The 47,419-nt window shown below is 67.9% G+C and carries 45 protein-coding genes, 1 tRNA gene and 2 pseudogenes (1 of these 48 running past the window's edge); 16 read left to right on the top strand and 32 right to left on the bottom strand.

Translation table 11 applies throughout. The features are described from left to right. Nucleotides 1-317: the 5' portion of a hypothetical protein gene (locus tag FHU13_RS21560; protein WP_183437896.1), read on the bottom strand. The gene continues 13 nt to the left of window position 1, outside the view; 317 of the gene's 330 nt are visible here — the first part of the coding sequence; it begins with the start codon at nt 315-317; its stop codon lies off the left edge, out of view. Nucleotides 318-515: 198 nt separating this feature from the next. Here FHU13_RS21560 and FHU13_RS21565 point away from each other — a divergent pair, with 198 nt between their 5' ends. Both FHU13_RS21565 and FHU13_RS21570 read left to right on the top strand, forming a co-directional pair. After that, the gene (locus FHU13_RS21565) at nt 516-743 is read left to right on the top strand and encodes a hypothetical protein (protein ID WP_183437897.1); all 228 of its coding nucleotides are present in this window, start codon (nt 516-518) and stop codon (nt 741-743) included. Then, nucleotides 740-1,441: a hypothetical protein gene (locus FHU13_RS21570; RefSeq protein ID WP_409518523.1), complete on the top strand. Its 702-nt coding sequence runs from the start codon at nt 740-742 to the stop codon at nt 1,439-1,441. The genes FHU13_RS21565 and FHU13_RS21570 overlap by 4 nt, the downstream gene beginning before the upstream one ends. A gap of 67 nt (nt 1,442-1,508) precedes the next feature. Here the strand turns inward: FHU13_RS21570 and FHU13_RS21575 are convergent, their stop codons facing one another. Beyond that, nucleotides 1,509-2,435, bottom strand: a complete 927-nt coding sequence (locus FHU13_RS21575) for a pyridoxamine 5'-phosphate oxidase family protein (protein ID WP_183437898.1) — start codon at nt 2,433-2,435, stop codon at nt 1,509-1,511. Next, nucleotides 2,432-3,058 (bottom strand): glutathione S-transferase family protein, encoded by a 627-nt coding sequence (locus tag FHU13_RS21580; RefSeq protein ID WP_183437899.1) that lies wholly within the window; start codon nt 3,056-3,058, stop codon nt 2,432-2,434. The genes FHU13_RS21575 and FHU13_RS21580 overlap by 4 nt, the downstream gene beginning before the upstream one ends. 151 nt (nt 3,059-3,209) lie before the next feature. On the opposite strand from FHU13_RS21580, the gene FHU13_RS21585 reads away from it, so the two are divergent. Continuing rightward, entirely contained in the window at nt 3,210-4,115 is a 906-nt protein-coding gene (locus tag FHU13_RS21585; RefSeq protein ID WP_183437900.1) for a LysR family transcriptional regulator, read from the top strand. 59 nt (nt 4,116-4,174) lie between these two features. On the opposite strand, the gene FHU13_RS21590 is transcribed toward FHU13_RS21585, so the two are convergent. The 8 genes from FHU13_RS21590 to FHU13_RS21625 all read right to left on the bottom strand — a co-directional run bounded on the left by FHU13_RS21590 (nt 4,175) and on the right by FHU13_RS21625 (nt 13,723). After that, nucleotides 4,175-5,782, bottom strand: a complete 1,608-nt coding sequence (locus FHU13_RS21590; protein WP_183437901.1) for a sulfite reductase subunit alpha — start codon at nt 5,780-5,782, stop codon at nt 4,175-4,177. After that, complete coding sequence (locus FHU13_RS21595; RefSeq protein WP_183437902.1) at nt 5,779-7,572, bottom strand: NirA family protein; 1,794 nt, start codon at nt 7,570-7,572, stop codon at nt 5,779-5,781. Before FHU13_RS21595 ends, FHU13_RS21590 begins: the two co-directional genes overlap by 4 nt. An 11-nt stretch (nt 7,573-7,583) precedes the next feature. Beyond that, complete coding sequence (locus FHU13_RS21600; protein WP_183437903.1) at nt 7,584-8,804, bottom strand: NAD(P)/FAD-dependent oxidoreductase; 1,221 nt, start codon at nt 8,802-8,804, stop codon at nt 7,584-7,586. Between the two features lie 25 nt (nt 8,805-8,829). Then, nucleotides 8,830-9,624 (bottom strand): ABC transporter ATP-binding protein, encoded by a 795-nt coding sequence (locus FHU13_RS21605; protein ID WP_183437904.1) that lies wholly within the window; start codon nt 9,622-9,624, stop codon nt 8,830-8,832. Nucleotides 9,625-9,636: 12 nt separating this feature from the next. Further along, nucleotides 9,637-10,497, bottom strand: a complete 861-nt coding sequence (gene ntrB / locus FHU13_RS21610) for a nitrate ABC transporter permease (protein ID WP_183437905.1) — start codon at nt 10,495-10,497, stop codon at nt 9,637-9,639. Beyond that, nucleotides 10,497-11,789 (bottom strand): CmpA/NrtA family ABC transporter substrate-binding protein, encoded by a 1,293-nt coding sequence (locus FHU13_RS21615; protein ID WP_183437906.1) that lies wholly within the window; start codon nt 11,787-11,789, stop codon nt 10,497-10,499. The genes ntrB and FHU13_RS21615 overlap by 1 nt, the downstream gene beginning before the upstream one ends. Before the next feature lie 333 nt (nt 11,790-12,122). Beyond that, complete coding sequence (locus tag FHU13_RS21620; protein ID WP_183437907.1) at nt 12,123-13,139, bottom strand: CmpA/NrtA family ABC transporter substrate-binding protein; 1,017 nt, start codon at nt 13,137-13,139, stop codon at nt 12,123-12,125. Then, nucleotides 13,136-13,723, bottom strand: a complete 588-nt coding sequence (locus tag FHU13_RS21625; RefSeq protein ID WP_183437908.1) for an ANTAR domain-containing response regulator — start codon at nt 13,721-13,723, stop codon at nt 13,136-13,138. Before FHU13_RS21625 ends, FHU13_RS21620 begins: the two co-directional genes overlap by 4 nt. 237 nt (nt 13,724-13,960) lie before the next feature. On the opposite strand from FHU13_RS21625, the gene FHU13_RS21630 reads away from it, so the two are divergent. From FHU13_RS21630 to FHU13_RS21645, 4 genes are all read left to right on the top strand, one after another. Continuing rightward, nucleotides 13,961-14,578, top strand: coding sequence for a hypothetical protein (locus FHU13_RS21630; RefSeq protein ID WP_183437909.1), 618 nt, complete (start codon nt 13,961-13,963; stop codon nt 14,576-14,578). A gap of 307 nt (nt 14,579-14,885) precedes the next feature. Next, nucleotides 14,886-16,745, top strand: a complete 1,860-nt coding sequence (locus FHU13_RS21635) for a glycoside hydrolase family 15 protein (protein ID WP_183437910.1) — start codon at nt 14,886-14,888, stop codon at nt 16,743-16,745. A gap of 51 nt (nt 16,746-16,796) precedes the next feature. Further along, a complete protein-coding gene (gene tkt / locus FHU13_RS21640) occupies nt 16,797-18,872 on the top strand; it encodes a transketolase (RefSeq protein WP_183437911.1) in 2,076 nt (691 codons plus the stop codon). Between the two features lie 104 nt (nt 18,873-18,976). Next, the gene (locus FHU13_RS21645; RefSeq protein WP_183437912.1) at nt 18,977-21,802 is read left to right on the top strand and encodes a bifunctional transaldolase/phosoglucose isomerase; all 2,826 of its coding nucleotides are present in this window, start codon (nt 18,977-18,979) and stop codon (nt 21,800-21,802) included. Nucleotides 21,803-22,036: 234 nt separating this feature from the next. Here FHU13_RS21645 and FHU13_RS21650 read toward each other — a convergent pair whose 3' ends face one another. The 11 genes and pseudogenes from FHU13_RS21650 to FHU13_RS21700 form a co-directional block, all read right to left on the bottom strand. Then, nucleotides 22,037-22,681: a DedA family protein gene (locus FHU13_RS21650; RefSeq protein WP_183437913.1), complete on the bottom strand. Its 645-nt coding sequence runs from the start codon at nt 22,679-22,681 to the stop codon at nt 22,037-22,039. An 82-nt stretch (nt 22,682-22,763) separates the two neighbouring features. Continuing rightward, nucleotides 22,764-23,003 (bottom strand): hypothetical protein, encoded by a 240-nt coding sequence (locus tag FHU13_RS21655; protein WP_183437944.1) that lies wholly within the window; start codon nt 23,001-23,003, stop codon nt 22,764-22,766. 132 nt (nt 23,004-23,135) lie between these two features. Continuing rightward, on the bottom strand, nt 23,136-24,596 hold the full coding sequence (locus FHU13_RS21660) for a PAS domain-containing methyl-accepting chemotaxis protein (RefSeq protein WP_183437914.1): 1,461 nt from the start codon (nt 24,594-24,596) through the stop codon (nt 23,136-23,138). Nucleotides 24,597-24,940: 344 nt separating this feature from the next. Beyond that, nucleotides 24,941-25,813, bottom strand: coding sequence for an MBL fold metallo-hydrolase (locus tag FHU13_RS21665; RefSeq protein WP_183437915.1), 873 nt, complete (start codon nt 25,811-25,813; stop codon nt 24,941-24,943). 91 nt (nt 25,814-25,904) lie between these two features. Next, nucleotides 25,905-29,099 carry an efflux RND transporter permease subunit gene (locus FHU13_RS21670; RefSeq protein WP_183437916.1) on the bottom strand — a complete coding sequence of 1,065 codons (3,195 nt, stop codon included), beginning with the start codon at nt 29,097-29,099 and terminating at the stop codon, nt 25,905-25,907. Nucleotides 29,100-29,261: 162 nt separating this feature from the next. Further along, the gene (locus tag FHU13_RS21675) at nt 29,262-30,407 is read right to left on the bottom strand and encodes an efflux RND transporter periplasmic adaptor subunit (protein ID WP_183437917.1); all 1,146 of its coding nucleotides are present in this window, start codon (nt 30,405-30,407) and stop codon (nt 29,262-29,264) included. A gap of 119 nt (nt 30,408-30,526) precedes the next feature. Next, the gene (locus FHU13_RS21680) at nt 30,527-30,850 is read right to left on the bottom strand and encodes a rhodanese-like domain-containing protein (protein ID WP_183437918.1); all 324 of its coding nucleotides are present in this window, start codon (nt 30,848-30,850) and stop codon (nt 30,527-30,529) included. A 48-nt stretch (nt 30,851-30,898) separates the two neighbouring features. Further along, a pseudogene (locus FHU13_RS21685) lies at nt 30,899-32,277 on the bottom strand (glycosyltransferase family 4 protein); the annotation flags it as partial. A 49-nt stretch (nt 32,278-32,326) separates the two neighbouring features. Beyond that, on the bottom strand, nt 32,327-32,890 hold the full coding sequence (locus tag FHU13_RS21690) for a hypothetical protein (protein ID WP_183437920.1): 564 nt from the start codon (nt 32,888-32,890) through the stop codon (nt 32,327-32,329). A 157-nt stretch (nt 32,891-33,047) separates the two neighbouring features. Further along, on the bottom strand, nt 33,048-33,683 hold the full coding sequence (locus FHU13_RS21695) for an acyl-homoserine-lactone synthase (RefSeq protein WP_183437921.1): 636 nt from the start codon (nt 33,681-33,683) through the stop codon (nt 33,048-33,050). A 537-nt stretch (nt 33,684-34,220) separates the two neighbouring features. Further along, nucleotides 34,221-34,952 carry an autoinducer binding domain-containing protein gene (locus FHU13_RS21700; RefSeq protein ID WP_183437922.1) on the bottom strand — a complete coding sequence of 244 codons (732 nt, stop codon included), beginning with the start codon at nt 34,950-34,952 and terminating at the stop codon, nt 34,221-34,223. A gap of 315 nt (nt 34,953-35,267) precedes the next feature. Between FHU13_RS21700 and FHU13_RS21705 the strand changes: the two genes are divergently transcribed. Beyond that, nucleotides 35,268-35,344, top strand: a tRNA-Pro gene (locus FHU13_RS21705). A 26-nt stretch (nt 35,345-35,370) separates the two neighbouring features. Here FHU13_RS21705 and FHU13_RS21710 read toward each other — a convergent pair. Genes FHU13_RS21710 through FHU13_RS21735 form a run of 6 tightly spaced genes read right to left on the bottom strand, consistent with a single transcriptional unit; the run spans nt 35,371 to nt 38,575 of the window. Beyond that, nucleotides 35,371-36,447 carry a tyrosine-type recombinase/integrase gene (locus FHU13_RS21710; protein WP_183437923.1) on the bottom strand — a complete coding sequence of 359 codons (1,077 nt, stop codon included), beginning with the start codon at nt 36,445-36,447 and terminating at the stop codon, nt 35,371-35,373. Continuing rightward, nucleotides 36,437-36,727: a hypothetical protein gene (locus FHU13_RS21715; protein ID WP_183437924.1), complete on the bottom strand. Its 291-nt coding sequence runs from the start codon at nt 36,725-36,727 to the stop codon at nt 36,437-36,439. Before FHU13_RS21715 ends, FHU13_RS21710 begins: the two co-directional genes overlap by 11 nt. Beyond that, the gene (locus FHU13_RS21720; protein WP_183437925.1) at nt 36,720-37,244 is read right to left on the bottom strand and encodes a phosphohydrolase; all 525 of its coding nucleotides are present in this window, start codon (nt 37,242-37,244) and stop codon (nt 36,720-36,722) included. The genes FHU13_RS21715 and FHU13_RS21720 overlap by 8 nt, the downstream gene beginning before the upstream one ends. Then, on the bottom strand, nt 37,234-37,698 hold the full coding sequence (locus tag FHU13_RS21725) for a hypothetical protein (protein ID WP_183437926.1): 465 nt from the start codon (nt 37,696-37,698) through the stop codon (nt 37,234-37,236). The genes FHU13_RS21720 and FHU13_RS21725 overlap by 11 nt, the downstream gene beginning before the upstream one ends. After that, a complete protein-coding gene (locus tag FHU13_RS21730; protein ID WP_183437927.1) occupies nt 37,695-38,123 on the bottom strand; it encodes a hypothetical protein in 429 nt (142 codons plus the stop codon). The genes FHU13_RS21725 and FHU13_RS21730 overlap by 4 nt, the downstream gene beginning before the upstream one ends. After that, nucleotides 38,123-38,575: a hypothetical protein gene (locus tag FHU13_RS21735; RefSeq protein ID WP_183437928.1), complete on the bottom strand. Its 453-nt coding sequence runs from the start codon at nt 38,573-38,575 to the stop codon at nt 38,123-38,125. Before FHU13_RS21735 ends, FHU13_RS21730 begins: the two co-directional genes overlap by 1 nt. Nucleotides 38,576-38,652: 77 nt before the next feature. On the opposite strand from FHU13_RS21735, the gene FHU13_RS28280 reads away from it, so the two are divergent. The 4 genes from FHU13_RS28280 to FHU13_RS21750 all read left to right on the top strand — a co-directional run bounded on the left by FHU13_RS28280 (nt 38,653) and on the right by FHU13_RS21750 (nt 42,328). Next, the gene (locus FHU13_RS28280; protein ID WP_281411647.1) at nt 38,653-38,784 is read left to right on the top strand and encodes a hypothetical protein; all 132 of its coding nucleotides are present in this window, start codon (nt 38,653-38,655) and stop codon (nt 38,782-38,784) included. Nucleotides 38,785-38,788: 4 nt separating this feature from the next. After that, a complete protein-coding gene (locus tag FHU13_RS21740; protein WP_183437929.1) occupies nt 38,789-40,714 on the top strand; it encodes a hypothetical protein in 1,926 nt (641 codons plus the stop codon). Nucleotides 40,715-40,889: 175 nt separating this feature from the next. Continuing rightward, nucleotides 40,890-41,453 (top strand): hypothetical protein, encoded by a 564-nt coding sequence (locus FHU13_RS21745; RefSeq protein ID WP_183437930.1) that lies wholly within the window; start codon nt 40,890-40,892, stop codon nt 41,451-41,453. Then, nucleotides 41,366-42,328 (top strand): hypothetical protein, encoded by a 963-nt coding sequence (locus FHU13_RS21750; RefSeq protein ID WP_183437931.1) that lies wholly within the window; start codon nt 41,366-41,368, stop codon nt 42,326-42,328. Before FHU13_RS21745 ends, FHU13_RS21750 begins: the two co-directional genes overlap by 88 nt. A gap of 163 nt (nt 42,329-42,491) precedes the next feature. Here the strand turns inward: FHU13_RS21750 and FHU13_RS21755 are convergent, their stop codons facing one another. The 3 genes from FHU13_RS21755 to cas5 form a co-directional block, all read right to left on the bottom strand. Further along, nucleotides 42,492-42,716: a type II toxin-antitoxin system HicB family antitoxin gene (locus FHU13_RS21755; protein WP_183437932.1), complete on the bottom strand. Its 225-nt coding sequence runs from the start codon at nt 42,714-42,716 to the stop codon at nt 42,492-42,494. Further along, nucleotides 42,703-42,963, bottom strand: coding sequence for a type II toxin-antitoxin system HicA family toxin (locus tag FHU13_RS21760; RefSeq protein ID WP_183437933.1), 261 nt, complete (start codon nt 42,961-42,963; stop codon nt 42,703-42,705). The genes FHU13_RS21755 and FHU13_RS21760 overlap by 14 nt, the downstream gene beginning before the upstream one ends. A gap of 514 nt (nt 42,964-43,477) precedes the next feature. Further along, nucleotides 43,478-43,582 (bottom strand): CRISPR-associated protein Cas5, encoded by a 105-nt coding sequence (cas5, locus tag FHU13_RS28605; RefSeq protein WP_409518525.1) that lies wholly within the window; start codon nt 43,580-43,582, stop codon nt 43,478-43,480. On the opposite strand from cas5, the gene FHU13_RS21770 reads away from it, so the two are divergent. Beyond that, entirely contained in the window at nt 43,566-44,711 is a 1,146-nt protein-coding gene (locus FHU13_RS21770; protein ID WP_183437935.1) for a hypothetical protein, read from the top strand. The two genes, cas5 and FHU13_RS21770, sit on opposite strands and share 17 nt — an antisense overlap. A 10-nt stretch (nt 44,712-44,721) precedes the next feature. Beyond that, on the top strand, nt 44,722-44,976 hold the full coding sequence (locus FHU13_RS21775) for a hypothetical protein (RefSeq protein ID WP_183437936.1): 255 nt from the start codon (nt 44,722-44,724) through the stop codon (nt 44,974-44,976). Between the two features lie 473 nt (nt 44,977-45,449). Here FHU13_RS21775 and FHU13_RS21780 read toward each other — a convergent pair whose 3' ends face one another. Continuing rightward, complete coding sequence (locus FHU13_RS21780; protein WP_246714784.1) at nt 45,450-46,115, bottom strand: Hint domain-containing protein; 666 nt, start codon at nt 46,113-46,115, stop codon at nt 45,450-45,452. Nucleotides 46,116-46,640: 525 nt separating this feature from the next. Between FHU13_RS21780 and FHU13_RS21785 the strand changes: the two genes are divergently transcribed. Continuing rightward, nucleotides 46,641-47,012 carry a septal ring lytic transglycosylase RlpA family protein gene (locus FHU13_RS21785; RefSeq protein WP_183437938.1) on the top strand — a complete coding sequence of 124 codons (372 nt, stop codon included), beginning with the start codon at nt 46,641-46,643 and terminating at the stop codon, nt 47,010-47,012. A gap of 129 nt (nt 47,013-47,141) precedes the next feature. After that, a pseudogene (locus FHU13_RS21790) lies at nt 47,142-47,419 on the top strand (hypothetical protein); the annotation flags it as partial.

The raw sequence follows: 47,419 nt of genomic DNA on the forward strand, positions 1-47,419 counted from the left end.
CAGTTCCAATCGCCGTAATCCGGCTCGCGGCAGCGATAGCCGATCGGACATTGCGGATTATCGCGGGTGGGGACGAAGCGCAGTTCGGCGATTTCGGTGAGCTCGCAGAAGCTGCGGTCGCGCACGAAGCGCTCGGGCGGGCGCCCGCCGAAGCCGAGCGTCACCGCGCCTTCCGCCTTCACGATCGCCATCGCTTCCGCACAGGTCGGGCGCGCCGTCTGCGTGCGCGATTGGGCGAATGCGGGAGCAAGGGCGAAGGGCGACGTCAGTAGAGGCGCCAAGGCCGAGCCGAGAACGGCGAGGGTGACAGGTTTCATCACGCGGGTACGGTCGACGGCCGGTTGCGGCCGCCAAGCTTGACCATGGCAGGTTCCGCTTGCGCCGGGAAGGGGTTGCCGTGCCTCTGCCGCATTCGGAGAGTCTATCTTGGTCTGCGGGCCACGACGGGCCCCTTCGACCCGCGCCGCCCTGCGACCGGGGCCGAATCATCCGGCGGATGGGAGCGAAGCCGAGCCATGGCGGGCCTGTCGATCCTCAACCTTGAGGCCGTGCCCGCCGCCATCCGCTGCGCGCCGGGCGCCGGTTTCCTGACCGAGGACAGATCCGCGCTCGGCCGTCACGTGTTTGAGCACGGCTCGCGCGGTGCCGGTGGCGTGGATCGAGGCTGTGGGCATGCCGGCGCATTCGCCGAGGCGCATCCGCACCGCTCGATTGCTGAAAGCTATTTTCGGACGCTAGGATGACGATGTCGGGAGCAGAAGCGCACGGGACGGCGATCGGAACGGCGATGGCGGAAGGCACGCAGAACGCGGACGGGACGGAGGCGACGCCAGAGGCTCGCCCCTCGACCCTGTCACGACGTCTGACGATTCCCGTCATCCTCGCCGCGGGCTGGGGCGCACTGTTCGCCTATACGCTGATCGTGCTGACCGATGACGGCCCGGTGGCGGCGCATGCCGGGCATACCCGTCTTGCCGCGGCGGACGGGATCGACGTTCCGGAGGTACGCCTGCCCGAGCCGGAGCGGCCGGCCACACCCGCCGCCAATCCGCCGCCGCGGGTGCTCACGGTCGCCGCGCCCGCCCCGCCGCTGGACACCGTGGTTGCCCCGGCCGAGCCGCGACCCGCCGCGCCGCTGGTGGAGCGGGCGGCTTTCGTGGGCATCTGGGGACCGACCTCGGTTGCCTGCGGCCAGCGCCAGCGCCGTCGCGGCTTCCTGCCCGCCACGATCACCGAGGACGGCGCCAAGGCCGGGCGCACCGTCTGCCGCTTCCGCAACAATCGCCGTGAAGGCAGCGCCTGGACCATGGCTGCTGATTGCAGCGAGCGCGGCCGCCGCTGGACCTCCCAGGTCCGCCTCCTCGTCGAGCATGACCGGCTCACTTGGACGAGCGGCAAGGGGCAGGCGAACTATATCCGCTGCGGACGCAAATCCGACTGAGGCTCTCGCCTCTTGTTTTTGCGTCGCCTTTTCAGACAAGCCGGCGGCCACCTTTCGGGCCGATGCTCTAGGCCGCATCGGCCGCGGCAAACCGCAGTCGCAGCGCGCGAGCCCGGAACACGACCTGCTCCGGCATGAACCGCCACAGGCGCTCGGCGCCGTCGATCCGTTCGTCCTCCGCGGGATCGAGCACGACCTCGGTGCGTCCGCTCATCTGCAGCAGGTCGCCCGTCACGAAATCTGGAAAGACGAGACCCGCCCGCGGGTTCTCCAGCATGTTGCCCAGCGTGTTGAAAAAGCGGTTGCCGGAATAGTCGGGGATTGTGAGGCGGCCGTCCGCTCCGACCCGCACGAAGCCGGCCGGGCCGCCCCTGTGCGAGACATCGATCTGCCGCCGGCCGTCGGCCGCCTCGACAGCGCTCGCGACGAAGAAGGTTTCCGCCGCCGCGACGACGGCCCGCGCCGCGGCGCCGAGCCGGTCCGACACGAGAGGCCGCGGCCGGGTCTCCCGCGGCAGGTCCGAGCCTACCTTGTGCCGGCTGCGGATGTATTGCGGGCAGTTCCCGAAACTCTGCTCGACGCGGACCGCGAAACCCTCCGCACCCCTGCGCTCGATCTGTCCATTCAGGCGGTTGCGGCGACGCGTGGCCAGTTCGATCCCGAGCACGGCCACGCCTTGCCCGTCCTCCAACCCCGCCTCGGCGGGATCGTCCGGGTCGCGGAGCCCTTCCACCCGGAGGTGGAACGGGTCCGGCGCATGGAGGAAGCCCGGTGCTTCCTCCCGTAGCGTCGCCCAAGGATTGCCCTCCTGGTCAACGCTGCCCAGCACCGCGAAGGGCAGGAGCGGGAAGAACGCGCGGTGCTGCTCGTTCAGGTGATCGCGGATCACCCGGGGGCCGAGTTCCGCCATCCGCCCGGCGATGCCGACATGCTCTTGGATCGCCACCTCACCCCGGTGCCAGGGAGAGGATGAGGCTGCGGCCTGTGTGCTCATGCCCGATCTCCCGCCGCGTTCAGGCCGACCGGCGAGGCTGGCAGCGCCACGAAGCCCGGCAGCGCCTCGATCCGGGCGAGCCATGCGCGGACATTCCCGTAAGACGCGAGATCGACGTTCCCCTCGGGAGCGGCGGCGATGTAGCTGTAGAGCGCCACGTCGGCGATGGTCGGATGCTCGGCAGCCAGCCAGTCGCGCGCCGACAGCTCCGCATCGATCAGCGCCAGAATCGTGTGGGCGCGGGCGATCACTTCCTCCGCGTCGAACCCAGCCCCGAACAGGGTGACGAGGCGTGCAGCGCAGGGGCCGTAGGCGATCGGTCCGGCCGCAACCGAGAGCCAGCGCTGGACGCGCGCCGCCCCTTCCGCATCCTCGGGCAGCCAGTCGCTGCGACCAAGCTTCTTGGCGAGGTACACGAGGATGGCATTGGAATCCGGCACGATCGTCCCGTCATCATCGAGGACGGGGACCTGCCCGAACGGATTGATCGCCAGGAAATCCGGCGAGCGGTTCTGGCCGCCGGCAAAGTCGACCTCGACGGTCTCAAAGGGCTGGCCGACCAGCGACAGGAACAGGCGTGCCCGGTGGGCATGGCCCGAGAGCCTCAGGCTGTAGAGCTTCACGGTGTTGTCTCCTAAGGCCGCAGGATCGGCCGTGGATCGATCACACTCCCTCCGAGCCGCGAGGTGAACCTGCATTATGAGTAAGCGACTGTTGCGCGGTACGGAATAATCGCGACACTGCTCCCACAGGACGGGCTGTCGGAGGGCTTTTATGGACCGGCTGCAGGGAATGCGGGTCTTCGTGCGGGTCGCCGAAAGCGGTGGCTTCGCCGGGGCGGCGCGCGCGCTCGGCATGAGCCCGGCCGCCGTCACGCGCGCGGTTGCGGCGCTCGAAGCCGCCATCGGCGCGCGCCTCTTCCTCCGCACCACGCGCTCGGTGAAGCTCACCGATGCAGGCGGACGCTATCTCGAGGATTGCCGCCGAATCCTGTCCGAGATCGTCGAGGCCGAGGCCGTTGCCGCCGGTTCGACCGCGACGCCGACCGGTGTCCTGACGCTGACGGCGCCGGTGCAGTTCGGCCGCCTCTACGTGCTTCCGCTGGTGACCGACTACCTCGCGCGCCACCCCGCGGTCGCGGTCCGCGCGCTGTTCCTCGACCGGATCGTCAACATGATCGAGGAGGGCATCGATGTCGGGGTGCGGATCGGGCATCTGGCCGATTCCGGGCTGTCGGCGACCCGCGTCGGCAGCGTGCGCCGGGTGGTCTGCGCCGCGCCGAGCTATCTCGAACGGCACGGTGTGCCCAAGACACCCCCCGACCTGCGCGAGCACGCCGTGATCGGCTCATCGAGCCTCGGTGTCCTGCCGGAATGGCGGTTCGGGCCCGAGCGGCGCATCGCCGTCACCGTTCATCCCCGCCTCGTCTGCAACACGGTCGATGCGACGCTCGCCGCGGCTCTCGATGGCTGGGGAGTCGCGCGGCTGCTGTCTTATCAGGTGGCGTCGGCGGTGGCGGAGGGGCGCCTGCGCATCCTGCTCAGCGACGACGAGGAGGCGCCCGTTCCGATCCACGTCGTGAGCCCCGAGGGGCGGCGGGCGCCGGCCAAGACCCGCGCCTTCGTCGATCTCGCTGCGACGCGGCTGCGCGCCGACCCGCGGGTGAACCCGCCGGCTTGAGGCGGCTCACACGCCCTCGCCGTCATCGCGAGGCGGTGGCAGGGGAAAACCCCTCCCTCTCAGTAAACGTCGGCCTGATAGCGCCCGGCCTTCTTCAGGGCGGCGAGATAGGCCACCGCCTCGTCGGGATTCTTGCCGCCGTACTGCGCGGCGACGTCGATGATCGCGCGCTCCACGTCCTTGGCCATGCGCTTGGCATCGCCGCAGACGTAGAAATGGGCACCACCTTCGAGCCACTTCCACAGCTCGGCGCCGTTCTCGCGCATGCGGTCCTGGACGTAGGTCTTCTCCGTGCCGTCGCGCGACCATGCGAGCGAGAGGCGGGTCAGCACCTTCTCGTCCTTCAGGCCGTTCAGTTCCTCCTTGTAGAAGAAATCGGTGGCCTGCCGCTGGTGGCCGTAGAACAGCCAGTTGCGACCGGGCGCCTTCGTGGCCGCGCGCTCCCGCAGGAAGGAGCGGAACGGGGCGACACCGGTTCCCGGGCCGCACATGATCACGTCCTTGGACGGGTCCGACGGCAGGCCGAAGCCGTGCGCCTTCTGCAGGTAGATTTTGACTTTCGTCTGCTCCGGCAGACGCTCCCCCAAATGCGTGGAAGCGACGCCCAGGCGCAGCCGCGAGCGGTGATTGTAGCGCACCGCGTCGACCGTGAGCGAGACGCGGCCGGCATCCATCTTCGGCGACGACGAGATCGAGTAGAGCCGCGGCTGCAGCTCGTCGAGCGCCTCCAGAAAGACCTCGGCGTCCGGGCGGGCGCCGGGAAACTTGTGCAGCGCGCCGAGAACGTCGAGATGCTGCGCGTCGCCGTCCGGGTCTTCGCCGGCCGCGAGCGCCTGCGCCTTCTTCCGAGCTGCGCCCGAGGTCAGCAGCGAGAGGAGCTGGTAGAGGTTGTCCGGCGCCGCGCCCAGGGAATAGTCGGTCAGCAACCGGTCGCGCAGGGTCTTTCCGCCGATCATCCGCTCGGGTCGCGTGCCGAGTTCGGCGATCACCGCATCGACGAGCGCCGGGGCGTTGGCCGGAAACAGACCGAGGGAGTCGCCGGCCTCGTAGGTGATCGGCGTGTCCCTCAGGTCGATCTCGATGTGCCACGTCTCCTTCTCGCCGCCCGGTGCGTTGAGCCGCGTGCGGGAGAGGAAGGTCGCCTCGACCGGGTTCTCGCGGCAATAGCCGAGCGGGCCGAGTTCCGGCTCCTTCTTCGGCGTATCGGCCGCCTCTGCCTTCGGGGCCGCCGCGCCGCCACTTGCGGCGCCGAACTCCTCCTCGAGCTTCTTGAGCATGCGCAGGGTCTCTTTGCCGCCGGGCTGGCAAAGGTTCAGCCGCTCCTCCCTTTTGAGGAAGATCGCGTTGGCGTAGTCGGCGCAGTTGTAGCCGCATTGGCCGCAATCCTGCTGAGCCATGGCGGCCATCAGCTTCTGCGGCTCCGAGCGGTCCTTGGCGATTGCCATGCGGTCATTGATCGGCATCGACGGGTCGTGCCAGGGGGCGTCGTCGTTGTCGGCCAGCTTCGGACCAGTCGAGGGCGCCTCGCCCGGCGCGAGGGCGGTGGCGCCCTCGACCGCCGGGCCGAGGAGCGCGGCGAAGTAGCCCGACAGCCAGGAACGCTGGTCGGCGTTGAAGGGGGCGCTCTCGGGGATGAGAACGAGCGGGGGCGCGACGTGCTGGGTCATGCGGCGGCCTTGAGGGCGGGTTGTTCTTCGGCGGCGTCGCGCAGGGCCTCGGGGCCGGTACGTGCGGTGAAGGCCTGGAAGCTTTCCTCCGGGCCCTGGCGGCGGGCGAGATAGGCGTTCAGCAGGGCCTCGACGCGCGAGGGCACGTCCTCGGCCTTGACCGCCTTCCAGATCTCGGTGCCGATCTTCGGGTTCTCGGCAAAGCCCCCGCCGACAACAACGTCGTAGCCCTCGACGGTATCGCCCTCCTCCGAGACGACGACCTTCGCGCCGATGAGTCCGATATCGCCGATGTAGTGCTGAGCGCAGGAATGGTGGCAGCCGGTGAGGTGGACGTTCACCGGCACATCGAGGGCCGGCACGGTCTGCTCGACATGGTCGGCGATGATCATCGCGTGACCCTTGGTGTCGGCGGCGGCGAACTTGCAGCCGCGGCTGCCGGTGCAGGCCACGAGGCCGGAGCGGATGCCGGCGGCCTTCGTGGTGAGGCCGAGCGCCGCGACGCGGGCCTCGACCTCTGCGACCTTCGCGTCCGGCACGCCGGAGAAGATGAAGTTCTGCCACACCGTCAGGCGGATCTGGCCGTCGCCGCACTCGGCCGAGATCCTGGCGAGTTCGCGCATCTCGCCGGTCGTCATCTTGCCGACGGGCAGCACCACGCCGATCCAGTTCAGGCCCGGCTGAACCTGCTTGTGGACGCCGACATGACTGAAGCGGTCGGTGGGCTTCCTCGGCGCCACGTGCTCGGGGGCGACGCGCGCGAGCTTGCGGCCGAGCTTCTCCTCGACGGCGGCGAGGTACTTCTCGAAGCCCCAGGCGTCGAGGACGTACTTCATGCGGCTCTTGTTGCGGTTCGTGCGGTCGCCGTTCTCGATGAAGACGCGCAGGATTGCGTCGGCGACTTGGTTGCACTCCTCGGGTTTGAGGACGACGCCGGTGTCGCGGGCGAGATCCTTGTGGCCGGAGATGCCGCCCAGCACGAGGCGCATCCAGATCCCGGCGGGGATGCTCGCGCCCTCCAGTACCTCGATCGCCTGGAAGCCGATGTCATTGGTTTCTTCCAGCACCGGCATCACGCCGCCGCCGTCGAAGGCGACGTTGAACTTGCGCGGCAGGCCGAACAGCGAGCGGTCGTTGAGGATCCAGTTGTGCCATGATTTGGCCAGCGGCCGGGTGTCGAGCAGTTCCTGCGCGTCGATGCCGGCGGTGGGCGAGCCGGTGACGTTGCGGATGTTGTCGGCGCCCGCGCCGCGCGCGGTGAGGCCGAGATCGACCAGGCCGTCGAGGAAGGCCTGGCCGTGCTCCGGCGGGATCTCGCGCACCTGAAGATTGGCGCGGGTGGTGACGTGGCTGTAGGGGCCGCCATGCTTGTCGGCGAGGTCGGCGATGCCGGCGAACTGCCAGTGCTGCAGGATGCCGTTGGGGATGCGCAGGCGGCACATGTAGGAGGTCTGGGTCGGTGCGACCCAGAACAGGCCGTGGTAGCGCCAGCGGAAATTATCCTCAGGCTTCGGAGCCTTGCCGGTCGCAGCCTCCTGGATCAGGCGGTTATGGCCGTCGAACGGATTCTCCGCGCGCTTCCACTTCTCCTGCTCGCAGAGCTTGCCACCCTCCTTGACGGTGCGGTCCTGCGCCTTGATGTGGATCGCGTCCGGGCCGGTGGGCTCGGAGGACGCGGCTGCGGCGCCGCCCTGCCCGATCGCGAGGCCGCCGGTCATCCGAGCCGCCGCGATGCCCGAGGCGAAGCCTTCCAGGTAGCGCTTCTGCTCGGCGTTGAATTCGTCTGCCATCGCTGCCTCACTCACGCTGCGAGGGTTTTCGGGGCCGGGCCGAACATCAGGTCGTCCCGGTCGTCAGGGGAGAGCGGCGCGCCGGAGCGGATCAGCTCCTTGCAGCGCGCCTGCTCGGCGATGTCGCCGACGAAGACCGCCCCCGCGAGGCGGTTTTCGGCGATGATCAGCTTGCGGTAGAGGCCGGCGGCGGCGTCGTGCATCACGACCGCCTCGGCGCCTTCGGGCGTATCGACCACGCCGGCCGAGAAGACGGGCAGGCCCGACACCTTGAGGCTGGTGGCAAGGGACGTGCCGGGATAGGAAGCCGCCTCGCCGACGAGGTGCCGCGACAGCACCTCGGCCTGCTCGTAGGCGGGCTCGACAAGGCCGTAAACGACACCCCTGTGCTCAGCGCATTCGCCGAGCGCATGGATCGCCGGGTCGGAAGTGGTCATCCGGTCGTCCACCGTAATGCCGCGCCCGCAGGCGAGTCCGCAGGACTGCGCCAGGGCCGTCGAGGCGCGGATGCCCACCGACATCACGACGAGGTCGGCCGGGATCACGCTGCCGTCCTTCATCCGCAGGCGCTCGACTTGAGTCCCGCCCTCGATCGCGGCGGTGTCGGCGGACAGCATCACCTTGACGCCGCGGGCCTCCATCGCCGTGCGCACGAGGCGGGCCGCCGCGTGGTCGAGCTGGCGCTCCATCACCCGGTCCATGACGTGGACCAGCGTGGTGTCGACGCCGAGCCGGGCGAGCCCGACCGCGGCCTCCAGGCCCAGCAGCCCGCCGCCGATCACCACGGCCTTGGCGTGCTCGACGGCGGCTTTGCGGATCGCCGCCACGTCGGCGAAATCGCGGAAGGTGAGGACGCCCGGCAGGTCGATACCGGGCAGCGGAAGCCGGATCGGCAGCGAGCCCACGGCCAGCACCAGCTTATCGTAGGGCAGGACATGCGCTTCACCGACGATCGCCAGCCGGTTGGCCCGGTCGATCTCCGTCACCGGCGCGCCGGTGACGAGGCGGATGCCGTGCTCCTCGTACCAGGAGAGCGGGCGGAAGCCGCAGGCCGCCTCGTCCACCTCGCCGCCGAGCAGCGAGGAGAGCAGCACCCGGTTATAGGCCGCCACCGGCTCGGCGCCGACCACCGTCACGTCGTATCGGCCCGGCGCGCGCTCGGTCAGCCGCTCGAGGAAGCGGAGCGAGGCCATGCCGTTGCCGACGACGACGAGTCTGTCCTTCACGCTCATGAACCCGTGATCCCCCTTCACGAACTCAGGCGGCGAGAGCGGGCTTGGCGTGGCGGGCGTAGAGGAACTCCAGCACCGCGGCGCGGGCGTGGACGTAGGTCGCGTCCTCCACGAGATCGAGCCGGCGGCGGGGCCGCGCCAGCGGCACGGGCAGGATCTCGCCGATGGTGGCGGAAGGCCCGTTCGTCATCATCACGATGCGGTCCGAGAGCAGCACCGCCTCGTCCACGTCGTGGGTGATCATGATGACGGTGTTCCGCAGACGCGTCTGGATCTCCATGAGCTGGTCCTGGAGATGGGCGCGGGTCAGCGCGTCGAGCGCGCCGAACGGCTCGTCCATCAGCAGCACGGTCGGCTCCATGGCGAGCGCGCGGGCGATGCCGACGCGCTGCTTCATGCCCCCGGAGATCTCCGCAGGGCGCTTGTCGGCGGCGTGCATCATGTTCACCAGCGCAAGGTTGTGCTCGATCCACTGGGCGCGCTCAGCCCGCGTCCTCTTGCCCTTCGACACCTTGTCGACGGCGAGCGCCACGTTCTCGCGCACGGTCAGCCAGGGCAGGAGCGAGTGGTTCTGGAACACCACCGCGCGGTCGGGGCCGGGGGCGTTCACTTCACGTCCGTCCAGCAGCACGCCGCCGGTCGAGGCCTTGAGCAGGCCGGCGACGATGTTGAGCACCGTCGACTTGCCGCAGCCGGAATGCCCGATGATCGAGACGAACTCGCCCTTGGCGATGTCGAGGTTCACGTCGCGCAGCACCTCGGAGGACTTGCCGCCGCGATGAAACGTGATGCCGACCTGGGAGAGGGAGAGATGAGCCATGTTCTTAGTCCCTCACGCTGCGCTGGTGCCACGGGTCACGAGCACGCCGAGCCCGGCAACCATCCGGTCGAGGACGAAGCCGATGAGTCCGACATAGACGAGGGCGACGATGATCTCGGAGATGTGGGAGGAGTTCCACGCGTCCCAGATGAAGAAGCCGATGCCGACGCCGCCGATCAGCATCTCGGCCGCGACGATGGCGAGCCAGGACAGGCCGACGCCGATGCGAAGACCGGTGAAGATGTAGGGAGCCGCGGACGGCAGCATGATCTTGTAGAAGAACTCGATCGGGTTCAGCCGGATGACCGCGGCGACGTTGCGATAGTCCTGCGGAATGTTGCGGATGCCAACGGCCGTGTTGATGATGATCGGCCAGATCGAGGTGATGAAGATCACGAAGATCGCGCTCGGTTGGCCGTCGCGGAAGGCGGCCAGCGAGAGCGGGAGCCACGCCAGCGGCGGAATCGTGCGCAGGATCTGGAAGATCGGGTCGAGCCCGCGCATCGCCCAATCGGACTGGCCGACCAGCGTGCCGAGCATCACGCCCGCCACCACTGCCAGCGAGAAGCCGAGGGCCACGCGCTTCAGGCTCGCGGCGATATGCCAGAACAGGCCCTTGTCGGTGCCGCCGTTGTCGTAGAACGGATCGACGATGATGTCCCAGGCCTCCGTCACCACCCGCGAGGGCGGCGGCAGGCCGGCGGTGGGGGAGGAGCACAGCACCTCCCACAGGAGCAGGAAGCCCGCCAGGACGACGAGCGGCGGCAGGACGCGGGCGGCGACGCCGCGCAGGCCGGCCAGTGTGATGAAGGGCGCGCGGGCCTTTGCGGCGGCGCGCTCGCGGGTTGCGGTGAGCGTTGCTCCGGTAGCCATCACGCGACCTTCTTGATGCCGAGGCTGTTGAGGTAGGCGGCGGGGTTTTCCGGATCGAAGACCTTGCCGTCGAACAGCGTCTCGATGCCGCGCGAGGTGGAGGTCGGAATCGCCCCGACGCCGAGCGCCTTGGCGGCCTCGCGCCAGAGATCCTCACGGTTGACCTTGGCGATCAGCGCCTTGGTGTCGGTCTGCGCGTCGAACTTGCCCCAGCGGATATCCTCGGTGAGGAACCAGAGGTCGTGCGACTGGTACGGGTAGGAGGCGTTGTCGGCCCAGAACTTCATGGTGAAGGGGCTGTTCTCGACGACGCGGCCGGTGCCGTAGTCGAACTTGCCCTTCATCCGGTCGACGACGTCGGCGACCGGCACGTTGATCCACTGGCGCTTGGCCACGATCGCCGCCATCTCGTCGCGGTTCTCGGGCTTCTCGCACCATTGCTGGGCCTCCATCACCGCCATCAGCAGCGCCTTGGCGGCGTTGGGGTACTTGTCGACCCAGGCCGCGCGCATGGCGAAGGCCTTCTCCGGATGGTCCTTCCAGAGCTCTCCGGTTGTGATCGCGGTGTAACCGATGCCCTGGTGGATGAGCTGCTCGTTCCACGGCTCGCAGACGCAGAAGCAGTCCATCGTGCCGACCTTCATGTTCGCCACCATCTGAGGCGGCGGCACGACGATGGTCTCGATGTCCTTGTCGGGGTCGATGCCGCCGGCGGCCAGCCAGTAGCGGATCCAGAGATCGTGCGTGCCGCCGGGGAAGGTCATGGCCGCCTTCACCGCTTTGCCGGAGGCCTTCTTGGCTTCCAGCACGGCTTTGAACGGTTTCGTGTCGAGGCCGATCTTGTGGTCGATATGCTCCTTGGCGATCGAGATGCACTGACCGTTCAGGTTGAGCCGGGCCATGATGTACATCGGCACCGGCACGTTGTTCTGCGTCACACGGCCAGCCGAGATCAGGTAGGGCATCGGCGAGAGGATGTGGGCACCGTCGATGCCGTTGCCCTCGGAGCCGAGAACGAGGTTGTCGCGGGTGGTGCCCCAGCTCGCCTGCTTCAGCACCTCCGTCTCGGGGAGGCCGTACTTCGCGAAGATGCCCTTCTCCTTGGCGGCGAAGAGCGGCGCCGCGTCGGTGAGGGCGATGAAGCCGAGCTTGGCTCCCTTCACCTCCGGCCCCGCGCCCTGCGCGAAGGCACCGGCCGGCAAGGCGGCACGGGCGGCGCCTGCCAGGGCGAGGGCTGCCGCCGCTCCCTTGAGGATGCCGCGGCGGGTCGTGTTGCCGTGATCGATGCTCATCCGCTCTTCGCTCCGGTGCGCTGTCTGCACATGAAAAAAGCCGCCGTCCGGGGATCGCCTGCGCGATCGACATTCGTCGCGTGCGGGCAGTCCGGATCAGCGGCCTTGCTGACGTTTGGGGCCCGTCATCGTTGGCGGGCTCGTGCGACCATCTTTGCAGGAGCCGTGCCAAGTTCGAGACGGCCTGTGTCGCGGCTCTCGAAGCGTTGCAGCGAACGCGTTTGCTGCGCCGCGCACACTCAGAAGCGCGGCATCTTCTTGCGATGCACAAAAATTAGGCTGATGGTGCCGCGAGACGCAGCCCGAGCGAGTTTCGGACAGCTGGACAGGTGCTCAGCCGGTGACCGCTGTCGCGAAAATGTCGGGCCGGTAGAGGGCTGCCGCCCGGTCTGCCGCATGGCCGCCGGGTGCGACCTGACCGCAGGCGACCATCTGCGCAACGAGCCATCGGGCATGGTCCGGATTCGGCCGGTGGGTTGCAGCGTCCAGGCGCAGATAGGCCGGATTCGTCCGCTCGCGCCCGTCGGCATCGACGATCAGCGCGCCGCTCAGCGTGCGGGCGATCAGCGCGGCATCCGAGTCGAGGTCTGCCCGTTCCGCGAGCAGGCTGCTCAAGCTGCCGCGGTTCTCGGGATCGGCGCACCACAGCCCAGCCCGGTGGACGGCCCGCACCAGGGGCGCCGTGAACTCAGCCCCTTCCGCGGGTAGGGCGAGGACCTTTTCCGGGCAGTCGGGCGCAATCTCGCAGCCGAGGGCCGCGATCCGGCCAAGGCCGGCGGCGACGGCGACGCTGTTCCAGGGGGCACCGACGCAGAAGCCGTCGATGCGCCCGCGCCGGAGGGCATCCACCGTATCCGGCGGGGGCACCACGACCAGCCGCACCGAGGTGTCGAGGTCGAGCCCGCCCAATCCGGCGAACAGGCGAAGCTGGTAGGAGTGGCTGGAGAAGGGATGCACGGTGCCGATCGTCAGCGGCCGGCCCTCCCCAGCCCGCGCGCGAGCGACCCGCGCGAAGCCCGCAGCGACGTCGGCGAGCCCGTCGCTTTCCGGCGCCATCGCCCCCCAGAGTGCGTTCGAGACCGTCACGGCATTGCCGTTGAGACCGAGCGCCATCGGCACGTTCAATCGCGCTTGTGGCCCCGAGAGCCCGAGCGCGCTGGCGATGGCGAGCGGCCCCAGCATGTGCGCGGCGTCGAGATGGCCCAGCGCCAGCCGGTCGCGCAGCGTCGCCCACGAGGGCTCGCGCGCGAGATCGATCTCGAGTCCCTCGTCCCGCGCGAAGCCCAGCTCAGCCGCCGCGATCACGGGGGCGGCGTCGGTGAGGGGAACGTATCCGAGCCTGATCCTCATCCGAGCAGGTCCGCCGCGGTGACGATGGCGCGGGCAATGTCCACGATCTTGCGCTTCTCGTTCATCGCCTGCCGCCGCAGGAGCTTGTAGGCCTCATCCTCGCTCATGCCCTTGCGCGTCATCAGGATGCCCTTGGCCCGCTCGATCAGCTTGCGGTCGGCGAGTTCGGAGCGGGCTTCGTCGAGTTCGCGCTGCAGCCGCGCGAAGGCGTTGAAGCGCAGGATCGCGATGTCCAGGATCGAGCGGATCCGCTCCGAGCGCAGACCGTCGACCACGTAGGCCGAAATGCCGGCATCCACCGCCGCCTGCATCATGGTCTGATCCGAGCGATCGACGAACATCGCCACCGGCCGCTCCGCCTGACGGGACAGGCCCGACATCTGCTCCAGCACGTCCCGGCTCGGGCTCTCCAGATGCACCACGATCACGTCGGGCTTGAGGCTCGCCACCCGTGCCTGGAGATCCGGACCGTCTGGGATGACGACGACCTGGCCGACGCCCCCCGCCCGGAGGCCCTCTTCGAGGATCGCCGCGCGCGCGGGGCTCGGATCGATCACGGCGACGGTGAGGCTGGTCTCGGTCATCGAGGCCCGAATGGTTCGATCCGTTCGAGGAAGGCGTGGGGTGAGACTTTGGGGGGAGACTTAAAAAGGCAGGTGCTTAAGAACTTGCTGAGGGTACCGTCGGCGGATCGGCACGCAAGCCGTGTGCCCCCAATCCGCGACGACAGTTACGAACCGGACATCGATCGGCCCCGCTTCTGCCGCAAACCGGGGCGCACACTCAAGCCGGTTGCGAATCCATCGAGGAGGGTCCGGTTCATGCGCGTCGTCGATCCGCTGCGAAAGCCGGACGTGTCCGCGACGCCCCGCGCCGTGCTTCCTCCGTTCCTGCCGACCCTCGGGCTCGCCGTGGTCGCCGCCCTTCTGTCGCTCGCCTGCCGCGAGCCGACCAAAGGACCGGCCATGGAGCCGGCCGCGTTGGTTCGGGCCGTTCCGGCCATGGCCGCGACGCCCGGCTTCACGGTGTTCGATCCGGGCAAGGCCCTGCTCGCCGATGTCGAGGCGGGGCCGGCCAGCGAGGCCTTCGCCCGGCTCGTGCCCCTCGTCGCAGCGAGCGAGGCCGCGCCGCCGTCGGCTCGTCCCCCCCGCGTTGCCGCCCGGCCCGAGCGCCGCCGCGCGCCCGCGAGCCGGATGGCGACGACGCAGCCGGTGAGCCCTGCGCGGGCCGCTGAGCCGACGGGTTCGGCGCCTGCCCCGTTGGCCCGCACGGAGGACGAGGGCGACCGCTTCCTGCCCACGGGTGCCCTCCCCTTCGCCGCCGTCGACGCGGCCTGGGATGCGGCCCGCAGTGCCGGCTCCGGAGCGACGACCGGTGTCGCAACTGGTGTCGCGACCCTTGGCAGCTCGGTCGTCAGCCTGGTCTCGGATCTGCGCTGAGCCCGCGCTTCGCTGACGGCGGGTGGCGGTTCGGCTCATGAGCACGCGTCGGAACCGGCGCTGAGGGTAGCTGGCGCTCGCCGTGTCATCGGGAGTCGCCCCGGCGTCGGATCGGCCGTTCTCACAATCGTTAGTCCGGCAACCTTGCGAAGCGCGGCCGCTGCGCCACTTCGCGCGGGACAGAGCGGCGATCGCGTCCGCCTCGTACCCGACGAGGCGGCGGCTTCGCGTGGGGCGCTCTGCCACTGAGGCCGAAGCCTGCGTTTCGCCGCGCCGTTCGGCTCGGGACACGACGACGGAGACCGGGATGGCGGGACGGATCGAGGATTACGCCCTGATCGGCGACGGGCGCACCGCGGCCCTGGTCGGGCGTGACGGCAGCATCGACTGGCTGTGCATGCCGCGCTTCGATGCCTCTGCCCTGTTCGCCAACCTGCTCGGCACGGAAGAGCACGGCTTCTGGAAGCTCGCTCCAGCGGCCGAGGGTGCGCAGCATTCCTGGCGCTACCGCACCGGCTCGCTGGTGCTGGAGACGACGCACAAGACTCGCGAGGGCGAGGTCCGCGTCACCGATTTCATGCCCGTTGGCGACGGCAGCCACGTCATCCGCCTCGTCGAGGGGATCCGAGGGCGCTTGGCGATGCGCATGGAGCTGGCGGTCCGCTTCGATTACGGCTCGGCGGTTCCGTGGGTCTCGCGCAGCGAGCTCGGTGACCTGCGCGCCATCTCCGGGCCGCACAAGGTGGTCCTGCGCACCAACGCGCCGATGCGCGGCACCGCCCACCAGACCACGGTCTCGGAATTCACGGTCTACAAGGGCGACGCGATCCGCTTCGTCCTCAGCTACGGCGCCTCGCACGAGGACGATCCGCCGCCGATCGAGCCGCGCCGTTGGCTCGACGACACCAACCGGTTCTGGCGCGAATGGTCGAGCCGCTGCACCCTGCGGACGCCATGGGACGACATCCTGCGCCGCTCCCTATTGACGCTGAAGGCGCTGATCTACCGGCCAACCGGCGGGATCGTGGCCGCACCCACCACCTCGCTACCCGAGGAACTCGGCGGGGTGCGCAACTGGGACTACCGCTTCTGCTGGTTGCGCGACTCGACCTTCACGCTGCTGGCGCTGATGGATTCGGGCTACATCGAGGAGGCCCGCGCATGGCGCGACTGGCTAACCCGGGCTGTGGCGGGCAACCCGGAGCAGGCGCACATCCTCTACGGTATCGCCGGCGAGCGGCTTCTGCCGGAGATCGAACTGGATTGGCTTCCCGGCTACGAGAACTCCCGGCCGGTCCGCGTCGGCAACGCGGCGATCGCGCAGTTCCAGCTCGACGTCTACGGCGAGTTGTTCGACGCGTTGTTCCAGGCCCGGGCCCGCGGCATGGGGCAGAACAAGGAGGGCCTGCGCGTCGGTCAGGCGCTCATCAAGCACCTTGAGACGGCGTGGCGCGAGCCGGACGAAGGCATCTGGGAGGTACGTGGCGGGCGGCGCCACTTCGTCCATTCCAAGGTCATGGCCTGGGTGGCCTTCGACCGGGCGATCCGCAGCGCCGAGATGATGGGAGACGACGAACTTCGCTCCGGCGAAGCGCCGATCGCTCAGTGGAAGGCGATCCGCGACGAGATTCATGCCGAGGTCTGCGCGAAGGGGTTCGATCCGGACTTGAACAGCTTCGTTCAGTCCTACGGAAGCAAGGCCCTCGATGCGAGCCTGCTGCTGATCGCGCATATGGGCTTCCTGCCCCAGGACGATCCCCGCGTCGTCGGCACCGTGGCGGCCGTCGAGACGCATCTGATGCGCGACGGTTTCATCCTGCGCTACGAGACCGAGGGGCAGACCACCGACGGCCTGCCCGGCAACGAGGGCGCGTTCCTGCCCTGCAGCTTCTGGTACGCCGACAACCTGATCGGTCTCGGACGCTGCCAGGAGGCCCATGCGCTGATTGAGCGCCTGATCAGCGTCTGCAACGACCTCGGACTGGTCTCGGAGGAGTACGATGTCCGCGAAAAACGGCTGGTGGGGAACTACCCTCAGGCGTTCACGCATGTTGCACTCGTCAACACGATCCTCAATTACAGCCGCGCGATCGGTCCGGCAGCGGAACGAGGCAGCGGCGCGGACCATTCCGAGTCGAGGGTAGGCGAATCCATCGTGGCGCAGTAGGCGCGTCCCGTCCGACGGGCGGGCGATGGAAGCGAGAAAGACGGTAACTCCATGAGCGGTGCAGACACGAGCCCGAAGGCGGCCCTGAGCCAGGGCGACAAGCTCGCGATCGACACGATCCGGACGCTCGCGATCGACGCAGTGCAGAAAGCGAATTCAGGACATGCCGGCGCGCCGATGGCGCTGGCGCCCGTCGCCTACACCCTTTGGAACCGGTATCTGCGTTACGATCCGGCCCATCCGCATTGGCCGAACCGGGACCGGTTCGTGCTCTCGGCGGGCCACGCCTCGATGCTGCTCTACGGGCTCTTGCATCTCGCCCGCGTGGCCGAGAAGGACGGCGGTAATTCCCCCGCGATCTCGCTCGACGACATCAAGAAATTCCGGCAGCTCGACAGCCGCACGCCGGGTCACCCGGAATATCACTTCACCACCGGCGTGGAGACCACCACCGGCCCCCTCGGGCAGGGCGTGGCGAACTCGGTCGGCATGGCGATGGGCGGCCGCTTCAAGGGCGAGCGCCTGAACCGGCCCGACCTGCCGCTGTTCGACTACAACGTCTATGCCATCTGCTCGGACGGCGACCTGATGGAGGGCGTCTCCCAGGAGGCCGCCTCGATCGCGGGCCACCTGCGCCTTTCGAACCTGTGCTGGATCTACGACAACAACACCATCACCATCGAGGGGCACACCGAACTCGCCTTTTCCGAGGAGGTCGCGGCCCGCTTCCTCGCCTATGGCTGGCAGGTGCTGCGGGTGGCCGACGCCAACGACACCCACGCCATCGCCTCGGCGCTCGAGACCTTCCTGCAATCGAGCGACCGCCCGACGCTGATCATCGTCAACTCGATCATCGGCTACGGTGCGCCGACCAAGCAGAACACGTCGAAGGCCCATTCCGACGCGCTCGGCCCCGACGAGGTGAAGGGCGCCAAGCGCGCCTATGGCTGGCCGGAGGATTCCGAGTTCCTCGTGCCCGACGGCGTCTACGACACCTTCGCCGACGGCATCGGCAAGCGCGGCGCTGCGCTCTACGCCCAGTGGCAGGGCTTCTTCGAGGCCGCCAAGGCGGCGGATGCCGAGCATGCCGAGGACCTCTCCGCCTTTCTCGAAGGCCGCCTGCCGGAAGGTTGGGAGAAGCACATCCCGGTCTTTGAGGCCGACGCCAAGGGGCTCGCGACGCGCGAATCCTCGGGCAAAGTTCTCAACGCCATCGCCAAGCACGTGCCGTTCCTGCTCGGCGGCTCGGCCGATCTTGCGCCGTCCAACAAGTCGAACCTCACCTTCGAGGGCGCGGGCTCGCTGACGCCGTTCGAGCCGGGCGGGCGCAACATCCATTTCGGCGTGCGCGAGCACGCCATGGGCTCGATCGTGAACGGCCTCGGCCTCGTCGGCCTGCGCGCCTACGGGGCGACCTTCCTCGTCTTCGCCGACTACATGCGCCCGCCGATCCGGCTCGCCTCGCTGATGGAGCTGCCGGTCTTCCACATCTTCACCCACGACTCGATTGGCGTGGGCGAGGACGGCCCGACTCACCAGCCGGTGGAGCAGCTGCTCTCGCTGCGCTGCATCCCCGGCCTCGTGACCCTGCGCCCAGCCGACGCCAACGAGGTGGCCGAGGCCTACCGGGTGATTTTCTCGCTTAAAGATCAGCCCGCGGTGCTGGCGCTCTCGCGCCAGCCGCTGCCGACCTTCGACCGGTCGAAATACGCACCGGCCTCCGGCACCGCGAAGGGGGCCTACGTGCTCGCCGACTGCGAGGGCACGCCCGATGTGATCCTGATCGGCACGGGCTCCGAGGTGCAGCTCTGCGTCGGCGCCTACGAGACCCTGAAGAGCGAGGGGTACAAGGCCCGCGTCGTCTCGATGCCGTCCTGGGACCTGTTCGAGCGACAGGACGAGAGCTACCGCAACAGCGTCCTGCCGCCCGAGGTGCTGGCGCGCGTCGCGGTGGAGCAGGGCAGCGTCATCGGCTGGGACCGCTACGCCGGTTCCTCCGGTTCGATCGTCGGCATGAGCACCTTCGGCGCTTCGGCCCCGATCAAGGACCTGCTCGGCAAGTTCGGCTTCACCGCCGAGAAGGTGATCGAAGCCGCCCGCGCGCAGGTGGCGAAGCACAAGAAGTAGGCTCGGAGATCAACCCTCCCCCGCACAGGGGGAGGGTAACGTGCGTCGCGCCGCCCTATCTACCGAGCGCGGGCTGCACGAGAAACCACGCGAGGACGACCGAGATGAACGCGCTGAACGCCCTCTTCGCCGAGCACGAGCAGGCGGTCTGGCTCGACTTCGTGGCCCGCGGCTTCATCGCCAAGGGTGAACTCCAGGCACTGGTGGAGAAGGACGACCTGCGCGGCGTCACCTCCAACCCGGCGATCTTCGAGAAGGCGATCGGCCACTCGGCCGAGTACGACGACAGCCTCAAGGCCGCCCTCGATCACAGCGATGCCCGCGTCATCGACCTCTACGAGGACCTCGCCATCGCCGACATCCAGGCGGCGGCCGATGTGCTGCGCCGCGTGTACGACACCAGCGACGGCGCCGACGGATACGTCAGCCTCGAAGTCTCGCCCTACCTCGCCCTCGATACCGAGGAGACGCTGAACGAGGCCCGCCGCCTCCACAAGGCGGTCGGCCGCGACAACCTGATGGTGAAGGTGCCGGCCACCCCGGCCGGCCTCCCGGCGATCCGCCAGCTCACGGCGGAGGGCATCTCGGTCAACATCACCCTGCTGTTCTCGCAAGACGTCTACGAGGAGGTTGCGAACGCCTTCATCGACGGCCTGACCGAGTTCGGGAAGAACGGCGGCGACGTCTCGAAGGTCGCGAGCGTGGCGAGCTTCTTCATCAGCCGCATCGACAGCCTCGTGGACAAGCGGCTCGACGAGGTCGGCGGTTACGAGGATCTCAAGGGCAAGGTGGCGATCGCCAATGCCAAGCTCGCCTACCAGCGCTACAAGCGCATCTTCTCCGGCCCGAAGTGGGAGGCGCTGGAGGCAAAGGGCGCCAAGGCGCAGCGCCTGCTCTGGGCCTCGACGGGCACCAAGAACAAGGCCTACTCCGACGTGCTTTACGTCGAAGAGCTGATCGGCAAAAACACCGTCAACACCATGCCGCCGGCCACCATGGACGCATTCCGCGACCACGGCCGGGTGCGGGCGACGCTGGAAGAGAATATCGGCGAGGCCGAGACCGTGATGGCGCGGCTGGCGCAAGCCGGCATCGACATCGAGGCGGTGGCCCGCCAGCTCGTGGAAGAAGGCGTGCAGCTCTTCGTGGATGCCGCCGACGCCCTGCTCGGCGCCGTCGCGGGCAAGCGTGCCGCGCTCCTCGATCACCGTCTCGATGCGCAGACCTTCAAGTTCGACGACGCACTCCAGACGGCGACCGACAAGGCGGTCGAATCCTGGCGCGCCAGCGGCGCGATCCGCCGCCTCTGGGCGCACGACGCAACCGTCTGGACCGGCCGCGACGAGGACAAGTGGCTCGGCTGGCTGCGCATCGTCGAGGACGAGCGGGAGCGGGTCGATCTCTACGAGAGCTTCGCCGACGAGGTTCGCGCCGAGGGCTTCACCGATGCGGTGGTGCTCGGCATGGGCGGCTCCAGCCTCGGCCCTGAGGTGATCGCCGCGACCTACGGCCACCGCGACGGTTATCCGAAGCTGCGCATCCTCGACTCGACCGATCCGGACGAGGTCCGCGCCGTCGAGGCGGCCGTGAACCTCGAGAAGACGCTGTTCATCGTCGCCTCCAAATCCGGCTCGACGCTGGAGCCCAACGTGTTCCGCGATTACTTCCTCGGCCGGATGAAAGAGGTGGTGGGGCCTGAGAAGGCGGGCCGCCACTTCGTCGCCGTCACCGATTTCGGCTCGGCCATGGAGAAGGCGGCCAAGGACGACGGCTTCCGAAAGATCTTCCTTGGCGTGCCACAGATCGGTGGGCGCTACTCGGTGCTCTCGGCCTTCGGCCTCGTTCCCGCGGCGGCGGCCGGGGTCGAGATCCGCGATTTCCTCGACCGCGCCCGGATGATGGTCCGCTCCTGCGGGCCGGCGGTGCCGCCCGCCGCCAATCCCGGCGTACGCCTCGGTGCCGCGATCGGCGTCGCGGCCAAGGAATTCGGGCGCGACAAGATCACGATCATCGCCTCCCCCGGCATCGACACGTTCGGCACCTGGGCCGAGCAGCTCATCGCCGAGTCGACCGGCAAGGAGGGCGTCGGCATCATCCCGATCGAGGGTGAGCCGGTGGGTGTGCCGGCCGTCTACGGCGAGGACCGCTTGTTCGTGTATCTGCGCCTGACAAGCCGGGCCGACGCCCGCCAGGACGAGGCCGTGAAGATCTTGGAGAGCGAGGCGCAGCCGGTGGTGCGCATCGACCTCGACAAGGCCGAGCAGCTTCCGCAGGAGTTCTTCCGCTTCGAGATCGCTACGGCGGTAGCGGGCGCGGTGCTCGGCATCAATCCCTTCGACCAGCCCGACGTCGAGGCGAGCAAGATCGAGACGAAGAAGCTGTTCGCAAGCGCCGAGGAGACCGGGGCACTGCCGGCCGAGACGCCGATCTTCGAGGACGAGACGGTTGCGCTCTACGCCGATGCGGCCAACGCCGAGGCGCTGCGTCCCGGCGAGGGCTTCGACGCGATCGTGGCCGCGCATCTCGCTCGGGTAAAGCCGTGCGATTACGTCGCCCTGCTGGCCTACGTGGAGCGCAACGAGGCGCACCACGCGACGCTTCAGGAGGCCCGCCTCGCTTTGCGCGACGCGCGCCGGGTCGCGACCTGCCTGGAATTCGGCCCCCGCTTCCTCCACTCGACGGGGCAGGCCTACAAGGGCGGTCCGGCGTCCGGTGTGTTCCTGCAGATCACCGCCGACCCGTCGGCCGATCTGCCGATCCCCGGGCGCAAGCTCGGTTTCAAGACGGTGATTGCCGCACAGGCGCGGGGCGATTTCGCCGTTCTCTCCGAGCGTAAGCGCCGTGCACTGAGAATCCACCTCAAGGGCGGTGATGTCTCCGGTGGGGTGAAACGCGTCGCCGCGGCGATCAAGGCGACGGTTGCCGGATAAGGCTCCTCCTTCCCTCTCCCCAGGCGCAAGGAGAGGCCCGTGGGCACCCTGTCGTGTCTGCGGGAGGCGGATGTAGCGGCAGTGAGGGGGCGGCTCAGGAGACGGCTTCTCCGGCCTAGACCCCTCACTTTCCGCTGCTGCCTCGCTTTAGCGACGACAAGGTCGGTAAAGCGCTCTCCCCGCAAGCGGGGCGCGGGGATGCCGTGGCACCCGTGGGGATCGCCCGCGAAAAAATCAGTCCGTCAGCGGGCCGGGGATCGCGGCTTCCGCCTTCAGCAGAAGCCGTTCCTCGTGGCGCTTCATGAACAGCCACAGGGCAAGGCCGCCGAAGACCACGAAGGCCAGCAGCGCGAGGCCCACGGGCCCGACAATGTGCTCGATGGAGCGGCCACAGGCATAGGCGCCGAAGCCCATGATGCCGGCCCAGGCGAGGCCGCCGAGGCCGTTGAACAGCATGAAGCGGCGCGCATCGAGCCGGTTCACACCGGCCAGCACCGCCGCGTAGGCGCGCAGCATCGCCGTGAAGCGGCCGAAGAACACGATCTTCCCGCCATGCTCGCGGAACAGGTACTGGCCGAGCTTCAGCCGTCCGTGGTCGAGAGCGATGAGGTGGCCGTAGCGCAGCAGCAGCGGCATGCCCCATCGGCGCCCGACCCAGTAGCCGACATTGTCGCCGAGGATCGCGGCTGCGGCGGCGGCGGCGACGATGAGGACGACGTTCAGGCTCCCGGTGCTGCCGGCATAGACCGCCGACGAGATCAGGATGGTCTCGCCCGGCATCGGCACCCCCGCGCTCTCCAGCGCGACGACAACGAAGACGGCAAGATAGCCGTAATGGGCGATGAGGTCGGCGATCGGAAGTCCCTGGAGGAAGGACATGAAAGTGGACGTCTCCGCGGATCGTGGCGCGGCGCAGTCTGGTCATGAAGGTGGCCGCAACAGGGCGGCCGCGCCTTCCCTGTCAGCCGCTCAGGCCCGCCTCGGCAAGGGGATTGGCAAGGGGATCGGCAAGGAGTTCCGCCAGAGGCTCAGACGGGGCGGGTACTGAGCCGTTCCCGGTTGCCGCGATCGGGGACAGTGCAGCGACGGAGTCGTCCGCCGGCAGCGGCAGCAGACGCGCGAGACCCTCCGACACGCCGAACAGGATCGGGTTCGTCGAGAGGCCTGAGACGGGCGGGAGAAGGTGTGTGCTGTCGATCATGACGGGCTCGGACCGCCCGGGAGCGGGAGTGTCTATAAGCCTTCCGCCGCCACCCGGTTGCATCGAAGCACAGACCGTCGTGACGTGCGGCACATTGGCTGCACCGAATCCGCCCGGTCCGCGCTCCCGTCCTCAGCTCGCCTTGAGGAATTTCTCGACGCTGGCGCCCAAGCCCGCGGAATGCTCCGACAGGTCGCCGGCAATGGTGCGGACTGCATTGACGTGACTGCCGGTGGCGTCCGCCGCCGAGGAGACGCCGACGATGTTGCCGGACATCTCGTGCGTCGAGGCTGCCTGCTCCTCCACCGCGCTCGCCATGGCGAGCGTCAGTCCCGAGAGGTCCGTCACCGCCGCGGTGATCGTGCCGATGGCTTCGACCGCTTCGCCGGTCGCGCTCTGGATCGCCGCGATCTGGCCGGAGATCTCGCCGGTCGCCCGCGCCGTCTGCTCCGCCAGCGCTTTCACCTCCGCGGCCACGACTGCGAAGCCGCGGCCGGCGGCACCCGCGCGAGCCGCCTCGATGGTGGCATTGAGCGCGAGCAGATTGGTCTGATCGGCGATCGACCGGATCATCGCCACCACTGCATCGACCTTGCGGGCGTTCTCGGCAAGCTGGCGAACCGTGAGATCGGTCGTCTCGGCCTGGGCCGCAATCCGCTGGGCGCGCTCTGAGACGCTGCCGACCTGCCCGGAGATCTCCTGGATCGAGGAGGTCATCTGCGCCGAGCTCGCAGCCACGGAGGCCGCGCGCCGCCGGGCCTCCTCGGCCGAGCGCGACAGTTCCTCCGCCGAGTGCCCCATCCGCTCCACGGCCGACCGCACCGCCTCGACCACCTGCGAAACGTCCGCCGACATCTGGACCTGCGCCGTGATCACGGACCACGTCAGCATCGGACCGATATACTCGCCCTCGGGCCCGTGGATCGCCGAGACGCGCAGGTCGAGGGTCTCGGGGCCGACCTTGATCTTGGCCCGGTGCGGCAGGCGGCTGCTGTCGGCCAGCATCGCACGCTGGTGGTGCGGGTTCTTGTGGAACACGTCGAAGGAACGTCCCAGCATCTCCGAGACCTTGATCGGCAGGTGCTTCTCGATCGTGGAGAGTGTCGTTACAGAAGTCCGGTTCAGATAGTTGATCTTGAACTCGTCCTTAGGGTCCGCCGTCATGACGGCGACGGGCATGCCGTCGATCATCGTCAGGAGCCGGCTCGTCTCGTTCTTCTTGGCGGTGATGTCGGTCGCGAACTTCACCACCCGCTCCGGTGTGCCGTCGGCTCCGAGCACCGGGTTGTAGGTCGCTTCCAGCCAGATTTTGCGTCCGGATTTGCCGAGGCGAAGGAACTCGCCCGATGCGTATTGGCCGCCGCGCAGCTTCTCCCAGAAGGTGCGGTAATCGGCGCTCTCGGCATAGGCGGCCTCGACGAAGAGACGATGATGCTTGCCCTTGATCTCATCGAGTCCGTAGCCGACGGCAGCTAGGAAATTCTGGTTCGCGTCCAGGATGGTGCCATCCATGGAAAACTCAATGGTGGCCAGCGACCGATCGAGTGCATCGAGCTTTGCCTGTGCGTCGCTTTGCTTTGATTTACGGAACATGGAAGAACCCCCGTGACACGATCTCTTTCCTAATGCCACTCGGCAAGGAGTGATCTTGTCATTGATGGGACGCGGATCTCGGCGGTTCAGCTCGATGTTTTTAATCCGCTCCTATATCCAATGTTCAATTTCGAGGTAAATTAACGATTAACATTAGTGAGGACTGTCGGCCCAAATCTCCGCAGTTGCCTCTCGATTTTTTGAAATATCATCCAAGTCCTGGAGAGACATCATAACATATGATGGCAACGCTCGGTTGGGGTGGGCATTTTAGCTTCGCCGGTCTGGGCCAGCCTAGCTCCGTCCCGTTCAATGGGAGTGGCAGGCGGCCGCGCCCGGAGGCCTCAGCGGCTGCGGACGAGGTCCTTGAGCGGCACCGGTGCGGCGTGAGGGCGGCTGCCGAGCATCGCATCGATGAGGGCTAGAACTTCCGCCCGGCCGACATTGGCTGCCGGCTCGAACGGGGTCCAAGTCTGGACGAAATCGAGGCGCTCGAACACGTCGCGGTAACGGCGCAGTTCGTTCACGGTCAGCGGTACGCCGCGTACGAAGGCTTTGTGCGCCGAGATGGTCAGCGCCTTGCGGAAGTCGTTCGGGTCGAGCTCGAACTTGAGCGCGTCGCCGCAGAAGCAGATCTTGCGCTTCCGGTCGAACAGCACGGCGTGGCCATCGAAATGGCCGGCCGTGCGGTGCAGTTCCAATCCGGGCAGGGGTTCCAGGAAGTCGTCGTAGGGCCAGGACACTTGGAGAGCCGCGCTCCAAGTGAAGTCGGCCGCCGGCAGGCACAGTTCCGGGTCGAGGCGGTCCTGAAGCTGCACCAGCGCCCCGTAGGAATGCGGGTGGGAGGCCGAGAGCACCTGCATGCCGCCGAGCTGCTCGATCTGGTCGAACGCCGCCTCGCTGAAGACGGGGCAGCCCTCGAAACCCATATTCCCGTTCTCGGTCTGGATCAGGTAGGCGCTCGGGCCGATGCCGGAGACCGGCTCGTTCCAGAAGCGCCAGACCCCCGGCTCGAGCTCCTCCCAGTGACAGGGGAAGGCGTCCTGCGCCTCCCGCGCGGTGCGGAAGCGCCAGCCATCCTGCGGCACGACGTGGCGGGCGTCGAGGCACATCGGGCAATGCGGCGGCGTCTCGAAGTGGCGCTGCCAGAAGCCGCAATTGTCACAGGTGTAGGCGGGCAGCTTCAGGGCGCCCGCGAAGGGCAGATAACCGGGCACGGGCAAACCTGTTTCAAAAAACGAGAACGGCCGGAAGCTAGTGCTCCCGGCCGTCTTCGCATCCCCTTCCGCGTTCCGACCGCGCGCTGCCTCAGCCGTGAGCCGGGGCTCCGTGCGGCTCGCCGTGCGGATCCTTGCCGCGCTTGCGGCCGATCCAGATCACCGTCTTGCGGATCACCACGTAGAAGACCGGCGTCAGGAACAGGCCGAAGAAGGTCGCGCCGATCATCCCGAAGAACACCGCCGTGCCGAGGGCCTGACGCATCTCGGCGCCGGGGCCCGTGGCGATCACCAGCGGAAGCACACCGAGGATGAAGGCGAAGGCCGTCATTAGAATCGGGCGCAGGCGCAGGCGGCAGGCCTGGACCGCGGCATCCACCGGGCCCTTGTGCTCGCTGTTCTCGATGTCGTGGGCGAATTCCACGATCAGGATCGCGTTCTTGGCGGCCAGACCGATGAGCACGATCAGTCCGATCTGGGTCAGGATGTTGTTGTCCTGTCCTCGCAACTGCACCCCGAAGAGCGCGGCGAGCACGCCTGTCGGCACGACCAGCAGGATCGCCAGCGGCAGCGCCCAGGATTCGTACTGAGCCGCGAGCACGAGGAAGACGAGGAGCACGCCGAGCGCGAAGACGTAGATCGCCGTGTCGCCCGCCGCCTTCTGCTGGTAGGCGATCTCGGTCCAGTCGTAGGAATACCCCTCGGGCAGAGCCCGCCTGGCGATCTCCTCCATGGTGTCGAGCGCCTGACCGGTCGAGACGCCCGTCTGCGCCACGCCCTGCAGCGGCACCGAGTAGTACAGGTTGAACCGCTGCACGATCTGCGGGCCGGCGATGTCGCGGATCGAGGCCAGCGTGCCCATCGGCACCAGGGCGCCGGTCGAGGAGCGCACCTTGAGCTGCTCGATGTCGCGGCGCGACATGCGATAGACCGCGTCACCCTGCACGCGCACCTGATAGATGCGGCCCAAGGTGTTGAAGTCGTTGACGTAGGCGCCGCCCAGCGCCGTCTGCACGGTCGAGAAGACGTTGGCGAGCGGCACGTTGAGCATGCGCGCAATGGTGCGGTCGATGTCGAGGTAGAGCTGCGGCGTGTCGTTGCCGAAGGTCGTGAAGACCCGCGTCACGTCCTTGCTCTGGTTGGCCTGCCCGATCACCTCGCCGGCCGCCGCGAGCAGCGGACCGATCTCGGAGGATTGGCGGCTCTCGATCTGCATCTTGAAGCCGCCGCCCTGGCCGAGGCCACGCACCGGCGGCGGCGGGATGACGATGATGCGCGCCTCCTGGATGCCCGCCGTCGCCTTCAGCACGTCGCCGGTAATGACGGCTGCGCTCCGGCCCTGCGCGGCCCGTTCCTTGGCGCCTTTGAGGGTGAGGAACATCACCGCCGCATTGGTGGTGTTCGTGAAGGTCGCGCCATCGAAGCCCGCGATGATGACGGTGTTGGTGATGCCGTCGACGCCGCGGGCGATCTTGGCGGCCCGGTTCACGGCCTCGGTGGTGCGGTCGAGCGAGGAGCCCGCGGGCAACTGCACGACGCCGATCAGGTAGCCCTGATCCTGGTCCGGGATGAAGCCCGTGGGCGTCGTCCGGGCGAGGTGCAGCGTGCCCGCGATCACACCGGCATAGAGGATCAGCATGGCGATCACGCCGATGGCCGTCCCCGTCAGGAAGCGGATCGAGTGGCCGTAGCCGTTCGACAGCCAGTCGAAGCCGCGGTTGAACAGATGCGCCAGCCAGTTGACGAACCGGGTGAGGAAGAATTTCGGCGGTTTGTGCTCGTGGTGCGGCTTCAGCAGCAGCTTACAGAGCGCCGGCGACAGGGTGAGTGAGTTGAAGGCCGAGATGATGGTTGAGGCCGCGATGGTGAGCGCGAACTGCTTGTAGAACTGGCCCGAGATGCCGGGAATGAAGGCGGTCGGGATGAACACCGCCGCGAGCACAAGGGCGATAGCGATGACCGCCCCGCCCACCTCGTCCATGGTCTTGTGGGCCGCCTCGCCGGCCGAGAGCCCCTCGGCCATGTTACGCTCGACGTTCTCGACCACGACGATGGCGTCGTCGACCACGATGCCGATGGCGAGCACGAGACCGAACAGGGTGAGGTTGTTGAGCGAGAAGCCCAGCGCCGACATCACCGCGAAGGTGCCGACCAGCGACACGGGAATCGCGATCACCGGGATCAGCGCCGTGCGCCAGCTCTGAAGGAAGACCAGCACCACGATGACGACGAGGAGGACCGCCTCGAACAGCGTCTTGTAGACCTCGTGGATCGATTCCTCGATGAACTCCGTCGGGTTGTAGGCGATGCGGTACTCGACGTCCGGCGGGAAGTTCTTCTTCAGGCTCTCCATCGTCGCCTTGACCGATTCCGCGGCCTCGAGCGCGTTGGTGCCCGGCCGCTGGAAGGCGCCGATGCCGACCGCGGGCGTGTCGTTGAGGAAGGAGTTCGTCGTGTAGTCCTTCTGGCCCATCTCGACGCGGGCGATGTCGCGCACGCGCACGAGGCGCCCGTCGCTCGCCTTGACGATGACGTCGGCGAACTGCTCCGGCGTCTGGAAGCGACCCTGCGACTGCACCACGAGCTGGAAGGCGGCGCCCGGCGCGGCGGGCGGACCGTTGAGCTGGCCGGCAGCGACCTGCACGTTCTGCTCCTGCAGCGCGCTCGTCACGTCGGTTGTGGTCAGGCCGTAGGCGGCCATCTTCTGCGGGTCGATCCAGATGCGTTCGGCGTACTCGTTGCCGCCGAAGATCGAGATGTCGCCGACGCCGTCGAGGCGCAGGAGTTCGTCGCGAATGTTGAGGTAGATGTAGTTGGCCAGATAGTTCTGGTCGTAGGTGCGCTTGGGCGAGAGCAGGTGCACGACCAGCATCAGGTCGGGCGAGGCCTTGCGCACGGTGACGCCGAGGTTGCGCACGTCCGGCGGTAGGCGCGGCTGCGCCACCGAGAGCCGGTTCTGCACGAGCACGTTGGCGATATCGAGGTTCGTGCCGACCTTGAAGGTCACGGTCAGCAGCATCGCGCCGTCGTTGGTCGACAACGACGTCATGTAGAGCATGTTGTCGACGCCGTTGATCTCCTGCTCCAGCGGCGTCGCGATCGTGGCGGCCACCGTCTCGGCGTTGGCGCCGGGGAAGCTGGCGCGCACGGTCACGGTCGGCGGTACGATCTCGGGATATTGCGAGACCGGGAGCTTCTCGTAGGCGACGAAGCCGAGGATCAGGAAGACGATCGACGTGACCGAGGCGAAGATCGGCCGGTCGACGAAGAAATGGGCGAAACGCATCGTTCAAACCTCTCGCCGGCCGGTGCGCGCGCTAACGCGACCCGTGCGGCTTGCCGTTTGCGTCCAGGCCGGCGCCGCCCGGTCGGTCCGGGAGCGTCGGCGCTCGAATCTCTACTTTCCGCGTTCCGCCTCGCCCCGCGGCGGGGCGGCGTCAGCGCGGTCTCACTTCTTCGTCGGCGGTAGCTCGATCGTCTCGGGCTTCACCTGCGCGCCCGGGCGGACCTTGGCGACGCCATTGACGACCACCAGCTCATCGCCCTTGAGGCCGTCGCGGACCACGCGGTAGCCATCGACGATCGGCCCGAGCTTCACGGTCCGGGCCGCGACCTTGTCGCCCTCGCCGAGCACGTAGACGATGCGCTTGTCCTGGTTGGCCGAGACCGCCTCGTCGGGAATCAGGATGCCCTGGAACGGCTTGGTCGCGGGCATGGCGACGATGCCGAACAGGCCCGGCTTGATGAACCCGTCCGGGTTCTCGACGGTGGCGCGCAGGAGCATCGTGCCGGTCTGGTAGTCGACCCGGTTGTCGACGAAGTCGAGCGTGCCCTTGCGGGTCGGCTTCTCTTCGCCGGAGAGGGCGATCTGCACCGGGGCGCCCTTGCCCCGCTGCATCTGACCCATGCCGATGCCGAGCGAGCCCTGATACTTCAGGAACGAGCGCTCATCGACGTTGAAGCCGAAATAGATCGGATCGAGCGAGACGATCCGGGCCAGAATCGTCTGGTCGGTGCTGACGATGTTGCCCTCGGTGACGAGGCGCTGGCTGATCCGTCCGTTGATCGGCGACTTCACTTCCGTGAAGTCGTAGTTGAGCTGAGCGTTGCGCAGCGCCGCTTCCGCGCTGTCCACATCGGCTTGAGCGGTCTGCGAAGCCTGACGGCGCTGGTCGGTGACCTGCTCGGAGATGTTGCCGCCGCGCGAGAGAACCTGCGCACGCTCCAGGTCGGTCTGCGTGAAGGAGAGACGCGCCTTGGCCGAGACCAGCGCGGCCTGGGCCTGCTCCAAAGCCGCCTTGTAGGGCCGACGGTCGATGATGAAGAGCACCTCGCCCTTCTTCACGTTCGCGCCGTCCTGGAACATGATCTTGTCGAGATAGCCGGTCACGCGGGCGCGGACCTCGACGAATTCGATCGGGTCGAAGCGGCCGGTATACTGGTCCTGCTCGATGATCTCCCGCACCACCGGCTTGGCGACGGTCACGCCCGGAGGCGGAGCGCCCGGCATCTGCGCGCCGGCCGGCCCGGCACCCAGCAGCGCGGAGGCGATCAGCGGTGTGGCGAGAAGTAGAGGCCTAAGGCTACGCATCATTCGGTTCCCTGCATGGCGCGGCCTAGTCCCCGCAACCGAGTGTGGGGCGTGCGCTCGCGCACATGACGGCCTTTTTCGAGAGGAACAGTCAGACGCTCTGCAACGCAGGCGTGCCTGATCTACGCTTCAACCGGCTCACCCGCGCCGTACCAATCCTTGAAGGCGCCTGCATAATGCTCGCTCACATCGAGCCCGGACTGCTGCGCCGCAGCGATCGCGTGGATCGAGCGGACGCCCGAGGCGCAGGAGAAGACCGGCCGGCGCCCATCCGCCTCGATCAGCGCTTTGAGGGCCGCGGGATCGAATGTCGAGAGCGGGTGCGAGATCGAGCCGGGAATGCGCCCGCGGGCGAATTCGTGATCCTCGCGCACGTCGATGAGCAGCAGCGAGCCGTTCGCCAAGCCCTGCTTGACCGTCTCGCGGTCGAGGTCGACCACCTTCATCGCAACCGATCTTTCCAGAGAGGGGCCGCCGCTGAAGGGGGCGGATTGAAGCGGGTGGGGATGTCTTAAGTCCTCTCGCCCGCGCGGCGCAACATCGGCACGGTCGCGGCCGGCAAGTTGGCGAGCGCCGCATCGACGCGTTCGAAATGGGCGGCCCAACTCGGCGGTTCGTAACCGGCGAGGCGGCCCGCCAGATCCGTCCGAAGCCGGGAGCCCGGTTCGCTCAGGGCCTCGATGGCCCGCGTCCAGCCCGGTCCATCCAGCGGATCGAGGAAGTGGGCGAAGCGTCCGCCGATCTCGCGGTGGACCGGGATATCGGAGGCCACGACCGGAAGGCCGCTCGCCGCGGCCTCGACCACCGGCAGACCGTAGCCTTCGATGAAGGAGGGCATCAGCAGGGCGGTGGCGCCGCGCATCAGCGCCGCGAGGCCGTGGGTGGACAGGCCGACAACCTCGCTCACGTGGGGGCGGATGGCCGCGCAGCGGTCGAGCATGTCGGCGACGTTCTCGATCTCCCAGCCACGACGTCCGACCACGATGAGCCGCGGCGTCGCTTGGCCCAAGCGCCCGGCGAGATCGCGCCAGAGGTTGAGCAGCAGAAGGTGGTTCTTGCGCGGCTCAATCGTACCGCAGACGAGGAAGGCCGGCCGCGCGAGCCCCGACAGGCCCGCCGCGCCGGCGCCATCCGAGAAGACAGGCTCGACGCCGAGCGGAGCCACCGTCACCGGTTTGGCGCCCAGACCCCTCCGGAGCGCGTAGTCCGTGAAGCGGGCACCGACGTCGCCCGAATTGACGAGCACGTGCGCGGCGTGACGCGCGACGGTCTCCATCCGCGCGGCGTGGCGCTCCGCCTCTCCCGGGCGGCCGTATTCCGGGTGGGAGATCGGGATCAAGTCGTGGACGAAGAAGACCGCCCGCGCGTCGCGCCGGGTGTAGAGCCAATCGAAGCGTTCGGGCCGGTCGAGCCGCAGATGCGAGGTGTGCAGGTAGATTGTGCCCTCGGGCAGGCGCTCGATGCCGCCGGAGCGCAGCACCCGCAGGGCGGTCTCCGCCTGGAGACGGCGTCGGTCGAGCCCCCCTTCCCCCCGGTGCTTGCGTGCCCTCCGCGGCAGACGATCATCGGCGGCAAGATCGACAGCGAGAGACGCCGCGAGCGCCCGAAAGACCGGATCACCTTCGGCCGTCACGTCCTCGACCCAGCCCGCGGCGACCGCCTCGACGATGCCGCGTGCGGTGTCCCGGTCGAGAACGCGCGGACCCAGTGCCGTCGAGACGAGCCCGAAGCGCGTGCCCTCCGCGCCTCCGGACAGGATGTGCCGGGCATAGGCGAGATCGACCCGGTCGATGCCGGTGGGACTAGCGTGGCGCAGCCGGGTGATGAGGCGGGTCAGGTCGATGGCGAGGCAGGCTTGCATGGGCCGCTGCATAGACCGGATCCAGTCACCCTGGCGACCGGCGCCGATCCCCGTCTTCAGCCTAATGGGGCGGAGGCTCGGTCGCGCCGCTGTGGCTCGCGATTTCCCTTGCGACCTCCAGCAGGAGGACGTCCACGAGCTGGCGCAGCCGGGGCTTGCCGGTCGCATCGATCGCCCGGCGTGCCGCGATGAGGAGTTCGGCGGCCTCGTCGATGGCTTCGGCTACGGCCGCACTCTGCAATTCCCGCAGGGTCCGCGTCCCGGCGCCGGGATCGGCGCGCTCGACCAAAGTCCCCTCCCCGCGAACGGGCTGTTGCCGCGCATTCCGGTGGATCCGGCCGCGGCACAGAACGTGGCGCGCGGGACCGGACGAGGATGCGACCCAGAGATCGATCGCGACGTCGTCCTCCTGCTCGGCGGCATGCCTAACGTCTCCGAGGAAACGGGCGGCCTCCGACGCATCGAGGCCGGCTGTTGCCCGCTCGCTGCGCAGGGGGTGCCCGGCCAGGCCGACATCGCCCGCCATGAGTTCGGCGGCTCCCTCGTCGAGGAGGAAATGCCCGGTCGCCGGATCCCATTCCCAGGTTCCGACGATCGCGGATTTCGCCAGCGTTCGGACGAGCACCGGGGCCGTTCTGCACCGGGCGTCACTGCGTCTGCGTTTCACTGTATTACTCCCCGCGCGTGATGCGTCAGGCTGATGGTGTTCTTTCGGTGCTGCGGCGGCCGGGCCGCGGCACCGTGGTTCGGCGACGGATGCCGCGCATCCGTCGCGTGGTTCGTCAGGAGGCGAGGCGGGCGAGGCTGGAGCGCGGCGGAGCGAGCACGGAGCGGATGTCGCCGCGCTTGTTCTGGAGTTGACGCAGCGACCGGCCGTCGAAGGCCGCTTCGACCGCGACGATCTCCTCGCCCTCGATCTCGTGCGGCAGCCCGAGGGGGATGGCGCGCAGATGCAGTTGGAGGAGGCGCAGGATCCAGCTCGTCGGCATCTCGGAGATGAAGCTGGTGATCCCCCGCGGCAGGCCCCACTCGACGATCGCCGTCATCAGCGCCAGTGCCGTCGGATTGAGCCGCCGGCCCGAGGTCCGCGCGCATTCAGCGACGCAGATGCGGCCCCATTCGACGATGTGCGCGCCCGACGGAGCCGTCCCCTCGCAGAGCTGCGGCAGCACCATCGGCAGCAGGTAGGGCCGGGTCGTCGGCAGCAGGCGGGAGTAGCCGATAACAGCCTCGCTCTCATCGAGAGCGAGCAGGTGGACGGCGTGCTCGTCGTCGAACTCGTCGATCTCGCGCCGGTCGGGGCGGGCGAGATTGGACCAGCCCAGTTCCTCGACGAAGACCCGGTGCCTCAGGCGGAAGGCTTGGTCCAGGGCATCGGCATAGTCCTGCATGTTCTCCGCGGTCACGACGTGAATCATCGGAACACCTCTCCAGAAAGCCGAGGTGTTCGTCCCAAATTCAGTCGTGCGGCGGCACTACGAGAACCCGTAGGTTTTCGTTCAAAGAGGCTTTCACGGTGCGGGAGGGTTTACCGGTCCTGAGCGCTTGCGCCGGCATTCTAAGAGTCGTGCCGACGATGTCTCTATCTTGGATTGTATGTCGAAAACAATACAGAAGTTGTCCATCGACGCTCGAATTGGCTTCTGCCAACGGACGAGATGGACCACGCGCGATCGTCCTCCCTGGTCGGCGCAGCCGCAAACGCGGACGGACGACCTCACCGAACCGACGGGCGTTCTGGATATCGCATGGGGGAGGATGCGCCAGACATTCAATTTTGCATTGTCTTTTCCGAAAGCTGGCGATCGCCTGCCGGGCGGACGCGCTTCGCTCCGTGCCAAGCGCGGTACCTCGATCGAGCCGCAGCTGACGCTTGTGAGGAGCTCATCGGGACTGGTGAGAGTCATCGCTCGTCGAGCGAGCGGCCGGCGGCATTGCGATGCGGCCGGAACCGGTCAGATGATCAGCCCGCGCCGGAAGCCCTCGGCAACCGCCTGAGTGCGCGAGATGCAGCCGAGCTTCATCCGGGCGGAGCGCAGGTGGAAATCGACGCCGTGCCGGGAGATACCCATCAACTCGCCGATCTCCCAATCGGTCTTGCCCTCGGCGACCCATTGCAGGCTCTCGCGCTCACGCGGGGTCAGCCCCATTCGGCGCTCGCTGGGTCCGTTGTCGATGAGCAGCGTCTGTCCGACCACATAGGAGGCGAGCAGAGTCAGCATCCCGCGCTGTCCCGGGCTGATATCGAGCTGCCGACCCGCGAAGGTCAGGCCGCCGCGCTCCTCCTCGAGCGTCGCGAGCGGCACGGTGAAGCCGTCGCTGAGTCCGAACTCGCCGGCCTCGTTCATCACCTGCCGCGAGCGGGGGTCGAGCACGCCCGCCGGCTCGATCTCCGACCAACGAAAGCCAGTCGTGCTGGACAGGGTCGTCTGCACGATCGGGTCCGTGTACATGTAGCCCTTCGAGAAGTAGAGCCGGTTCCACTCGTCGGACGTATTCTCCAAAATGATGTAGTTCTTCTGTGTTCGCGCCGGAAGACGCTTCTGCGGTATCATGGCCGAAATGACGTATTCGATGCCCAGCGCGTTCAGCCGCGGCATGATGGCTCGCAAGATATCCTCACGCGAATGGGCTCGATCGAGCGACTTGAGGATTTCCAACGTCAGGTCGAGTGATTTTCTAGACATGGCCGGGCAAAAACATCGCTCTCACTCTACGATAGGTCGCTCAGCCGCGCTAGAGAAGGGCAGCCAAAACTTTCTCTTAGGTTGCAACGGCGCGAGTCGTGCGAGGCGCCCGACACGAACATCCGGTGCGTCGTCCTGTCTGCCGTCGTGCTTGATGCAGTGCGATCAAACAATGCGCCGGGTCAACTTCCGGGGAAAGATGCACCTTCGTGCACACCATTTGCTTGGCGGCGCGCGCTTTGTCCTCCGAGGCGCGCGGAAGGGGTTGCGCTGCCCGAAGCGGACCGCTATGAGCCGCGAGCCCCGCAAGGGTTTCGGAGTGTAGCGCAGCCCGGTAGCGCACCTGTCTGGGGGACAGGGGGTCGTCGGTTCAAGTCCGGCCACTCCGACCATTATTTCTCAACGACTTAAGGCCCCCTCAGCCTTTCGCCCCTCCGCCGTTTTGCAGAGCGTTTTGCAAGCTCCTGTTCCGGCGGTGTTCGTCGAGCTTCGCGATAGCCGATTCGGCCAGCGTCCGCGTTCGGGCGAGATAGCGGTCCAAAATCTTCTGGGCGTGCGCCTGCGAGTGGCCGGTGATGGTCGCGATTTCCGGCACCGTGCAGCCCGCTTCCGCCAGCATCGTCACCGCCGTGCCGCGCAGGTCGTGGAAGTGGAGGTCGTCGGTGATCTTCGCCGCCGCGAACGCCTCGCTCCACAGCTCATGAAAGTACCGCTTGCGCCAAGCCGTGCCGCGCGGCGCGACAAGGATTGTGGTGGCACGCCGCGGTGCCGCGTCGAGCGCTGCCTTCAGGGCGCGCGTTGCCGGCACGTAGACGAGGCGACGGCTCTTGCTCTGGCTGCGCACCGTCACCGCCGTGCCGTCCCAGGCGGACCACGGCAGCGTCAGGAGATCGACCTGCCGCTGGCCGGTGTGAAGGGCGAGCATCATCGCGAGCCGGATCTCGGGAGACGCGACCGCCTCGAACGCGGCTACGTGCTCCGGCATCCAGATCATTTCGGCTCGGTCTGAGCAGTAGGCGCGCTCGAAGCTGGCGACCGGATTGTGCCGGATGTGGCCGCGATCAACGCCCCACGCGAACACCCGCGCCAGTCGCCCGAGCTTCGCGTCGGCCGCCTTAGGATGCTTCTCGGCAAGCTTGTCGTGCCACTTCAGGAAGGCCGGTCGGCTGCGCGGGTTCTCGACGATGGTCAGCAGCGTCGAGCCCCACCGCTCCTCGCACGCCTTCAGGTCATAGGCGGCGCTCTCTCGCGTCTTGGCGACAAGTTCGGTCCAGGCGCGCGATTCCCGGTACTGCCGGATCAACCACTCGACGGTGCCGTCGCTGCGCGCCAGGGCGCTACTGCGGACCGCATCCTGAAACGAGCGGATGAACTCGGGCGTGCCGGGCTCGCCGACGAGCTTGGTGCCGGCTGCGCGGTGGTAGTGGTAGACCTTCACCGTTCCGTCCGCGAGCTTCGCGCGGACGGTGTTGATGCCCCGCAGCCTAACTCGCATTTTCGGCCAGCCCCTCGTCGATTGACTGGGTCGCATCAGAGAGCAGGCCCGAGCGGCGATCAAGCGCGCGGTCGATGGCGCGCCGGTCCCATCGGTGCGTGCCGACGATCGGGCCCGGCACGATCCCCTTGCGCACCCAGCCGTCGAACGCCTCGACCGTGTCGCAGCCGCAGTACTCGGCCGCCTGGGCGCGCGTCAGGCATCGAGGGGCGATGTTGGCAGGCAGCCTCGTCGATCCGCCCTTGCCCCCGGTGCCGCCGGTGGTGCTGGCGCTACGCATCTCGGCCTCGTGCGGTGGTGGTGGATTGGGTCGGGGCGGCTCGGCCTAGCGCACCGCGCAGCATCTCCGCTGAGCGCCGATACCGCAGTCCGTGCTCCGACGAGGCTGCCGGCAGGGAACGCGCCGGGTCGAGGTTGTCCTCGTTGTCGGAGAGCTTCACGATCATCGCGAGCCGGTCGCCGCTGGCGATGATGGCCGCGGCGCATTCGAGGTAGGGCTTCCCCTTTGGCCGGGTAAGCAACTCGACAGCCTGCACGACGGCCGGATCGAACCCGGCGTCGAGTAGGCCGTCGGCGGTCACGTTGGTGTCCTCGATCGTGTCGTGCAGCCAGCCGACCTGCTGGCACCATTCGGCGTGCTGGCCCGGCAGTCCCATCGCCTCGGCGTGCGCGCGGGCGCGAGCTGCGACGCGCCCGAGATGTCCGGTGTAGGGCGCGCCGCCCTTGTCGACCTGGCCGGCGTGGAGGCGGCGGGCAAAGGCTTCGGCACTCGCGGCGAGGTTCTTGTCAGGCGCCATGGGAAACCCCCTGTTCTGCCTGGGCGATGACGGCGGCGCAGCGTTTCGTCTCAGCCTCACAACTCGGCAGGGATGCGATCAATTTGAGCGATTGCGTTCGGGCGTTGTTTCGACGTCCCTGTGATTGAGAGTCAATTCGAAAGGCGCTGAGATGAATTACGTTGAAGACCGCCGGTCTGAGCCGCGCCGTCTCTTGAACGAAAAAGGATCGATCACGTTGGACGAGCACACCTCGGCATGTTGTTTCGTCCATGATATTTCGAGCAGTGGCGTCAAGGTGACGTTGCTTGATGCTAATTCCGTCCCAAATACCTTTGTGCTGAGTGCTCCCCACGTGAGAATCAAAGTCTGTAAAGTCGTTTGGCGTGCAGACGAAATGATTGGCGCTAAGTTCGAATAACCAGCAGAGCTGTTTCCGCCTTAGGTAGCTGAAGTTGAATAGATCGTGCGTCATGATGTGGCTCCAACGTCGGGGGTCGTTGCAGCGATGAGCGGCTGCCAGCGGATCAGCACGCCCTCGAAGGCGATGCGGTCGCCCTCCTCCGGCGGGTGCTCGGCCCACCAAAACCGGGCCATGTCCTCGACGCTCTCGAAGCCGTCGGCGCGAGCGAAGTCGTCCATTCGGGCCGGGCTCAGCAGTTCGCCGCCCACCTCGAAAAGCTCGGTTGCGCTGCGCTCGGAGAAGCACAGGCGCACCGGCATGACGGAGAGGCAGGTCGGCTGGCCGAGGAGCCGGCAGTGCTTCGTCCGCATGCCGGTGTAGAGCTGAAGCTCCTCGCCCTGCCGGGCATGGCGCATGCGGTCGGCGCGGATCGTCTGCGCCTTCGTGCCGGCGAGGATCGGCGGGCCGAACCGCTTCTTGAAGCTGTATGCGACCATCAGGCGGCCTTCCTCGGGCGATAGGTCTGGGCGTGCCGCACGACGTCGGCGTAGGAGGCGCCCTTCAGGGCGAGCCACGCGCTGCGGCACCATTCGATGTTGAGGCGGTCGATCGCCGCCTCGTCGGTCGGCAGATGCAGTTCGTGCGCGAGGAAGGACGCGACGCGCTCCTCGGCGATGGGGCGACCGTTCGGGCAGTGGCGCAGGGCCTCGCTGATCAGCCGCTCGACCTGGCGCTCGCGCAGCAGGGCGCGAGCGTTGCGGGTCTCCTCGCCGGCCGGAAGCCCGACCGCCGAACCGTCGGCCGCGCTCGGAGCCCACGCATCGGGGCAGAACGGGCAGGCCCAGACCTGGGCGTCAATCCGATCGGGCTCGCGGGCGCCAGCCTCGCGACCGGTGACCCGCTCGCACTCGGTGCCGCAATCGGCGCAGTAGATGCCGAGGGCGCTCATGCGGCGCTCCCGAGGCGAGCGTCGACGGCCTTCTGCCGGCGGATCTCCGCAGTCAGCTTCCGGCATTCGCGGGCGGCGTGAACCGGTTCGGCGCTCTGATGGGCGGCGCGAACCTGCTCGCAAAGGGCATTGGCGCCATGTCGGGCAACCCGGCCGCGCTGAGCAACATCGGCAGCAACATGTCCTCTGCCTTCTCGATTTTCGGGTGACGCGATGAACGGTGCGACCGTCTTCCAGATGGTGTCGGGCCTCGGCGATGCCTTCGGCGGCGCCTATTCCGATGCCCGCAAGCAGGCGCAGGAGGAGGAGGCGCCGACGCTGATCTCGAACCTGATGAACGCCTACAAGGGCGGCGGTGCGGCAGTGCCGGCGACCGGGCTGGGTGCGCCGGCAGGCGGGGCGGTGGCTCCCGTCGCACCGTCCAGCACACCTGCGGCCCTCCCCTCGTTCGCTGGCGGCGGTGGCGCCCCGATGCGCGTTCCTGGCAACGGCGGCGAGATCGAGACCCGCTTCGTCGACGCCCTGAAGTCTGGCGGCCTGACGAACCCCTACGGCCTCGCCGCGATGGCGGCCTATGCCGGCCGTGAGAGCGGGTACAAGCCCGGCAATATCACCGGGTCGTGGTCCGATCCGAGCGAGAGCGGACAGCCCGGCACCTCGGGCGGCATCCTGTCATGGCGCGGCGACCGCTTCGCCAACATGCGGCGTCTGACGGCCGGGGCCAAGGATCCGGTCGCGGCGCAGGCGACCTTCGCCCTCACGGAAAGCCCCGAACTGACGCTCGCCCTCCAGAACGCCAAGAGCCCGGAGGAAGCCAACCAACTGATGGCGCGGGCGTGGAAGTTCGCGGGTTACAACCGGCCCGGCGGTGAGTTCGCGGCCCGCCTCGGCTCAACGCGCGAGTATCTCGCCCGCCTCGGCGGCGCGGCCACGGAAGCCCCGGCGCAGGTCGCCTCGGCCGAACCCGACGCCGCCAACCTTCCCGCGGCCAGCGCGAAGCCTGCGGGCTTCGTTGTGCCTCAGGGTGGCGACGCGGCCGCCGCGCCGTCGCAGGCCTTCCCCGGCTTCCCAGCCGGCGCCGCCACCCGCATGACGCCGGAGCTCCAGACCGCGCTCAACGCCGCGTGGCGCAACCCGAGCACCCGCGCCATGACCGGGCAGATCTTCGGGCAGTTGCTCAAGGGACAGGACGCCGGTTGGGACCTGAAGGAGGTCAACGGGCAGTCCGCCTGGGTGAACACCCGCAACGGCCAGATCCTCCCAATCGGGCAGGCCAAGCGCAACACTGCGACCGTCGGCAACAATCTCGTCGACACGGCTACCGGTGAGGTGCTGTACGCGGCGCCGGACAAGGACAGCTCGAAGCTCTTGAACGTCCCAGCTGGAACGACCGTGCTGGACCCGGTGACGCGCCAGCCGATCTACACCGCGCCGCGGGCAGAGCGGGATGAGGGCGACAAGGTCCGCGATCAGGTCGCCGCCCGCGAGCAGGAGGCGAAGCGGCTCGGACTGGAGCCCGGCACCCCGAAGTTCGAGAGCTACGTGCTCACCAGCAAGATCGGCCGCGATCAGGAGCTTTCGGCGACCGACAAGAAGGCGATCATGGAGGCGGAGGAGTCGGTGCTCTCGGCGCAGACCGCCGTCGACGCACTGAACCAGGCCAAGGCGATCTCCCCGAAAGCCTATGTGGGGCCGACTGCCGGCATCCGCGGCTACGCGACGAGCTTGGTCGGCAGCGAGGCTGGCGAGGCGACGCAGGAGATGGAGAACATCGTCTCCTCCAACGCGCTCGGGCAGTTGAAGGCGATCTTCGGTGGCAACCCGACCGAGGGCGAGCGCAAGATCCTGCTCCAGATCCAGGGCTCGGCCTCGCAGCCCGACGCGGTGCGCCAGAAGATCTTCGACCGTGGCATCGCGCTTGCGCAGCGCCGCCTCGAGTTCAACCAGCGGCGTGCTGAGGATCTGAAGGGTGGGACGTTCTATAAGGCAGAGGGCAAGGACGCGCCGCGCGCCTCCGGCTTGCCGCCCTCTCTGCCGGTGAAGGTGACGCCCTCCATGAAGCCGGAAGACATCGTGAAGCGCTTCCCGAGCGGGACGCGCCTGATCCTTCCCGATGGCTCGGAAGGAAGGGTGCCCTGATGGCCGAGGATGTTTGGGCCGCGTTTCGCGTCAAGCCGGCGGCGAGTCCCGAAGCTGCTCCCACTGCCGCGCCGGCCCCGTTCGACGGCCCGTGATCGGCGTTCCGGGTCACGGCTGACGCCCCGCGAAGGCCGCACCGGCCGCCGAACCGGCGCCGCCTCCTGCGCGCCACCCGATGGCGCTCGCGGACGGGACCGTGCCGCCCGAGATCGGCGATGCGCCCAAGGGCCAGGATGCCGGAACGACCGCCGCAGCCCTGCGTGGCGCCCTCAACGGCATCCCCGTCGTCGGCCCGGCCATCGTGTCCGGCGCAGAGCGCGCGGCGGCCGGCATCGGCGCGATGCGCAACGAGACGTCTTACGCCGACACGCTGGAGCAGGTGCAGGCGAACTCGAAGGCGACGGCCGAGGCGCACCCGCACGTCACCACCGGCAGCGAGATCGCGGGCGCCGTCCTCGGCACCGCACCGCTGGTCGCTGCCGCGCCCGCCGCGTTCGGCATCTCGGCCGCGTCCTTGCCGGTGCGGGCCGCGACCTCCATGGTGACCAACGGCGCGCTCGGGGCGGCCGATGGGCGGCCCGGAGCGGTGGGGATCTGGAGGCAACCGCGAAGGGGGCAGGCTTCGGTGCCGTCGGCGGCCTCGCTGCCCCCGTGCTCGGCGCCGCCGCCGGCAAGGTCGCGGCCTCAGTCGCGTCGAGAATCAAGCCGGCTGCTGCGGTCCCCGCCGTCGATGAACTAAAGGATGCCGCCCGCGCCGCCTATCAGCGCGCCGACGGGGCCGGCGTGCAGATCGCTCAGCCCTCGTTCGCGGCGGCGGTGGACGACATCGCCCAAGCCGCGAAGGCGGCGGGCATTGATCGGACCATCCACCCGAAGGCGACGGCGGCCGTCGGGCGCCTGGAGGAGGCGGTAGGCACCGCTCCGACCCGGAAGGACGTCGAGCTGCTGCGCCGCATCCTCGGCGGGGCCGCGAAGTCGATCGAGCCCGACGAGAAGCGGATCGCCTCGCTCATGATCGACAAGCTTGACGACTTCGTCGGCGGCCTGAAGCAGGGCGATCTGATCTCAGGCGACGCCGCAACCGCCGCCGACGCCCTGACCGAGGCGCGCGGCCTCTGGAGCCGGGCGCGCAAGGCCGAGGTGATTGAGGATGCTGTCGGGCGCGGCGAGAACCGCGCTGCCACGAGCGGGGCCGGCGGCAACACCGAGAACGCGATCCGGCAGAACATCCGGGCCATCCTCGACAGCCCGAAACGGCGCGCCGGCTTCACCGATCCCGAGAAGGCGGCCATGTCGGCGATCGTGCGCGGCTCGTCGGTCCAGAACGCCCTTCGCCTGATGGGGAAGTTCTCGCCGACCAACGGAGCCCTCACAGCCTTGCTCGGCCTCAGCGGAACAGTCGCCAACCCGGCGATGGCAGCGCTCCCGGTTGCCGGACTTGCGGCGAAGAAGATCGCGGAGCGCGGCGTCACCCGTCAGATCCAGCACCTCGGTGACCTCGTGCGCAGCGGCGGCAGCGTCCCTGTCTCGCCGCTGGCGCTACCAGCTCAGCAGACTGTCGAGCCGCTGGCGATCAGCATCTTCAGCGCGGCGCCCCGGATCGCCAACCAGTAGCCACGAACACGAGGGCGCCGACGAATATCCCACCAACAGCGAAGCCCATCCCGAAGTCGTCGCCGAATCCGCGCAACGCGATCCACAGCACGCCCATCCCAAGGGCGAACAGCAGCATCGCGACGATGGCGAAGACGTCTTGGTGGGAGACCGACCGCACCGCCTACGCCCGCCGCTCGTGCACCGCGGCCGGACCCGGCACGTCCCGCCCCAACCGCTCCGCCGCCGCGATCCAGCAGCTGATGGCGTCCTCGACGTTCTCCATCGCCTGCTCGACCGTATCGCCATCGGACATGCAGCCGGGCAGGTCCGGCACGGTCACATGCCAGCCGCCGCCCTCCGATTTAGGCAACCAGTGCAGTTCGACGAAATAGTCACGGACGAACATCGGTCTCTTCCCTGACGCGATCCACGAAGGCGACGAGCTTCCTGATGTAGACGGGGCGGATGGGCCGCTTGAACGGCACCGTCAGGATCTCGGGCTGGCTCGGATGCGGCACGTCGTAATGTGAGCCTCGGGCCGGCGGGTGGCAAGCGATGCCGAACGCGCGGCAGACCGCCTCCACATCCGCGATGGTCCAATCGCCGACCGGGTTGCGGCGCATCGCTTCGAGGCGCTTCTCGGCTTGGCTCATGGATTGGTCGAGAAGCGGGGGAGGCGGCGCGACATGCCGGCACTGTAGCACGCTCCTACCGCGCCGCCAGTCATCGCCCCTTGACCCGTCGGGCAAAACCCGCGATTTGATCACTGTGCCGCGCCCTACGCGCTGGCCCTGACCAAGCCCCGCCCCCGTGCGGGGCTTCGTCGTTTCAGGCTCTCCCCATGCTCAAACCGCTCGCCGCCGCGCTCGCTCTCGCGCTCGGCCTGATCTCCGCTGCATCGGCCGCCGAGTCCTGGCCGAAGTCGCGACAGCAGATCCTCGATGCGTCGGGTCGACCGCTGCTCGTGCCCCGCGTCGCCTTCTTCAAGGCCGGCACCACAACGCCTCTCGAAGTCTACTCCGACGCGGCGTTGACGAAGCCGCTCGCCCAGCCGGTGAAGGCGGATGGAACGGGCCGATTTCCGCGGGTCTACCTGCCGGCGGCGCTCTACGCCGAGGAGGTGTTCGGCCCCCATGGGGACGTCTTGTGGCGCGACGACGGGCTCGGCTACGTGCCGCCGACAACGGCCGGCGGCGGCGGGAGCGGAACGGTCGACCTGACCGCCATTGCCGCGACCGGTGACGTGAAGTGGCGCATGGACGCCGGGATCATGCCCGGTTGGGTGCGGATGAACGGCCGCACGCTCGGCGGCGCGGGATCGGGCGCGACGGAACTGGCCTCCGCATCCGCCTCGGCTGCCTTCTCCTACCTCTGGAACACCTTTCCCGATACGGTGGCCTCGGTTGTCGGCGGGCGCGGCACCTCGGCGTCGAGCGACTTCTCGGCTGGCAAGCAGATCGTCATCCCGACGATGCAGGGATTGCTGCAGGGCGGCCTCGACGACATGGGTTCGAGCCCGGCCGGGCGGTTCCAGACGATCACGGACCTCACGCTCAGCGCCGGCTCGACCACGGCGACGGTCTTCAACTCCGTGCGTCTCGCCATCGGCATGACGGTGATTGCAAATGGGATCTCGGCCGGCACGACGATCACGGACATCAACGGCACGACGATCACGCTCTCGCAGCCTGCCGCAGCCGGATCGACGGGGACCGTGTCGGGTGCGCGGTTCTCGGCCCTCGGTGATGCGCAGATGCCCGGCCAGATCGGCGGCGACACCTTCACGGGGCTGTCGAACAAGAACCTGCCGGCGGTACTGCCCGGCGGCTCGGTGATCGTCGATTACCCGGCACACACATACATCACGCACGAGACCCTCGCGACGGCCTCAATCAATGGCAGCGGCATCGCGTTCTCGTGGACGCCGAACCAGATGCAATACGGCTTGGGCTTCGTGGACGATCTGAGTAACCCAGCCGCTCGCGCCACCCTCATCCGAGATGCGACGATCCTCGACAATTCGAGCGCGCGAACCTTTGCCAGCCTGGGCGGTAAGCAACTTTTCGGGATCGACACGACGCAGGCGCTTGAGATGTCCGCGGCCCTTATCATGAAATCCGCGCAGCGAATCTGCTTCGATGGGCCTTTCAACTGCATGGGCGCCAATGTCGTGACGGGCGGAGGGAACGTCGGCGTGTCCTTCGACGGCGGGATCAAGCCACGCACGTACAACTCTGTCGCCAGCCTTCCAACGTGCAACTTCGACGTTCTTGGGCTTCAAGCGTTCCTGTACGCTGGTGATGCAAATGCTCCGACCACTGGTGGGACTGTGAGCACCGGATCAACGGTCGTTTCTCGGCCCATCGTCTGTGACAGTGCCTCTTGGCGCTATATGAACTGAGGAAAAACAAATGAAGTTCTTTGTTGCTGCCGCCATGGTCGCCCTTCCTGCCGCGGCATTCGCGGCGGGACTGCCGGGATCGGGGCAGGGGCAGACCTCACCGGACCCGATGCAACAGGCGCTCGCCCACATGATCGGCGAGGCACAGCAGCGGGAAGCTGCCGCTCTCGTCCAAGTCTATGCGCTGCGGGCACAACTTGAAGCGGAGAAGAAGCGAGCGGATCAGGCCGAGGAGAATGCTGAGACCGGCAAGCCCGCCCAGTGACGGCGCCCGTGGATGCGCGCCGGTTAAGAGGCTCAGCCGGCGGCGGCTAGTGCGGCCTCGATGCTTCGCAGGAGCGCAAGCCCCTGCGCCGACGTCCATTCGGACCGATCCGCTCCGCGTTCACTTTCAAGGCTTAGCCGGAGCGAATCTGGATAGGCTTCGACGTGAGCGCTCGCGACGACGTTTCGCTCCTCCACTTCGGCCGATGGGAACCCCCGCTTCGGGGTCTCGTCCCTGCCGTCCCCGTCCCACTGTGGCGACGCGGCCCTGATCCGAGCGGCGACTAGATTAAGGGTGGCACCGTTCATCCAGAAGCGCCGAAGCTCGCCCGTACCCTTCGCGATTACGAGATGGAAACCCGGATCGGGGGGCGCCGCCTCAAGACTGAACCGCTGCACGAATTCCACTGCCTCTTACCCTTTGGCTCGGCCGGCCCTGATCATGTCCGCAGTCGTTAGTGCGCTTCGGCTTCGCTAGGCGGCATGATCGGTGAAGCTTGTGCCTTCGTCCCAGCAGCACTGCTCGCTCAGGGCGCTGGCGAACACCACGTCGAGCCGCAGCCGTTCGGCCTCGACCAGCGGGCCGTCCACTACGACAGGTCGGCAGCGGCCGTTCCAGCCCGGCGCCACGAAGTCCGGGTTGTGCAGGGCATGATCGGACGCTTCCGAGAAGAAGGCCCGGTCGCCGCCGTCGATGTAGCTCTCTGCCGGCAGGCCTTCAGCGAGCAGGATGTCGTGGCTGTCGAGTTCGACGTGCCAGTAGGTGACGCTGGCGACCGGCTCACGGGTGACGGTGGTGCCGTTGATCAGGCACATCACGGGCACGAGCACGCCGCCCGCGTTGTCTGCATCAGCACCGACAAGCACAGGGTGACCGGGCGAAAGGAACAGGTCGCGGAACGGCAGGCCGTTACCGAAGGCGCCGGGATGGATGCGGATTGGCTGTTGGTCATGGTGCAGGGCCATGCCGTCGCCGTCCAAGTCTCGATGCCCGATCCAGGCGATAGGTCGGAGCGCGCCGGAGGCGGTGACGGCGAAGTCGCCGACCTGTAGCCGCTCTACGGCAATCTCACCGCGAGTCGTATGGATGCGTGTTCCTGTAACGAAGCAGACAGGTTCGAAATAAGGACCAGTTGTCATGCTGACAATATTATTTAGTCCTGCACTTGATACCAGTGTCGTTGGTTGATAAGGCGTTGTCGGAAGTGTTGATCCGGGACCGTTCAAACTGTAATCAATGCCAGCAGAAGCAAAACTCACGCTTCCAACGCCGTAAGTGTACCTCAGGCCGCCCGCAGAATAAAACGAGTAGTTTCTTGCGAGTGTGTTGGTGGATGAATTGTAATTTGATAAACCGGATATAGATTGATTGCCAACTGTCCCAGTTATTGCCGATACCTGATCGTTATTTTGATCAACTGTGAATTCACCCTGGACAAGCACGGCTCTTGTCATTGTGTCAGTCAACGTAAATGGAACATTTATAAGCGCCATCTTCGTCTCCAGTCCAAGGTCGCCTCTTCATGCCAACAGGGCACGCTGAGGTTGCCGGAGTCGATGCCCGAAAAGCCACACTCACCTATCTTGGGTTGGTTGGGAGAGCGTCGGGCGAATAGCTGAACGCCGCAGCCCGCGGCGGTCGACCATCGAACAATCGGACCCACCATGCTCCTGCAACGCCTCGCGGTGCGGGCCGCTCTCGCTTGCCTCGTGCTCGGCGTGACGCCCGCCCGCGCCAACTGGACCGGCACCGCGTCCTTCTACGGACACGAGTCCGGCTCCCGTCGCGCGGACGGCAAGCCGTTCGTCCCCGAGGCACTCGGCGCCGCGCACTGGACCCTGCCCCTCGGCACTCCGGTGCGTGTCACCGACCTTGCCACCGGCCGCCACGTCGATGTGCGGGTCAACGATCGCGGGCCGCATCCCCGACTTGGACGGCTGATCGATCTCTCGTTCGGGGCGGCCCGCGCCCTCGGCATCACGCATCGCGGGCTCGCCCGGGTGCGCGTCTCCCGCCTCTGGCCCTCGCCGGCCTAGTCGGTCGAAACCCGGTCAAATCTAGTCCACTCGCTAAGCCTCTGATCTGGTGAGCTTTCCGCGCCGTCTGGCGGCGCCGGATCAAGCCGCGGTCAAGAACTAGTCCACCCCCACAATCTGGAGACCACGATGGCCGCGAGCCTGAACCGCGCCGCCTTCTATGCGGCCGTGCGCGCATCCATGTTCGGCGGGCGCCTGACGGCCTCGCAGGTCGCCGGCATGGATGCGATCTTCGACGCCGCGCCGTCCGTGCTCGGCACCACGTCGCTCGGGTACGCGCTGGCGACCACCTTCCACGAGACGGCGCGGACGATGCAGCCGATCGAGGAATACGGCCGGGGCAAAGGAAAGAGCTACGGGCCGACCGGCTTCTGGGGCCGCGGCTTCGTGCAGCTCACCTGGGAGAC

Origin of the sequence: Methylobacterium sp. R2-1 (genome assembly GCF_014191355.1) — a bacterium.
Taxonomy (GTDB): domain Bacteria; phylum Pseudomonadota; class Alphaproteobacteria; order Rhizobiales; family Beijerinckiaceae; genus Methylobacterium.

What these genes read in the sequence shown, in the direction of transcription:
- FHU13_RS21680 (WP_183437918.1), bottom strand. Translation starts at nt 30,850, where the DNA reads ATGAAGGTGGTCGACCTCGACCGCGAGACGGTCAAGCAGGGCTTGGCG.
- FHU13_RS21630 (WP_183437909.1), top strand. Translation starts at nt 13,961, where the DNA reads ATGCGCGTCGTCGATCCGCTGCGAAAGCCGGACGTGTCCGCGACGCCC.
- FHU13_RS21675 (WP_183437917.1), bottom strand. Translation starts at nt 30,407, where the DNA reads ATGATGCGTAGCCTTAGGCCTCTACTTCTCGCCACACCGCTGATCGCC.
- FHU13_RS21660 (WP_183437914.1), bottom strand. Translation starts at nt 24,596, where the DNA reads ATGTTCCGTAAATCAAAGCAAAGCGACGCACAGGCAAAGCTCGATGCA.
- FHU13_RS21760 (WP_183437933.1), bottom strand. Translation starts at nt 42,963, where the DNA reads ATGAGCCAAGCCGAGAAGCGCCTCGAAGCGATGCGCCGCAACCCGGTC.
- FHU13_RS21565 (WP_183437897.1), top strand. Translation starts at nt 516, where the DNA reads ATGGCGGGCCTGTCGATCCTCAACCTTGAGGCCGTGCCCGCCGCCATC.
- FHU13_RS21700 (WP_183437922.1), bottom strand. Translation starts at nt 34,952, where the DNA reads ATGTCTAGAAAATCACTCGACCTGACGTTGGAAATCCTCAAGTCGCTC.
- FHU13_RS21730 (WP_183437927.1), bottom strand. Translation starts at nt 38,123, where the DNA reads ATGGTCGCATACAGCTTCAAGAAGCGGTTCGGCCCGCCGATCCTCGCC.
- FHU13_RS21785 (WP_183437938.1), top strand. Translation starts at nt 46,641, where the DNA reads ATGCTCCTGCAACGCCTCGCGGTGCGGGCCGCTCTCGCTTGCCTCGTG.
- ntrB (WP_183437905.1), bottom strand. Translation starts at nt 10,497, where the DNA reads ATGGCTACCGGAGCAACGCTCACCGCAACCCGCGAGCGCGCCGCCGCA.
- FHU13_RS21735 (WP_183437928.1), bottom strand. Translation starts at nt 38,575, where the DNA reads ATGAGCGCCCTCGGCATCTACTGCGCCGATTGCGGCACCGAGTGCGAG.
- FHU13_RS21710 (WP_183437923.1), bottom strand. Translation starts at nt 36,447, where the DNA reads ATGCGAGTTAGGCTGCGGGGCATCAACACCGTCCGCGCGAAGCTCGCG.
- FHU13_RS21590 (WP_183437901.1), bottom strand. Translation starts at nt 5,782, where the DNA reads ATGACCCAGCACGTCGCGCCCCCGCTCGTTCTCATCCCCGAGAGCGCC.
- FHU13_RS21650 (WP_183437913.1), bottom strand. Translation starts at nt 22,681, where the DNA reads ATGTCCTTCCTCCAGGGACTTCCGATCGCCGACCTCATCGCCCATTAC.
- FHU13_RS21595 (WP_183437902.1), bottom strand. Translation starts at nt 7,572, where the DNA reads ATGGCAGACGAATTCAACGCCGAGCAGAAGCGCTACCTGGAAGGCTTC.
- FHU13_RS21575 (WP_183437898.1), bottom strand. Translation starts at nt 2,435, where the DNA reads ATGAGCACACAGGCCGCAGCCTCATCCTCTCCCTGGCACCGGGGTGAG.
- FHU13_RS21625 (WP_183437908.1), bottom strand. Translation starts at nt 13,723, where the DNA reads ATGACCGAGACCAGCCTCACCGTCGCCGTGATCGATCCGAGCCCCGCG.
- FHU13_RS21755 (WP_183437932.1), bottom strand. Translation starts at nt 42,716, where the DNA reads ATGTTCGTCCGTGACTATTTCGTCGAACTGCACTGGTTGCCTAAATCG.
- FHU13_RS21635 (WP_183437910.1), top strand. Translation starts at nt 14,886, where the DNA reads ATGGCGGGACGGATCGAGGATTACGCCCTGATCGGCGACGGGCGCACC.
- FHU13_RS21670 (WP_183437916.1), bottom strand. Translation starts at nt 29,099, where the DNA reads ATGCGTTTCGCCCATTTCTTCGTCGACCGGCCGATCTTCGCCTCGGTC.
- FHU13_RS21740 (WP_183437929.1), top strand. Translation starts at nt 38,789, where the DNA reads ATGAACGGTGCGACCGTCTTCCAGATGGTGTCGGGCCTCGGCGATGCC.
- FHU13_RS21775 (WP_183437936.1), top strand. Translation starts at nt 44,722, where the DNA reads ATGAAGTTCTTTGTTGCTGCCGCCATGGTCGCCCTTCCTGCCGCGGCA.
- FHU13_RS21720 (WP_183437925.1), bottom strand. Translation starts at nt 37,244, where the DNA reads ATGGCGCCTGACAAGAACCTCGCCGCGAGTGCCGAAGCCTTTGCCCGC.
- tkt (WP_183437911.1), top strand. Translation starts at nt 16,797, where the DNA reads ATGAGCGGTGCAGACACGAGCCCGAAGGCGGCCCTGAGCCAGGGCGAC.
- FHU13_RS21620 (WP_183437907.1), bottom strand. Translation starts at nt 13,139, where the DNA reads ATGAGGATCAGGCTCGGATACGTTCCCCTCACCGACGCCGCCCCCGTG.
- FHU13_RS21770 (WP_183437935.1), top strand. Translation starts at nt 43,566, where the DNA reads ATGGACGCCGGGATCATGCCCGGTTGGGTGCGGATGAACGGCCGCACG.
- FHU13_RS21715 (WP_183437924.1), bottom strand. Translation starts at nt 36,727, where the DNA reads ATGCGTAGCGCCAGCACCACCGGCGGCACCGGGGGCAAGGGCGGATCG.
- cas5 (WP_409518525.1), bottom strand. Translation starts at nt 43,582, where the DNA reads ATGATCCCGGCGTCCATGCGCCACTTCACGTCACCGGTCGCGGCAATG.
- FHU13_RS21605 (WP_183437904.1), bottom strand. Translation starts at nt 9,624, where the DNA reads ATGGCTCATCTCTCCCTCTCCCAGGTCGGCATCACGTTTCATCGCGGC.
- FHU13_RS21585 (WP_183437900.1), top strand. Translation starts at nt 3,210, where the DNA reads ATGGACCGGCTGCAGGGAATGCGGGTCTTCGTGCGGGTCGCCGAAAGC.
- FHU13_RS21725 (WP_183437926.1), bottom strand. Translation starts at nt 37,698, where the DNA reads ATGACGCACGATCTATTCAACTTCAGCTACCTAAGGCGGAAACAGCTC.
- FHU13_RS21745 (WP_183437930.1), top strand. Translation starts at nt 40,890, where the DNA reads ATGGCGCTCGCGGACGGGACCGTGCCGCCCGAGATCGGCGATGCGCCC.
- FHU13_RS21645 (WP_183437912.1), top strand. Translation starts at nt 18,977, where the DNA reads ATGAACGCGCTGAACGCCCTCTTCGCCGAGCACGAGCAGGCGGTCTGG.
- FHU13_RS21615 (WP_183437906.1), bottom strand. Translation starts at nt 11,789, where the DNA reads ATGAGCATCGATCACGGCAACACGACCCGCCGCGGCATCCTCAAGGGA.
- FHU13_RS21695 (WP_183437921.1), bottom strand. Translation starts at nt 33,683, where the DNA reads ATGATTCACGTCGTGACCGCGGAGAACATGCAGGACTATGCCGATGCC.
- FHU13_RS21600 (WP_183437903.1), bottom strand. Translation starts at nt 8,804, where the DNA reads ATGAGCGTGAAGGACAGACTCGTCGTCGTCGGCAACGGCATGGCCTCG.
- FHU13_RS21570 (WP_409518523.1), top strand. Translation starts at nt 740, where the DNA reads ATGACGATGTCGGGAGCAGAAGCGCACGGGACGGCGATCGGAACGGCG.
- FHU13_RS21655 (WP_183437944.1), bottom strand. Translation starts at nt 23,003, where the DNA reads ATGATCGACAGCACACACCTTCTCCCGCCCGTCTCAGGCCTCTCGACG.
- FHU13_RS21780 (WP_246714784.1), bottom strand. Translation starts at nt 46,115, where the DNA reads ATGACAACTGGTCCTTATTTCGAACCTGTCTGCTTCGTTACAGGAACA.